We start from the raw sequence: 57,671 nt of genomic DNA, 5'->3' as shown, positions 1-57,671 counted from the left end.
CCTCCCCCTGGTCTCCCTGTTCATGGTGCTCGCCCCGCTGCTCGCGCCGCTGATCGACGTCTTCCTGCTGTACGGGCTGGTCTTCGGCCCCACACAGAAGACCATCGCCGCCTGGCTCGGCGTACTCGCGATACAGGCGGTCTGCGCCGCCTACGCCTTCCGGCTCGACAAGGAACGCATGGTCCACCTCGTCTCCCTGCCGCTGCAGCAGATCCTCTACCGCCAGCTGATGTACGTGGTCCTTCTCCAGTCCTGGATCACCGCGCTCACCGGCGGCCGGCTGCGCTGGCAGAAACTGCGGCGCACCGGGGCCGTCGAGGCCCCCGGAGTCGTCCAGCAGCGCGCCGGGGAGCGGAGGCCCGTCGCATGACCCCGTACACCGCACCGCAGACGGCGGCGCCCCAGTCGGGGGGCACCTCCCCGGTGCCCTCGGTCGGCCGGGACCGCTACTTCGACCTGCTCCGGGCGCTCGCCCTGTTCCGGGTCGTGCTCTACCACCTGCTGGGCTGGGCCTGGCTGCCGCTCGTCTTCCCGTCCATGGGCGTGATGTTCGCTCTCGCCGGGTCGCTGATGGCACGCTCCCTCGCCCGGCCGGCGTTCCAGGTGATCCGCAGCCGGGTACGGCGGCTGCTGCCGCCGCTGTGGGTGCTGGGAGCCGCGGCGGTCACCGCGATGATCGTCGAGGGATGGCGCCCCGGACCCTCCGCGGTCTTCTGGATCCTGCCCTTGAGCGACCCGCCGTTCCTCGCCGCCGGGTGGGCCGGCGACCTGGCCGAGCCGATCTGGTACCTGCGCGCCTATCTGTGGTTCGTGCTCCTGTCGCCGCTGCTGCTGCGCTGCCTGCACAAGCTGCCGTGGGTCACCCTCGCCGCGCCGCTCGCCCTGTCCTTCGGGCTGGCCGCCGGGTACCTGTCCATGCCGGAACGCATCGACTCGGCGCTCACCGACTTCAGCACCTTCGGCGCCTGCTGGATCCTCGGCATGGCCCGACAGGAGGGCGTCCTGGCCCGCCTGCCGCGCTACGTCGTGCCCTCCGTCGCGCCGTTCGTCATGCTGGCCGGTATCTGGTGGGCCCGCCGCAACGGCTTCGGCTCGGGCGTCGAGCTCGACGGCATCCCGCCGGCCGCCGCCCTCTGGTCGCTCGGCGCGGTGATGCTGCTGCTGCACTTCAGTCCGTCGTGGGAGTCGTGGCCGCCGAAGCTGCGGCAATGGGACAGCGTGATCACCCTCCTCAACGCGCGGGCGGTGACGGTCTACCTCTGGCACAACGGGTGCATCCTCGGCGCGGCAGCGCTGTGGGACGCCCTGTGGGACGTCGACCTCCTCGCGGAGCAGGCCCCGTGGCTGCTCGAGAGCTGGGTGCCGGTGCTGCTGCTCGTGTGGACGCTGATCGCCGGGTGCGTTCTGGTCTTCGGCTGGGCCGAGGACCTCGCCGCCAAGCGCCGCCCGCGGCTGTGGCCCAACGGAGAGCCACGGCGGCGCCGCTCACACACGGCCTGACCGACGGGTGAGAGCAAGGTTTCGCGCCGGTCACCTCCCGGCACCGGCCTGAAACCCGCCGTCCATAACGTCGCTTCCACGATCGGAAACAGGTGGAGGCGCGTGATGGCAGGCCGATGGATCGAAGAGTGGGACCCCGAGGACGAGACCTTCTGGCGGACCAAGGGGGAGCGGGTCGCACGGCGCAACCTCGCCTTCTCCGTGCTCAGTGAGCACATCGGGTTCTCCATCTGGAGCCTGTGGTCCGTGATGGTCCTCTTCATGGGGCCCGAGTACGGGGTCGACCCCGCCGGTAAGTTCTTCCTCATCGCCACGGCGACACTCGTCGGCGCGGTGATCCGGGTGCCGTACACGTTCGCCGTCGCCAAATTCGGCGGCCGGAACTGGACGATCTTCAGCGCCCTGTTGCTCCTCCTCCCCACCGCCGCGGCGTACCTGGTGATGGAGCCGGGCACCTCGTACACGACGTTCCTCGCCGTCGCCGCCCTTACGGGTGTCGGCGGGGGCAACTTCGCCTCCTCGATGACGAACATCAACGCCTTCTTCCCGTTGCGCAAGAAGGGCTGGGCGCTCGGCCTCAACGCGGGCGGCGGCAACATCGGCGTTCCGGTCATCCAGCTGGTCGCGCTGCTGATCATCGGGACGGCCGGCGCGGCCCACCCGCGGCTGGTGCTCGGCATCTACCTGCCGCTGATCGTCGTCGCCGCGCTGTGCGCCGCGCTGTGGATGGACAACCTGGCCCCGGTGAAGAACGACACCGGCGCGGCGATCGACGCGGCCAAGGACGGCCACACCTGGATCATGGCCTTCCTCTACGTCGGCACCTTCGGCTCGTTCATCGGCTACAGCTTCGCCTTCGGCCTCGTGCTGCAGACCCAGTTCGGCCGCACTCCGCTCCAGGCGGCCTCCCTCACCTTCATCGGCCCGCTGCTCGGCTCCCTGATCCGGCCGCTGGGTGGTGCGCTCGCCGACCGCTTCGGCGGGGCCCGCATCACGCTGTGGAACTTCGTGGGCATGGCCGGCGCGACCGCCGTGGTCATCGCCGCCTCGGTGCAGGAGTCCCTCGCCGTCTTCCTCGTCGGATTCATCTCCCTGTTCGTGCTCAGCGGCCTCGGCAACGGCTCGACGTACAAGATGATTCCCGGCATCTTCCAGAACAAGGCGCTCGCCAAGGGCATGACCGGGGAGACCGCGGCCGCCTACGGGCGCCGGCTCTCCGGAGCCTCGATGGGACTCATCGGCGCGGTCGGCGCCGTCGGCGGGCTGGCCATCAACCTCGCCTTCCGGCAGTCGTTCCAGACCGCGGGCACCGGAACCGCCGCCTTCGTCTCCTTCCTCGCCTTCTACGCGGTCTGCTCGATCGTCACCTGGGCGGTATACCTTCGCCGGCCCGTGGTGGTGCCGGTCCGCGAGGGGCAGACGGGGACGGAGGCCGAAGCGGGCGCCGAACCGGACTACGCCCGGGTCTGAGCGAGCGGAGTACGTAACGACGGTGAAATATGAGCGAACCGGGCCTGTCACGCACCTTTGACAGGCTCGGTCGCCCATTCACCGTTCAATGGCACCGGCCATCAGGGCACTCCAGTGGGGACGACCGAGATGCACGACCAAGGCCAACCGCACGGCCCCCTCGCGGGCTTCACCGTCGGCGTGACCGCCGCCAGGCGGGCCGACGAGCTCGGCGCGCTGCTCCAGCGGCGGGGCGCCGCCGTCCTGCACGCCCCCGCGCTGCGCATCGTTCCGCTCGCCGACGACACGGAGCTCCTCGCCGCCACCAAGGAACTGATCGACCACACGCCCGACGTGGTCGTCGCCACCACCGCCATCGGCTTCCGCGGCTGGGTGGAGGCGGCCGACGGATGGGGGCTGGGGGAGCAGCTGCTGGGCCGGCTGCGCGGCGCCGAGCTGCTGGCCCGCGGCCCCAAGGTCAAGGGCGCCATACGCGCGGCGGGTCTCACCGAGGAGTGGTCGCCGGCCTCCGAGTCCATGGCGGAGGTACTGGACAGGCTGCTCGGCGAGGGAGTGGCGGGCCGCCGGGTCGCGCTCCAGCTGCACGGTGAGCCGCTGCCCGGCTTCGTCGAATCGCTGCGCGCTGCCGGCGCGGACGTCGTCCTCGTACCCGTCTACCGCTGGATGCCGCCGGAGGACCTCGCCCCGCTCGACCGGCTGCTGGACGCTGCCGTCTCCCGCGGCCTGGACGCCGTCTCCTTCACCAGCGCCCCGGCCGCAGCGTCGCTCCTGAACCGTGCGGAGTCCCGCGGTCTGCTGACCGACCTCCTGGCCGCCCTGGACCACGACGTCCTCGCGGCCTGCGTCGGGCCGGTCACGGCAGTGCCGCTGCAGGCGGCCGGCGTCCCGACGGTGCAGCCGGAGCGGTTCCGACTCGGCCCGCTGGTGCAGCTGCTCGGTGTCGAGCTGCCCGCCCGCGCCCGTACGTTCCCGGTCGCGGGCCGCCGTCTCGAGATCCGTGGCCACGCCGTCCTCGTCGACGACGAACTGCGCCCGGTGCCGCCCGCCGGTATGGCCCTGCTGAGGGCCCTGTCGGAACGGCCGGGCTGGGTCGTCGCCCGCTCCGACCTGCTGCGCGCCCTGCCGGGCGCCGGCCGGGACGAGCATGCGGTGGAGACGGCCATGGCCCGGCTGCGCACGGCACTGGGCACCCCCAAGATCATTCAGACCGTCGTCAAACGCGGCTACCGGCTGGCCCTGGACCCGGCGTCCGACGCCAAGTACGCCGACGCCTGACCCGCCTGGTCCGGGCGTGCCGTGCCCGGCAGCGACGTGGCACGCCACAGGCACAGCAGGGCCGCCGTGGTGAGCACGGTGCGCACCGTGTTCCAGAGCACCCACGGGTCCTCGAAGTCCTCCCGTACGGCGGCGGGGTCGGCGATGGCGTCCGGGGCGCCCGCGGCGGCGAGTTCGTTGTTGAGCGGCACGTTCGCCGCGGATGTCACCACGAACACCAGGACGTAGAGGACAAGCGCGGCGGTCACCCAACGGCCCCTGGGCGTACGGCGTTGCTGCCACGCCGAGACGGCCGAGAGGACGAGCGCGCCGAAGAGCGCGGCGAAGAAGGCCGGATTCTCGATCACCTCGTTGATGTTCTGCATGACCTCGACGTAGGTCCGGTCGTCGCTGCGGCCGAGCGCCGGCATCACCGAGACCGTGAACGCGAACCAGACGCCCGCGATGAGCCCGGTCGTCACGGTGGCCGCCGCGAGGACCGCTCCTGCACCCTTGTTCTGTGTCATGGGACCAGTCAACCGGCCTGTCCTCGTACGGGACATGGGTGAGCGTCGCATTCCCATGTCCATGCGTCCACGTCTCGATGAGGGCTTCCGGGCACACCTTCGGGCAGGCACTCTGGTGGGGACACCCGACGGTGATCCCGAGGCGGTGACAGGCGCATGACAGCGGTGGGCGCGGGTCCGTACCCGTCCCAATGGCGATTCGACTCCGGGCGCGTCTGCCTGGACCTGGTGGCGACGGCGCAGGATCCGGACCGCCGGGCCGGCGGCGCCGAACCGCTCGCGGACACCGGGAGACTGGCGCGCTGGCTCGTCGGCGCCGGCCTTGTCCCCGCCGGGACGCCGCTGCCCGGGGTCGACGGCACCTGGGTGGCACGTTTCGTCGAACTGCGTGACTGCATAGACCGGTTGGTGCGCACCGGTCCGGATGAAGGCAGCGCGGACGACGCCCTTCAGCTCCTCAACGCCTGTGCACGGAACGCGCCTCCGGGCGTCAGGGCCGTCAAGGACGGCAAAGGCACGCTGGTACGGGCGCTGTGCGCCGCCCCGGAGTGCGCGGCCCTGCTCGCTCTCGTCGCCCGCGACGCGGTGGAGCTCCTCACCGATCCCGTCGCCCGCTCGCGGCTGCGGCAGTGCGAGGGCGACAACTGCCGCCGCGTCTATCTGGACACCTCACGGGGCAGGCGGCGCCGCTGGTGCTCGAGCGAAGTGTGCGGAAACCGCGAGCGGGTGGCGAGACACCGCAGGAAGGCCTCCGTCAAAGAATCTTGAAATTTCTTCGGCCGGCGTTGAGTGAACCTCCGGCTGTCCCCGTAGTGAAGAGGGACAAGCAGCCAGCCGTGAAAAACAGGGTCTCGACCGGGAGGTTCAGGTGCGCAAGGATGCCGCCGTGGCCGATGACCGTCCGCAACGGGCCCGCCATCGCAGTGAGAAGCCACGTATCGACACCTCTGTGCCCGACGAGGAGTTGATGCGTGCCCTCTACCGCGAACACGCAGGACCGTTGCTCGCCTATGTACTGCGCCTCGTCGCCGGCGACCGCCAGCGCGCCGAGGACGTCGTACAGGAGACGCTCATCCGTGCCTGGAAGAACGCCGGCCAGCTCAACCGGGCGACCGGCTCTGTCCGACCCTGGCTGGTGACGGTCGCCCGGCGCATCGTCATCGACGGTCACCGAAGCCGGCAGGCCCGGCCGCAGGAGGTCGACCCGTCGCCGCTGGAGGTCATGCCCGCGGAGGACGAGATCGACAAGGCGTTGTGGCTGATGACGCTCTCGGATGCACTCGATGATTTGACGCCCGCCCACAGGGAAGTTCTTGTCGAGACGTATTTCAAGGGGCGTACGGTCAATGAAGCGGCCGAAACGCTCGGCATACCCAGCGGGACCGTGCGGTCCCGTGTGTTCTACGCGCTCCGTTCCATGAAGCTCGCTCTTGAGGAGAGGGGGGTCTCGGCATGACCATGTACGAGCAGGAGTCCGTACACGACGCGGTGGGCGCATATGTGCTCGGCGTGCTCGACGAAGCGGACGCCTCCGCCTTCGAGGCGCATCTGGCGGGATGCGACATCTGTGCCGCCCACCTCGAGGAGTTCTCGGGGATGGAGCCGATGCTCGCGATGCTGGCGGAGGCGCCCGCCCCCGCACCGCCGCAGAGCAACGTCTACAGCCTGCCCGGGATGCCGGGCATGTCCGACTTCCCGCCACCCCGTGCCGTCCCCGTGGTGCCCACCTCCCCGAGCCCCAAGGTCCTCGACGGGCTGCTCAACGAGGTCGCCGTCAAGCGCGCCCACAAGCGCCGGCGCGGCATGTACCTGCTCGCGGCGGCCGCGGCGCTGATCATCGGCGGCCCCGCAGTCGCCGTGGTCGTCACCGCCGACGACACCGGCAGCACCGTGGCGGGCGCCGACCCGCACCCCACCAGCCCGGCCGAGGACGCCTTCTTCAACCACATGGAGGAGAAGGTCCGGGCCACCGACGCGACGACCAAGGTCAGCGCCGTCGTCGGCATGGAGAAGAAGGGCTGGGGCACCCACGCCGTCCTGGAGCTGAAGAACGTCAAGGGTCCCCTGAAGTGCAACCTCATCGCCGTCTCCAAGACGGGTGAGGAGGAGGTCGTCACCTCCTGGGCCGTGCCGAAGTGGGGCTACGGAATCCCCGACAGCCCTCACAAGGACGCCAAGAACCCTCTGTACGTCCACGGCGGCTCCGCGATGGACCCGGGCGAAATCGACCACTTCGAGGTCCGCACGTTCGACGGGCAACGGCTGGTCGAGGTCGACGCCTAGCCGGCGGCCGTCCCACCGTCGGCCGGGGAGCTGTGCGGCCCCGGCCGTATCCGCATGTCCACGTCCCCCGGGCACCCCAGCGGCCTTCCGCGTCGCTTCGGCGTTTCCCGCCTTCCACGGGCCGCCGCCTCTCGTGAGCCTTCGCGCCCGCCCCCCACGGCCGGGGCAGGTGCAATAACCTGCCCACTTGCCGTACGGTTGACGGCTGCCCAGTGCACGTCAGAAGGGGGCCTCGGTGGCCGCGCAGGATGCCGCTGTCGAATCCGTGGTCGGCTCCGCCGCCGACACGGTGAGAGACCGTGAGATCGGTGTCGAACAGGAACATCTCGACCAGGTGTACCGGCGACTCGAGGAGAAGATCCACGAGGCCGAGTTCCTGATGAACGACGCTGCCAAGCGAGGACAGGTCGGCACCCCCGGCGCCCTCGCCGAGCGGGACGCCCAGGTCTTCCGGGCCGGCGTCCACCTCAACCGCCTCAACAACGAATTCGAGGACTTCCTCTTCGGCCGGATCGACCTGCTCCACGGCAAGGACGGCCAGAGGGGCCCCGACGGCGCCTTCACCTCCGTCGAACCGGCGGACGACGCCGTACGCCCCGACAACACGGCCGAGATCGGCGAGACCCTGCACATCGGCCGGATCGGCGTGCTCGACTCCGACTACGCCCCGCTCGTGATCGACTGGCGCGCCCCGGCCGCGGCACCCTTCTACCGCTCCACCCCGGTCGATCCCGGCCGCGTCGTGCGCCGCCGGGTCATCCGCTCCAAGGGCCGCAAGGTCCTCGGCGTCGAGGACGACCTGATGCGCCCGGAACTGACCGCCACGCTGAACGGCCAGGCACTGCCCGTCGTCGGCGACGGCGCCCTGATGGCGGCGCTCGGCCAGGCCCGCAGCCACACCATGCGGGACATCGTCGCCTCCATCCAGGCCGAGCAGGACCTGGTCATCCGCGCCCCCGCCGCGTCCGTGACATACGTGGAGGGCGGCCCCGGCACCGGCAAGACGGCGGTGGCGCTCCACCGGGCCGCGTACCTGCTCTACCAGGACCGTCGCCGCTACGCCGGCGGCATCCTCATCGTCTCCCCGACGCCGCTGCTCGTCTCCTACACCGAGGGCGTGCTGCCGTCCCTGGGCGAGGAGGGCCAGGTCGCGATCCGCGCCGTCGGCTCCCTGGTCGACGGCGCTGAGGCGACGGTGTACGACGAACCGGCCGTCGCCCGCATCAAGGGCTCCTCCCGGATGCTGAAGGTGCTGCGCAACGCCGCGCGAGGGGCGCTCGAGACGCCGGACGCCGCACCGCGCAACGGACAGTTCGCCCTGGGCGAGGAGCCGGCCGCCGCGCCGGGCACTCCCTCGCGGCTGCGCGTCGTGGCCTTCGGTCGGCGGCTCGAGCTGGAGGCCGACGAGCTCCGCCGCATTCGCCACAACGTGCTCGGCGGAAGTGCTCCCGTCAACCTGCTGCGCCCGCGGGCCAGACGGCTGCTCCTCGACGCGCTGTACGCCAGGTCGGGCGCCGCAGGCCGCCACCCGGGCGACCCGGAGCTGGCCGCCGAGCTGCGGTCCTCCTTCGACGAGGACGTGACCGGCGAGGACAGCTTCATCGCGTTCCTGGACGCCTGGTGGCCCGAACTGACCCCACGCGCGGTGCTCGCCGCGATGGGCGACGAGCGCCGCCTCGGCCGCTGGGCACGCCGGGTGCTCAACCCCGGCGAGGTGCGCAAGCTGGCCCGCTCCCTGCGCCGCGATGCCCTGTCCGTGCACGACGTGGCACTTCTCGACGAGCTGAGCACCCTGCTCGGCACGCCCGCCCGTCCCCGTAAGCGGCGCGAGCTCGACCCTCTGGACCAGCTCACCGGGCTGGAGGAGCTGATGCCGCAGCGCGAGGAGACGCAGCGCGAGCGGGCCGAGCGGCTGGCGGCCGAGCGCACCGAGTACGCGCATGTCATCGTCGACGAGGCGCAGGACCTCACGCCCATGCAGTGGCGGATGGTCGGCCGCCGCGGCCGGCACGCCACCTGGACGGTCGTCGGCGACCCGGCCCAGTCGTCCTGGTCATCGCCGGAAGAGGCGGCAGAGGCACGTGACGAGGCGCTGGGCAGCCGCCCGCGCCGCCGCTTCGAGCTGACCGTGAACTACCGCAACCCGGCCGAGATCGCCGAGCTGGCCGCCACGGTGCTCCGCCTGGCGATGCCGGGTATGCGCTCGCCCTCCGCCGTCCGCTCCACAGGAGTGCGGCCGCGCTTCGCGGTCGTACCGGACGGCGGCGAGCTCGCCATGTCCGTACGGGCGGAGGCGGAGCGGTTGCTGGAGCAGGTGGAGGGCACCGTCGGCGTCGTCGTCGCCATGAACCGCCGGGAGCAGGCCGCCCGCTGGCTGGCCGGCCTGGGGGAGCGGGTCGTGGCCCTCGGCTCCTTGGAGGCGAAGGGTCTGGAGTACGACGCGACGGTCGTGGTCTCCCCGGCGGAGATCGCCGACGAGAGCCCGGCCGGTCTGCGGGTGCTGTACGTGGCGCTCACCCGGGCCACGCAGCAGCTCACGGTTATCTCCGGCCGCCGTGACCGGCCGGACGCGCAGGGCGTGCCGGAGCTGCTGCGGGACTGAGCGGGCGTCCCGCCGGCCGCGGGCTCGCGCGGCACATGGCGCGGGAGCCTCCGGCGGACCGGGCCGGGCCCCGTCCGGGTGCTCCGGGCGGGTGCCGGCGGGCTCTTTCACGGTGCTCCCGCGGGTGCCGCCCGGCGCTGTCCCGGCCGTTGCCGAAGTCGGTCCGCGATGCGGGAATCACTTCCCGGGGCGGTGCGTTAGCCTGGTTACGGCACCGGCTCGATCCAAGCCCCCGGGCCCAACCTTCGTCCCTTAGAGGGACCACTTGCCGCGAGGCGAGCATGGCGGGTCGGTGCCACCTGATTGCGCGGAGAAGGCCCGCGTCACCTCGACTGGTGACGCGGGCCTCTTCAGTTTCCGGACGCTTTCTCGTATGGTGGAAAACAATTTCCGAAAACAATATGACCGCATTACCCGCTACCGGCGGGTAGGTGTCACCATCTTCACAGCGCTGCCGGGCCTCAGGTGCGGTACCGCACAGCAATGAAGCTAGGGAAAGCAGAGGAACCCGGTCATGGCAACGGCGCCCAGCGTCTCGTACTCGATGACGGTCCGACTGGAGGTGCCCGCGAGCGGAACCGCGGTCTCCCAGCTCACCACGGCCGTGGAGTCCTCCGGTGGTTCCGTAACCGGCCTCGACGTGACCGCGTCCGGCCACGAGAAGCTGCGGATCGACGTCACGATCGCCGCCAGCTCCACCGCGCACGCCGACGAGATCGTCGAGGGCCTGCGCGGCATCGAGGGCGTCGTCCTCGGCAAGGTCTCCGACCGTACGTTCCTGATGCACCTCGGCGGCAAGATCGAGATGGCGTCCAAGCACCCCATCCGCAACCGTGACGACCTGTCGATGATCTACACCCCGGGTGTGGCGCGGGTCTGCATGGCGATCGCCGAGAACCCCGACGACGCCCGCCGCCTGACCATCAAGCGCAACTCCGTTGCAGTGGTGACCGACGGCTCCGCCGTGCTGGGCCTCGGCAACATCGGCCCCAAGGCCGCGCTGCCGGTCATGGAGGGCAAGGCGGCCCTCTTCAAGCGCTTCGCCGGCATCGACGCCTGGCCGCTGTGCCTGGACACCCAGGACACCGACGCCATCGTCGAGATCGTCAAGGCGATCGCCCCCGGCTTCGCGGGCATCAACCTCGAGGACATCTCCGCGCCGCGCTGCTTCGAGATCGAGGCACGGCTGCGCGAGGCCCTCGACATCCCCGTCTTCCACGACGACCAGCACGGCACGGCGATCGTCGTCCTCGCCTCCCTGACCAACGCGCTGCGCGTGGTGGGCAAGGGGATCGGCGATGTGCGTGTGGTCATGTCCGGCGCCGGTGCGGCCGGTACCGCCATCCTCAAACTCCTCATCGCGGCCGGCGTCAAGCACGCCGTCGTCGCCGACATCCACGGTGTCGTGCACGCGGGCCGCGCCGACCTGGTGGACGCCACCCCCGACTCGCCGCTGCGGTGGATCGCCGACAACACCAACCCCGAGGGTGTCACCGGCACCCTCAAGGAGTCGGTCGTCGGAGCCGACGTCTTCATCGGCGTCTCCGCGCCCAACGTGCTGGGCGCGGACGACGTCGCGGCCATGGCCGATGACGCGATCGTGTTCGCGCTCGCGAACCCCGACCCCGAGGTCGACCCCGCAATCGCCCGGCAGACGGCGGCAGTTGTTGCCACCGGCCGCTCGGACTTCCCCAACCAGATCAACAACGTGCTGGTCTTCCCCGGCGTGTTCCGCGGCCTGCTGGACGCCCAGTCCCGCACCGTCAACACCGAGATGATGCTCGCGGCCGCGGCCGCCCTCGCGGACGTCGTCACGGAGGACGAACTCAACCCGAACTACATCATCCCCTCGGTCTTCAACGACAAGGTCGCCGGAGCCGTCGCGGGCGCCGTCCGGGACGCCGCGAAGGCCGCAGGCCCGACTGTGACAGGCCCCACGTCCCACTGACATACGGCGCGTCGCGGGTCGCGGGGTTGCAAACCCCCCTTTAGGGTGGCGGATCAGGGAGCACGCGGCCCCGGCACGCCCGCTCCGACGAGTCTCCAGGGAGTCGACGGAACGTCACCACGATGAGGCAGTGGTGGCCTTCGTGTGACTCCGGAGGGTGCCGGATTGGCTTTCCCGCCGCTGGTGGGGGCAGGATGCTTCCCCGAGGACCTGCGTCCTGGGGGAAGTCCCGCGGGCGCGGAGGGGTCTGACAGCAGACCCGGGTCCGGGGACTGTCCGAGGGCCCTGGCAGCATCGGCTTCGATCCACGCCTCACAGGCAAGAAGAACACGGGAGTAACAAAATGAACCGCAGTGAGCTGGTGGCCGCGCTGGCCGACCGCGCCGAGGTGACCCGCAAGGACGCCGACGCCGTTCTGGCCGCTCTCGCCGAGACCGTCGGCGAGGTCGTCGCCAAGGGCGACGAGAAGGTCACCATCCCCGGCTTCCTGACCTTCGAGCGCACCCACCGTGCCGCTCGCACCGCCCGGAACCCGCAGACCGGCGACCCGATCCAGATCCCGGCCGGCTACAGCGTGAAGGTCTCCGCGGGCTCGAAGCTCAAGGAAGCCGCCAAGGGCAAGTAAGGCCTTCGGCAGCAGAAGGGCGGCCACCCCGTGCGGGGTGGCCGCCCTTCTGTGTGTGCGGAGCGCGTGGGCGCCCGCGGCGGGCGGTGTTCCCCACCCCACCCCGCCCCTTCCCGAACCGGGCTCGGCCCGGACCCGGTACCGCGCTTCGCGCGGTGCCCTGAAACCGGGCTTTCGCTTCGCGAAATCAGCCTCACTGGGGGCGCCTCCCACGGTCACCGGGCCGGGGGGAGTTCGAGGCGCGGGGTCCAGGGGCGGCGCCCCGGGTTCCGGGAAGGGGCCGGGGGGAAACGGCCCCGCACGTGGCACAGGCGGCCGCAGACGGCGACGGCCCCCGCGGATGCGCTCCGTGGGGGCCGTCGGCGTCGTAGGGGCCGTCAGACGATCGGGCCCCCGGGCAGCTCCACCTTCGCGCCGAGCTTTTCCAGCTTCTCCATGAAGTTCTCGTAGCCGCGGTTGATCAGGTCGATCCCGTGCACGCGGCTCGTGCCCTGCGCGGCCAGTGCCGCGATCAGGTACGAGAAGCCGCCGCGCAGGTCGGGGATGACCAGGTCCGCGCCCTGGAGCTTGGTCGGGCCGGAGACGACCGCGGAGTGCAGGAAGTTGCGCTGGCCGAAGCGGCAGTGCGAGCCGCCGAGGCACTCGCGGTACAGCTGGATGTGCGCGCCCATCTGGTTCAGCGCGGACGTGAAGCCGAGCCGGGACTCGTACACCGTCTCGTGGACGATGGAGAGCCCGGTCGCCTGCGTGAGGGCGACGACCAGCGGCTGCTGCCAGTCGGTCTGGAAGCCGGGGTGGACGTCCGTCTCGAGCGCGATGGACTTGAGCCGGCCGCCGGGGTGCCAGAAGCGGATGCCCTCGTCGTCGATCTCGAAGGCGCCACCGACCTTCCGGTAGGTGTTGAGGAACGTCATCATCGAGCGCTGCTGCGCGCCGCGTACGTAGATGTCGCCCTCGGTGGCCAGTGCCGCCGACGCCCAGGACGCCGCCTCGAGGCGGTCCGGGAGGGCACGGTGGGTGTAGCCGCCGAGCTTGTCGACACCGGTGATACGGATCGTCCGGTCGGTGTCCATGGAGATGATCGCGCCCATCTTCTGCAGTACGCAGATGAGGTCCTCGATCTCCGGTTCCACCGCGGCGTTGGTCAGTTCGGTGACGCCCTCGGCGAGCACGGCCGTGAGCAGCACCTGCTCGGTCGAGCCGACCGACGGGTACGGCAGACGGATCTTCGTGCCGCGCAGCCGCTGCGGAGCCTCGAGGTACTGCCCGTCCGCGCGCTTCTCGATCGTCGCGCCGAACTGGCGCAGCACGTCGAAGTGGAAGTCGATGGGCCGGCCGCCGATGTCGCAGCCGCCGAGGCCGGGGATGAAGGCGTGGCCGAGGCGGTGCAGCAGAGGTCCGCAGAAGAGGATCGGAATGCGCGACGAGCCGGCGTGGGCATCGATGTCGGCGACGTTCGCGCTCTCGACGTACGTCGGGTCGAGGACGAGCTCGCCCGGCTCCTCACCGGGGCGGACCGTCACCCCGTGCAGCTGCAGCAGCCCGCGTACGACTCTGACGTCACGGATGTCCGGCACGTTGCGCAGCCGGCTCGGTTCGCTGCCGAGCAGGGCCGCGACCATCGCCTTGGGCACGAGGTTCTTCGCGCCGCGGACGCGGATCTCGCCCTCGAGCGGGGTTCCGCCGTGGACAAGCAGTACATCGTCAGTGCCGGTCATGAATCTCGCGTTCCGGAAGTGGTCCCCCAGGCGGAGCCAGGAGGAGGATCGGACGGGGGGCCAGAGGAAAGGGTAAGGGGGGAGAGCCCCTTAGTTGTAAGCCCTCGGACCGTTCTCGGCCGTAATGAATCGGGCACAACACGCTCTGTCCGCCGGGCCTCGCGCACGGTCACCTTCCCACCCTCCGGACGACTGTCGGGGGCTCCGCCGTCTGAGCTGCGCCCATCGCCCGGGCGGCGGCGAGTGAGCCGCTCGGGCTCCGCGAAGGGGAAAGATGCGGGATCATGTCTGGCATGACCGAGGTGTCCTCGCTCACAGGACGGCTGCTCGTCGCCGCGCCCGCCCTGGCGGACCCCAACTTCGACCGGGCGGTGGTCCTGCTGCTCGATCATGACGACGAGGGTTCCCTCGGCGTGATTCTCAACAGACCCACCCCGGTGGTCGTGGAGGACATCCTGGAGTCGTGGGCGGCGCTGGCGGGTGAACCGGGAGTCGTCTTCCAGGGCGGCCCCGTCGCCCTGGACTCGGCCCTCGGCGTCGCCGTGATCCCCGGCGACGAAGGCCCCCTCGGATGGCGTCGGGTGTACGGCGCGATCGGCCTCGTCGACCTGGAGGCTCCCCCCGAACTGCTCGGTGGCGCCCTCGGCTCCCTGCGGATCTTCGCCGGATACGCGGGATGGGGTCCGGGCCAGCTGGAGGACGAGTTGCAGGACGGCGCCTGGTACGTCGTCGAGTCCGAGCCGGGGGACGTGTCCTCGCCCCGGCCGGAGAGCCTGTGGCGCTCGGTGCTGCGGCGCCAGCGCAACGAGCTGGCCATGTTCGCCACGTATCCGGACGACCCGAGCATGAACTGACCCGGCCGGGGCAAGGGGCGGGGCCTTGCTCCCGTAGAGGGCGCGCGATGAGTACCCTTGGAGCCCATGAGCACTCTTGAGCCCGAGCGCGGGACAGGCGCGGGGACCCTCGTAGAGCCGACACCCCAGGTGTCGCACGGCGACGGCGACCACGAGCGCTTCGCCCATTACGTCCAGAAGGACAAGATCATGGCGAGCGCCCTCGACGGCACTCCCGTGGTGGCACTGTGCGGGAAGGTCTGGGTGCCGGGGCGTGACCCCAAGAAGTACCCGGTCTGCCCCATGTGCAAGGAGATCTACGAGTCCATGGGCGCCGGTGGCGACAAGGACAAGAGCGGCAGCGGCAAGGACAAGAAGTAGGTCCTCCGCCCCAGCCTGCACAACGGCCCCCGGGACGCGCTTCGGCGCGTCCCGGGGGCCGTTTGCGTGCGGTGCGCCGTTGCACAGGGTGCTTTTGCCGGTCACAGAGTGGTTGAGACCTCTTGCGCCCCTCTTGTAGGGCCGTTCAAGCGGGCCTAGCCTCCTGCGTGTTGTGCAGGACGAAATATGCGTTGCGTATGCTGCAACGCCCGCTTCGTAGGGATCACGCATGAAGCTCGTCTCCAGAGTCGCCGCCACCGCCGCGGCACTCGCACTGGCCGGCGTCACCGCCACCGCCTGTGCCCCGCAGACCTCCGGCAACAGCGCCCAGCAGGACGACAAGAGCGGCACGCTGCGGGTCTGGCTGTTCCAGGAGGTCAACAACAAGCCCAAGGAGCAGGTCGTCGACGCCGCGGTCACCGCGTTCGAGAAGGCGCACAAGGACGCCGAGGTCGAGGTCGAGTACATACCGGTCGAGACCCGCGCCCAGAGGATCAAGGCGGCGTTCAACGACCCGAAGAGCGCGCCCGATCTGATCGAGTACGGCAACACCGACACCGCCGGCTACGTCAAGGACGGCGGACTCGCCGACATCACCGCCGAGTTCGGCGCCTGGGACGAGGCCAAGGACACCGACCCCACGGCCAGGCAGTCCGTCACGGTCGACGGCAAGGTCTACGGAGCGCCTCTCTTCGTCGGCGTCCGCGCGCTCTACTACCGCACCGACGTCTTCGAGGACCTCGGCATCGCGGTGCCCAGGACCCAGGACGAGCTCATCGCCACCGCGAAGAAGATCCACAAGGAGAAGCCGGACCTCTACGGCCTCGCCGTGGGCGGCGCCTACACCTACGGCGCGATGCCGTTCATCTGGGCCCACGGCGGCGAACTGGCACAGGAGAACGGCGGCTCCTACGAGTCCGCCATCGACAGCCCGGCCGCACAGAAGGGCATCAAGGCGTACACGTCCCTCTTCGGCGACGACAACTGCCCGGCCGCCAAGTGCGCCGCCATGGGCGGCAACGCCGTCGTCACCGCTTTCGCCGCCGGCAACGCGGCCATGGCGATCGGTGGCGACTTCAGCCACCAGGCCGTCGAGGCCGGCGCGGTCAAGGGCAAGTACGCGGTCGTACCGCTGCCGGGGCTGAAGGCCGGTGAGATCGCCCCGGCGTTCGCGGGCGGCAACAACATCGGCGTCCTCAAGAGCAGTTCGCACCGCACCCTGGCGGTGGACCTGATGAAGCGGCTCGCGGGCAAGGAGTCCCAGGGCAAGCTCTTCGACGCGATGGGTTTCCTGCCCACGTACACCGACGTGCGCGCCGAGGCGGCGAAGAAGCAGCCGTTCGTCGAGCCCTTCATCCGGACGCTCGGCGCCGGCGCCAAGTTCGTCCCCGCCTCGCCCGCCTGGGGCCGGATCGACGCCTCGCTCGTCCTGCCGACCATGTTCCAGGAGATCGTCAGCCACAAGAAGGACGTGGCAGAGGCCTCGAGCGACGCCGCGGAGAAGATGGACGCCGCGTTCACCGACGCGGGCTGAGGCCCGTGGCCTACAAGACCGCGGCGGAGCCGGCCGTGGTCCCCGCGGGGACCACGGCCCGCCCGCCGGACACGACCGCGCCCCCGGCCCGGCCCGTACGGCGCAGCGGGGCCTGGACGCCCTGGCTCTATCTCGCACCCGCCCTCGTGGTGCTCGCCGGACTGCTCGTCTACCCGCTCTACCAGCTCGGCCTGATCTCCTTCCTGGAATACACACAGGCGCAGGTCAGCGGCGGTGAACCGACCACCTTCCAGGGCCTCGGCAACTACCGGACGCTCTTCGCCGACAGCCAGTTCTGGCAGGTGCTCCTCGCGACGGTGCTCTTCGCGGCCGCGTGCGTGGTCTCCACACTCGCCGTCGGCTGCGCCCTGGCCGTCCTGCTGACCCGCGTACGCGCCCTGCCGCGGCTCGCCCTGATGCTGGCGGCTCTCGGCGCCTGGGCCACCCCGGCCATCACCGGTTCCACCGTGTGGGTCTTCCTCTTCGATCCCGACTACGGCCCGGTCAACCGGATGCTGGGACTGGGCGACTTCTCCTGGACGTACGGGCGGGTCAGCGCCTTCGCCCTCGTCATGTTCGAAGTCGTGTGGTGCTCCTTCCCGTTCGTGATGGTCACCGTGTACGCCGGCATCAAGGCCATTCCCGGAGAGGTGCTCGAGGCGGCCTCGCTGGACGGTGCCTCGCAATGGCGCATCTGGCGGTCCGTCATGGCACCGATGCTCCGCCCGATTCTCGTGGTCGTCACCATCCAGTCGGTCATCTGGGACTTCAAGGTCTTCACCCAGATCTATGTGATGACGAACGGCGGAGGCATCGCCGGACAGAATCTCGTGCTCAATGTGTACGCCTATCAGAAGGCCTTCGCGTCCTCCCAGTACAGCCTCGGCTCCGCGATCGGCGTCGTCATGCTGCTGATCCTGCTGGCCGTCACCCTCGTCCATCTGCGTCTCGTGCGACGGCAGGGAGAAGAGATATGAGCCTTGTGCGCACACGGATACGGGTGCGGCGCCCGGGACGGCTGATGGCCGAGGCGGCGGCGCTGGTCATCGCCGTCGTCGTCGCCTTCCCGCTTTACTGGATGGTGCTCTCCGCATTCAAACCGGCGGGGGAGATCCAGTCCAAGGAGGCGAGGCCGTGGACGCTTTCCCCGTCGCTGGACTCGTTCCGGCGGGTCTTCCAGCAGGAGGAATTCGGCGGCTATTTCGTCAACAGCCTGATCGTCGCCTGCACGGTCGTCGTCGCCTCCGCGCTCATCGCCTTCCTCGCCGCCACCGCGGTGACCCGCTTCCGCTTCAAGTTCCGCACCACGCTGCTCATCATGTTCTTGGTGGCACAGATGGTGCCGATCGAGGCGCTGACCATTCCGCTGTTCTTCCTGATGCGGGACTTCGGGCAGCTGAACACCCTCGGCTCGCTGATCCTGCCGCACATCGCCTTCTCCCTGCCGTTCGCGATCTGGATGCTGCGCGGCTTCGTCAAGGCGGTCCCCGAGGCGCTGGAGGAAGCGGCCTGCATCGACGGCGCCGGCCGTGCCCGGTTCCTGTGGCAGATCCTGTTCCCGCTGGTCCTCCCGGGGCTGGTGGCGACGAGCGTGTTCTCGTTCATCTCGACCTGGAACGACTTCCTCTTCGCCAAGTCGTTCATCATCAGCGACACTTCGCAGTCGACGCTGCCGATGGCGCTGCTCGTCTTCTTCAAACCCGACGAGAACGACTGGGGCGGAATCATGGCGGGATCGACGGTGATGACCGTGCCGGTCCTGGTCTTCTTCGTACTCGTACAGCGACGTCTGGTCTCCGGGCTGGGCGGCGCGGTGAAGGACTGACCGTGAGGGCGCCCCGCGCCCGCGAACCCCGGGCCGCCGGGCCCCGGACAGGCAGGCGCGATGTCGTGCCCGCCGTGGTCGACCGACTCGAAAGGCGGACCTGATGGATGTCCTCCCCCTGCCGCGCGGCGGCAAGACGCACAACGGCGCATTCGTGCTCGACGGGTCCACTGTCATCGACGCGGGCCCCGGCACCGAAGGCGCCGAGCGCCGGCTGCGCGCCGATCTGGGCGCGGCGACGGGCCTGCCGCTGGCGCCGGGCGTCGGTGACGGTGGCGGGGTGATCCGGCTGCGCGTCGACACCGCGGACGCCGGGCCCCTCGGACCCGAGGGCTACAAGCTGTACGTCGACGGCGACGGCATCACCATCCGCGGCGGCGGAGCCGCAGGCGTGTTCTGGGGCGTGCAGACGCTCCGTCAGCTCCTGGGGCCCGAGGCGTACCGCAAGGCGCCCGTGGCGGCGGGCAGGCGCTGGGAGGTGCCGTACACCGTCGTGGAGGACGCACCCCGGTTCTCCTGGCGCGGCCTCATGCTCGACGTGTCACGGCACTTCATGCCCAAGGAAGGTGTGCTGCGCTACCTCGACCTGCTCGCCGCGCACAAGCTCAACGTCTTCCACTTCCACCTCACCGACGACCAGGGCTGGCGCATCGAGATCAAGCGCCACCCGAGGCTGACCGACGTGGGCGCCTGGCGGTCGCGGACCAAATACGGGCACCGGGCCTCACCGCTCTGGGACGAGGCCCCCCACGGCGGTCACTACACCCAGGACGACATCCGGGAGATCGTCGCCTACGCCGCCGAACGGCACATCACCGTCGTCCCCGAGATCGACATCCCCGGGCACTCGCAGGCCGCCATCGCCGCGTACCCGGAACTGGGCAACACCGACGTCATCGACACGGCCTCCCTGACCGTCTGGGACAACTGGGGCATCAGCCCCAACGTACTCGCCCCCACCGACACCACCCTCCGCTTCTACGAGGGCGTGCTCGAGGAGGTCCTCGGCCTCTTCCCGTCCGTCTTCGTGCACATCGGCGGCGACGAATGCCGCAAGGACCAGTGGAAGGCGTCGGCCGCTGCCCAGGCACGCATCAAGGAACTCGGCCTGGCCGACGAGGACGAGCTCCAGTCGTGGTTCGTCCGGCACTTCGACCGCTGGCTCACGGCCCGCGGCCGCCGCCTCATCGGCTGGGACGAGATCCTCGAGGGAGGTCTGGCGCCCGGCGCGGCCGTCTCCTCCTGGCGCGGATACCGGGGCGGCATCGCCGCCGCGGAGGCCGGCCACGACGTCGTCATGTGCCCGGAGCAGCAGGTGTACCTGGACCACCGGCAGGCCGCCGGCGACGACGAACCCATGCCCATCGGCTACGTACGCACCCTCGAGGACGTCTACCGCTTCGAGCCCGTACCGCCGGCGCTCGCCCCGGAGGCCGCCCGGCACGTACTGGGCACCCAGGCGAACGTCTGGACCGAGGTGATGCAGGACAGCGCCCGCGTCGACTACCAGGTCTTCCCGCGGCTCGCCGCGTTCGCCGAGGTCGCCTGGTCCACGCTGCCCCCCTCCGAGCAGCGCGACTTCGCGGACTTCGAACGCCGAATGACCGCCCACTACGCACGCCTTGACGCGCTCGGGGTCCACTACCGGCCCCCCGGCGGCCCGTTGCCGTGGCAGCGGCGCCCCGGCGTCGCCGGACGTCCGATCGACGGTGTGCCCCCGAACGTGTGAGCCCGGCCGGAGGCCGCCTCCCGGCGGCCCCGGCCCTGAGACGGTAGGAGAGTGGCACGGCAAGGAGAAAGGCGTACAAGCGCCGCTGAAGAGCGGCAATCCGCTCGTGGCGGTACGGGAGCACGAAACCGGACGATTGTCGCGGGCCGGTACGTGTGGGGCGGATGTGCCCTTCGCGGACCCTCACGACGGTCCGCCCGGAAGATGTGCCAGAGTTGCCACGTCCGGCCTGTGAGCACGTACGGTACGGCAACACAGGCGGGACAGCCGGGACACCGGGAAGGGGCAGCTTGGTGACCACGCACGCACCGCGAACGGCACAGTCGGTGACGCTGCCGGCCTCGCTCGACGAGGCCGTGGCGGCGCTCAGTGCCATGCCCGCCGCCGTCCCCGTCGCCGGCGGCACCGACCTCATGGCCGCGGTCAACAAGGGCCAGCTCCGCCCCGCGGGCCTCGTCGGCCTCGGCCGCATCAGCGAGATCCGCGGCTGGCGCTACCAGGACGGGCACGCCCTGCTCGGCGCCGGCCTCACCCACGCCCGGATGGGCCGGCCCGACTTCGCCGCCCTCATCCCCGCCCTTGCCGCGTCCGCGCGTGCGGCCGGGCCGCCCCAGATCCGCAACGCGGGCACCCTCGGCGGCAACATCGCCAGCTCCGCGCCCACCGGAGACAGCCTGCCGGTGCTGGCCGCCCTCGAGGCGGACCTGGTGATCGCCGGCCCGGGCGGCGCCCGCCGCGAGATCCCCGTGTCGCACCTGCTGGCCGGCCGGGAGATGCTCGGCCCCGCCGAACTGATCGGCTTCGTACGCGTCCCCCTCCTGCACGCCCCGCAGGTCTTCCTGAAGGCGACCGGCCGCACCGGCCCGGGCCGCGCCACGGCCTCCGTGGCCCTCGTCCTGGACCCGGCCCGGCGCGGTGTGCGCTGCGCGGTGGGCGCCATCGCGCCCATGCCGCTGCGGCCGCTCGAGGCCGAGCGGTGGATCGGCTCGCTCATCGACTGGGACGGCGAGCGGGGCCTCGAGGGCGAGGCGCTGACGGCGTTCGGCGAGTACGTCGCCACGGCGTGCATCCCCGACCCGGCTCCGGCGCCCGAGGGCGAGGAGCAACCGGTGCTGTCGCCGGCCGTACTGCATCTGCGGCGCACCGTCGCCGCGCTGGCCCGACGGGCACTGGGGAGGGCGCTGTCGTGAGCAACGAGAACAACCCGCACGGCCTTCCGCCGGAGTTCCAGGAGCTCCCGGAGGGCTTCGAGCCCGATCGCGGCGGCGACCGGTACGACGATCAGGACCAGCGGGATCCCTACGGCCGGCCGCACGGCCAGGGGGGACCGTACGGGCAGGACGGTCACGGCGAGTCGTACGGGCAGCGCGGTGACGGGGAGTCGTACGGGCAGCACGAACAGGGCGAGTCGTACGGGCAGTACGAGCAGGGCCAGCCTTATGGGCAGCCCGAGCACGGGGAGGCGTACGGCCGGCACGAGCCGCCGCAAGGTTCCTACGGTGATTCGTACGGCTCCTACGGGGACCAGGGCGGAGGCTGGCAGCCCACCCCGCAGGGCGGCGAGTACGACGGCGAGGCCACGGCCTTCTTCCAGTTGCCCCAGGAGTTCACCACCTCCGACTCCGCCCCGCTCGAGGCGCCGGGGCACGGCTACGTACCGCCGATGATCAGGCCGCTGACGCCTGCCGCGGGGACGGACCCGGCCGCGGCCGGGGGCTGGGCGACGCCGTGGCCGGAGCCTGCAGGGCAGGGGGCGGACGGCGCGTCCGACGCGAACACGAACGTGAATGTGAACGAGACGGGGCAGTGGGCCTTCCACGAGTCCCAGGACGTCCACGAGACGCACGACGCCCATGGCGCCCAGGGCTTTCAGGATGCGCGCGATGCGCAGGATGTCCCCGGTGCGCATGGTGCGCACGAGGCCTATGAGGTCCACGAGTCAGGGCAGTCCCGGGAGTCCCATGCGTTTCAGGGTGCTCCGGATGCCCAGGGGCCTCAGGCGACCTCGCACTTCCCTCAGTTCCCACAACTCTCGGAGTTCGAGGAGGCGCAGGAGGCGGAGCCCGCTGCGGCGTCCGATTCCGACTCCGGCGAGTTCCCGCTGCCGCCCGGCGCCGACGCGCCCTGGGCCGGTGCGACCCCGTCCGCGACGCTCCCCGGAGGCGCGCCGGCGCCCTGGGCGACGCTGCCGGGCGGCGCCTCCGCACCCTGGGCGGCGGACGAGTCGCAGCGGGCGGAGGAGCCGGCCGGGTCCGGGCCGGAGTCCGTGGCCGCCGAGCCGGCCGCTGAGGAAAACGCCGCGGAGGACGTGGCGGTGACCGGACCGGTCCAGCCAGCGGAGCCCGCCGCAACGGTGCGGGAGCCGGGCGAGACGTCCGCCGAGGCCGAGGCCGAGGGCGAGCACCCGTCTCGGCCCGAGGCCGGATCCCGATCGGAACCGGGATGCGAGCCCGAGCCGGCGGCAGGAGCCCAGGCCGAGGCCGAGGCCGAGGCCGGAGCCGGCACCGAAGCCGCAGCCGACGGCGAACCCGTGCCGGACGGCCCCGCCCCGGCCGCTGAGCCCGCGGTGCCCACCGGGACCGAGGAGCACCCGCCCACCTCGTACGTCCTGCGTGTCAACGGCACGGACCGCCCGGTCAGCGACGCCTGGATAGGCGAGTCCCTGCTTTACGTCCTGCGCGAGCGTCTCGGCCTCGCGGGTGCCAAGGACGGCTGCTCCCAGGGCGAATGCGGCGCCTGCAACGTGCAGGTCGACGGCCGGCTCGTCGCCTCCTGCCTGGTTCCCGCGGCGACCACCGCCGGCTCCGAGGTGCGCACGGTCGAAGGCCTCGCAACCGACGGCGAACCCTCCGACGTTCAGCGGGCGCTGGCGGCGTGCGGCGCCGTCCAGTGCGGCTTCTGCATCCCCGGTATGGCGATGACCGTCCACGACCTCCTCGAGGGCAATCACGCCCCCACGGAACTGGAGACCCGCCAGGCCCTGTGCGGCAACCTCTGCCGCTGCTCCGGCTACCGCGGCGTCCTCGACGCCGTGCGCGAGGTGGTCGCCGAACGCGCGGCGAGCGCCACCGCCGCCGACGAGGCGGAGGCCGGTGACGAAGCCCGCATCCCGCACCAGGCGGCACCCGGCGCAGGTAGTGTGCAGATTCACCCGCACGACGGAGGCATGGCGTGAGCAACGACGCGGCCACCACTGCGATGCCGCAGCCGGTCGACAGCCCCCGGCCGGAGGCTCCTGCCCACGGCCTCGGCGCGTCGCTCCCCGCCGCCGACACCCGCGCCAAGAGCGAGGGCACGTTCCCCTACGCCTCCGACCTGTGGGCGGAGGGCCTGCTGTGGGCGGCGCTGCTGCGCTCACCGCACCCGCACGCCCGCATCGTGTCCGTGGACACGTCCGCCGCCGTCGAGATGCCGGGCGTACACGCGGTGATCACCCACCAGGACATCCCCGGGGACGGTGCGTACGGCAGGCGCATCGCCGATCGGCCCGTCTTCGCGTCCGAGATCGTCCGCCACCACGGTGAGGCGATCGCCGCGGTCGCCGCAGACCACCCCGACACGGCCCGTCTCGCGGCGGCGGCCATCGCGGTGGAGTACGAGGTCCTCGAGCCGGTCACCGACCCCGAGAAGGCCTTCGCCGCCGAACCTCTGCACCCCGACGGCAACCTCATCCGCCACATCCCGCTCCGCTACGGCGACCCGGACGCGACGGGTGACGTGATCGTCGAGGGCCTGTACCGCATCGGCCGCCAGGACCCGGCACCCATCGGCGCCGAGGCCGGCCTCGCCGTGCCCCGCCCCGACGGCGGCGTCGAGCTCTACGTGGCGTCCACCGACCCGCACACGGACCGCGACCTCGCCGCCGCCTGCTTCGGCCTCGAACCGGAACGCGTCAAGGTCGTCGTCACCGGCGTACCGGGTGCGACGGGCGACCGCGAGGACCCGGGCTTCCAACTGCCCCTCGGACTGCTCGCCCTGCGTACCGGCTGCCCGGTCAAACTCGCCGCCACCCGCGAGGAGTCCTTCCTCGGCCACGCCCACCGCCACCCGACGCTGCTGCGCTACCGGCACCACGCGGACGCGGAGGGCCACCTCGTCAAGGTCGAGGCGCAGCTGCTGCTCGACGCGGGCGCGTACGCCGACGCCTCCTCCGAGTCGCTGGCCGCCGCCGTAGCGTTCGCCTGCGGGCCGTACGTCGTCCCTCACGCCCACATCGAGGGCTGGGCGGTACGCACGAACAACCCGCCCTCCGGCCATGTACGGGGCGAGGGAGCCATGCAGGTCTGCGCCGCGTACGAGGCGCAGATGGACAAGCTCGCCGCGAAACTCGGCCTGGACCAGACCGAGATCCGCCTGCGCAACGTCCTCGCCACCGGCGACATCCTGCCCACCGGTCAGACCGTCACCTGCCCGGCGCCCGTCGCCGAACTGCTCCAAGCCGTAAGGGACTTCCCGCTGCCGCCCCTCCCCAAGGACTCCCCGGAGGACGACTGGCTCCTCCCGGGCGGTCCCGAAGGAGCCGGCGAACCGGGCGCGGTACGCCGTGGCGTCGGCTACGCCCTCGGCATGGTCCACATGCTCGGCGCTGAAGGCACCGACGAGGTCTCCACGGCCACGGTCAAGGTCCACGACGGAGTCGCCACGGTCATCTGCGCGGCCGTCGAGACGGGCTCCGGATTCACGACGCTCGCTCGGCAGATCGTCCAGGAGACCCTGGGCATCGACGACGTCCGCGTCGCCTCCGTCGACACCGACCAGCCACCGGCCGGCCCCGCCGCCCACGGCCGCCACACCTGGGTGTCGGGCGGAGCGGTCGAACGCGCCGCGAAGATGGTCCGCACACAGCTTCTCCAGCCGCTGGCCCACAAGTTCGGCATGTCCACCGAACTGCTCCAGATCACCGACGGCAAGATCACTTCGTACGACGGTGTCCTGTCGACGACGGTCACGGAGGCGATGGACGGCAAGGAACTCTGGGCCACCGCCCAGTGCCGCCCCCACCCCACAGAGCCGCTCGACGAGTCGGGCCAGGGCGACGCCTTCGTGGGCCTGGCATTCTGCGCCATCCGCGCGGTGGTGGACGTCGACATCGAACTGGGCTCGGTCCGCGTGGTCGAGATGGCGGTGGCGCAGGACGTCGGCCGCGTCCTCAACCCCGCGCAGCTGGCCACCCGCATAGAGGCCGGCGTCACCCAGGGCGTCGGCGCGGCCCTCATGGAGAACCTCCGCACGGCCCGCGGCGTGATCCGCCACCCCGACCTCACCGGCTATACCCTCCCGACAGCCTTGGACGCGCCGGACATTCGCATCGTGAAACTCGTCGAGGAACGCGACGTGGTGGCCCCCTTCGGCGCCAAGCCGGCGAGCGCCGCGCCGGTGGTCACGTCCCCGGCCGCGGTCGCTTCCGCCGTCCGCGCGGCCACGGGCCGCCCGATCAACCGTCTCCCGATCCGGCCGCAGGCGGCGGTGGCTGTTCCAAACTCGTGACGTAGTCGGCGAGTTGCTAGTGCAATCCAGGGGTGCGCTGTGTCATGCCCACTCGGTAGAGTGATCCCTGCAGACGTGTGTAAACGGGGAGGCATTCGTGGCGGAGGACGACGGGACGGGGCGGCCGGTGTACGGCCCGCCGGTACCGAGGCCAAGTGCGCCGAGCGGGGGTAGCAGCGGCAAGGACCTTGATGTCGATGCCGGGGAACTGGCGGCGTTCAAGGGGCGGGTGGACAAGCTCCTTCTGCGGCTCGAGGGGTCACCTGCGGCACCGGGGAAGCTCGCTGACGGAGAGATTCCCGAAGGAGACATGGGCACGGGCTTCAGCGAGGCCAAGGCGCTTTTCGGTATCTATCAGCGGGTGCACGCAGAGCTCAAGAACCTGTCCAAGGGGCTCGCGGGTCAGATCGAAGGCCTGGGCATCGCGGTGGACGGGTCGGCCAAGGGCTATCAGAACATCGACGACGACATCAAAGAGCGTATGCGGCGCATCAGTGCCGACGCTCAAGCAGCCGTCGATCGGCGCGAGCAGGAACGACGCGAGGCTGAGAGGCCCAAGGACGAAAAGCCGAAGGACGAGGCCGGCCAGGGCGACACCTCGGGCGGCGCGGGCTTCTGATGTCGGCAGACATGAAGGCACGGGGAAGGGTGGGGAAGAACAATGGCTGAACCGAGCGAGGGCGGCGGAGTGGTCATGCCTCCGCTGGGAATCCTGGGTCTCTTTTTCGGAACCACCGACTTCGAGTCCAAGACGCATGAAGAGATGCTCGCCATGGTCAAGGCGGCGAATCCGGAGACGCTCAAGACTCTGTCCGACCAGCTGACCGACGCCGGGAAGACGATCACGGAGATCGGCGAAGACCTCAGGGCGTACATCAAGGGCGTTCGTTGGGAGGGTGAAGCCGGCAAGGCCATGGAGCTCTGGGGCGACCAGGCATGGAAGGCGACGCTCCAGCTCGGTACGTACAGCTCTGTCGGCGGCACGTGGATCGGCAACGCTGCTCAGACACTCCGCGAGGTGAAGACCAACCTTCCGGAGAAGGACGCGACTGCCCAGGCCAACTACGACGCCGCCGTCAAGTACCGCAACGACCCTGACTCCGAGGACATCAGACGCGAAGCGTGGTCCAAGATGACCGAGGACCACGCCCAGGCTGTGCAGCAGATGAACAAGCTGGCCCAGTCCTACTCGTTCTCCACGTTCGTGATCAGCGCGGCTGAGCCGCCGACGTTCCCGCCGCCGCCGGGGCAGTTCGTGCCTAGGGCAGATGAGCAGCGAAGTGAGTACATCGGCACTGGAACCGGCCGGACCTCTGGGGTCGAGCGGGGCACCGGCGAGCCGTACCTTCCTGCCTCGCACAAAGAGGTGAGCGAAGTACGTCCGGACCCTCCTTCCACGGTTCGGGCTGAGACAGCCGTTCCCCGGCAGGACCGCCCCGTGGACATGGGAATCGACAGCGTGGATACGCTGCCTCCGCAGACACAGATTCCGCAGACGCCCGTGGGACCGCCTCCTACCGGTCGACCTGAAACCAATGTGCTTCCGCCCGTCGTAGGTATCCCCCCGATGCAGGTGGGCAAGACGACTGGGCCCGCCTCCGTGCCCCCAGGCGGTTCCAAGGGTTTCCCGAACGCGAGAAACGTGGTGTCGCCGAGCGGTGGGGGCATCAATTCGAGAATGCCTCGAGACAGCGGTATCACGGGCGGTCGCCCCGTTCCGCCCTCCAGCGGTCGGCCGACAGGCGGGATTCCGCGTAGCAACGTCATTGGTGGCGATTCCACCGCTCGAGGGCTCACCGGACGTGGCATGCCGCATATGCCCGGGATGTCCGGCGGTCCCATGCCAGGGCAAGGAGGTGGTTTCGGCGGCCGACGTCTGGCTTCGGAGGGCGGCGGCATGGTCGGTGGTCGCCCGTCCCAGTCGGGTCAGGCAGCAGCTCGCCCGTTCACAGCGGGCGGGTCCGGACTGGTTCGTGGAACGCCCGCCGGTGGCGCTGGTGCCGGCCAGGTGGGACGTACGGGTCCGGCGGGTGCGGGAGCCAACGGCAGTCGTAGGCGTCGGGACGACGAGCAGGGAGAGCGCCCCGACTACCTGTCAGAGGATGAAGAGACCTGGCAGCAGGGTAGTCGGCGGATTGTTCCTCCCGTCATCGACTGAAGCAGATATCGCGAAGGATGAGGATGCACACCAGTAGCCGTCACAAGGCCCGGCTCGGCCGCGTGATTTCAGCCACCTTGGGACTGCTGCTGGTGGGCGTCGCAGCAACGCCCTCGCATGCGGAGTCGATTCGCTCGATGCAATGGCACTTGGACGCCATGCAGGCCGAGGAGATGTGGAAGTCGAGTACCGGCAAGGGCGTCACCGTGGCAGTGATCGACACCGGTGTTGATCCCACGGTTCCAGACCTACGTGGCCAGGTCCTCGACGGGCGTGACTTCTCGCCCGAAGCCGGTACATCGGCCGACGACGTCGATGGGCATGGGACCGGTATCGCCGCCCTGATTGCCGGCACAGGCAAGGGGAAGGGGGCATACGGCCTGGCCCCGGATGCCAAAATCCTTCCTGTTCGCCTCTGGAAGGTGAGTGGCGAACAGATGGGCATGGAGGAGGAAAAGTCTCTGGCCGCGGCTATCCGTTACGCTGCCGATTCCTCCGCCAAAGTGATCAACATGTCCATCGGTGGGCCGATGCACTCGGAGACCGTCACCGAAGCGGTCCGATACGCCCTCACCAAGGACAAGCTTCTCTTTGCTTCTGTGGGTAATTACGGAAGCGCCGTCGGGTACCCGGCAGCGACGCCTGGAGTAGTGGGCGTAGGTGCTGTGGACAAGGAAATCAATAAGACCGATGAATCGTCTGTCGGGCCGAAGGTCGACCTTGTTGCTCCTGGTATCGACATGGTGGGCGCCTGCACGGGGGGTACCGGCGTCTGCAAATCCCACGGAACGAGTGGGGCCACCGCTCTCGCCTCCGCCTCCGCCGCCCTGATCTGGTCCCAGCACCCTGAGTGGACGAACAACCAGGTCCTGCGCGTCATGCTCAACACCGCAGGCGGTCCTCGGAGCGGCAACAAGCGCAACGACTCGATCGGTTATGGCGTCGTCCGCCCCCGTATCGCGCTCAAGTCGCCCGGAGACCCTGGCCCTGCCAACGAGTACCCGCTGCCCGACCTGGCGGAGGCTGCCTCCCCCTCCTCGGCGCCGTCGCCCGATGCTTCGGAGGCCGCTGCCGGAAGCAAGGACAGCAAGGAGCAACCGGCCGTGGCCGCTCCTGCGTCCGAGGATGAGAGTAATTCGGGTCTGTGGATCGGGCTGGGGGTGGCCGCGGCGCTGCTCATCGGAGCAGCGGTCGGCATTCCGGTGGTCCGGGCACGTCGAGGCTGAAGCGAGGACGCGCCCTACAGGACAGGCACAGCGGTCACGTTTCCGTCGCTCACGAGGAACACCCGACGGCCGGCTCCCGCCATCACCGTCGGCCCCCCTGTGTCGGACTTGTAGACCCAGGCGCGCCTGGAGGGAGGGTCGTGGAAGACGGACACCCCCTCAGCTCCGTCGACAAGGAGGCTTCTGCCCTCGGCCACGGGTGGAAGGCTGCTCAGCAGGTCCGCTTCCATCGAGTCGTTCCCCATCAGGTCCGTGTCTCCATTGGACATGCGCACCGATTGGGGCCTGCCGCCGACGATGGCACAGACATTCAGCTCCTTGACCCACGGTGCGCCCCATCCGTCCGCGGCGGAGGAGGTGTAGCCGGAGACGGTCCACCGCTCCGTGCCGTCCGCCACCATCAGGGCGGCGAGTTCCCTGCCTCCGAGATACACACTGGTCCGGTCGATGGCCGGCATCGCCGGCCCGAACCCTTGGCTGCGCCGCCAGACTTCACGGCCGGTGTCCGTGCTCAGCGCGATCACGACTCCGTTCGAACCCGAGACGACAAGGCGCTCGGCACCGACCGCGGCGAGCGGCCGGTCGGCAGACTGCATGCCCTCCGGCGCGGTCACCGTCCACAACGGCTTGCGCCCGGAGATCTCCACGGCACGGATCTCCTCGGCCCGTGTGAGTACATAGACGCATGTTTCGTCCAGAGCGAGCAGTTGGACCGCCTCCGCGGACACTGCCCATCGCTGTTCTCCTGTGGAGGCGTCCAGGCAAGCCACCTCGCCGCCGTCCGTCACTGCGATGAAGTGCGTCTCTGATAGTTGGAGCATGCCCGCTGTGCCGGACGCTTCAGAAAGACTCCACACCTCCTCGCCGTCCATGGCCTTGTGCGCAGCCAGGCCACCGTCACGAGCGCTGAAGATCACTACCCCATGCATGGCGATCGGCGGCGGGACCGTGCCTTCTGCCGCCACATTCAGTGGCCCCCACAGCGGCCGGGGGGTCCTTCCGTCGGCGTACTCCTCGTATGCCACAGGCTCCGCGTCCGGTGGGATCGCAACCGGCCCGCCCGCAATGTGGTTCAGCCACCAGGCCGTGGTCCCGCCGGCTGCGGCCAGCACCGCGCCTCCGGCCGACAGCGACGCGACGAGGAACCTGCGGCGCGACGGCTGTTGTCCCGCTCGCGGTCCGACGGCTGTCACGAAGCGCTCTACTTCCGTCTCGCGCTCCTTGATGTCGGATGCGAGGGCACCGGTGCGCCAGCTCTTTTCGTCTCCGCGCCGAGTGGCGAACGCCTGTGCAATGTGCTCAGGCCGAGGGCGATTTCCAGGGCCTTTCGACAGACAGGACTCGATGAGACTGCGGAACTGCCAAGGCACGGCGTCGAGTCGCGGCTGCCCGTGGACGACCTCGTACTGCACAGCCGCGACGTGCGCGCCGTCGAATACGCGGCGGCCGCCGGCCGCGTAGGCGAGAACGGCACCCAGCGAGAACACGTCGGCCGACGGATCCACCCGCTGCCCGAGCACCTGTTCCGGCGCACCGTACCCGGGTGTTGCGGGTGCCTGCCCGGTGGTCGTGAGCGTGAGACCGTGCTCGGGCCGAGCGATTCCGAAGTCGATGATGCGTGGACCGGTCCTGGTGAGGATGATGTTGGACGGCTTGATGTCCCGGTGGATCAGCCCGGCGCGGTGGATGTCGCCGAGGGTGCGGGCCAGGGAATGGGCCAGGTGGCGCAGAGCGGGCTCGCCGAAGGGGCCGTGGCGTTCCACGGCACTGTCGAGCGTCGGTCCGGCCAGGAATTCGGTGGAGATCCACAGCCTCCCGGCCTCCGTTTGAGCGGCGAGCAACCGGGCCACGCCGGGGCTCGTCACCGCTTGTGCGGCCTCCGCCTCACGCACGAACCTCTGGGTGAGATTCCCGTCGTTCGTCAGGCCGGGGTGCAGCACCTTCACTGCGGCGGTCCGACCCGAACCGTCCTGACCGAGGTACACCCTTCCCATACCCCCGGCTCCCAGGACTCCCAGGATCCGATAGGGGCCGAGTCGAATCGGATCGCCGGGGCCGAGGGGCTGCATCGAAACTCTTTCCGTGTGGTGGAGGGGGGAACGAGGAGGTACGTCACTCCACGGAGTAGCCGGCAATCACGTCTGTCTGTACAGCGACGAACATGCCGTTGTCCCCCCGGACGTAGCGGGCGTCATGCGGCATCGTCACGGTGTTGCGCGTGCGGCGCGTACGAATGTCGATCACCTCGAGCCCGGACTTACCGATGATGTAGAGGTCCTCTTCGCCGACGAAGGCGACGCCGTAGCGGTCCGGTACGGGTGACGACTCCCAGACGAGGCTTCCCTTGGCGGCGTCGACCGCTGTGACGATCCCGCCGAAGCGCATGGTGTACAGCACGTCCCCGCCGAGGACCGGATGCGGAAGGTCCTGGGGGACGTCCTCGCCGTACTCCCACACCGTTCTTCCGTCTGTCAGACGCACGGCGATGACCTGATGGCGTTCGGTGTTGAGACCGAAGCTGTTGGCGCCCAGGTACACATGTCTCTCATCCATCACGATGCCGGCGACAAGAGGGGCATCGGGCTTGACCGCCCAGCGGAAAGCGCCGGTCGAGGCGTCGTAGCATTCGAGGCGCGCCTCGCTCTCGGAGTCGCCGACCGTCATGAGGAAGCTCCCCGCGAGGGCGCGTGCGTCGTAGAAGGACTTCAGTACCGGGTTTTCCACAGGGCCGAGCTCGCTGCGCCAGAGCTCCTTGCCGGAGGAGACGTCGGCGGCGACCAGATACCAGGTGGCGCGGGCATCTGTTTCCCCTTGGCCGGCGACGAGGAAGGCTGTGCCGTCCGAGACGCAAAGCAGCTTCCCGTTTCTCAGGGCGCTGTTGAAGTCGTCCAGTACCAGTACGAGTTCGAGAGAGCCGTCCGCCAGGTCCACCGTACAAAGCGTCAGTTCACTCGGGTCCGGAGTGACTGCGTAGATGCGTCGGCCATCGGTTGTCACCGCACTGGCCGACACCATTTCCTTGCGGAGCCACCTGTCCTCTCCCGTCGCTACATCGACACCGATCAGCCCTTCGACTGTCGTGATCGCCAGGCAGTCACCCGCCAGCAGCGGAGCAGTATCGACTTCCTGCGAGTTCCTCGAGATGCCTCTGGTCCAGACAGAGCCCGGCAGTTTGGGAACCTCAGAAGCAGGGGACGGCGCGGCCGTGTCCTCGGTGAAGCTCGTACCGCGGCTGTCGAGCCACGTCCAGATGCCGGCCCCGAGCGCGATTGCGCCTGCGGCGGTTCCTCCACCGCGTCTGAGAAGCGTGCGACGGGAAACCGCGGCGCGTCCAGCGGCTGCTTCCGTGATCGGCGAGGTATACGCCGGCTCTGGAAGCCGATGCGGGTGGTGGGCCCACACGTCCGTGGCGCGCCGCGCGATGTCGGTGAGGAGGGCATGGGGCAGATGGTCGGCGAACTGGCCCTGCCCGTCATGAAGTTGGGCGGCCAGCTCTCCGGTGCTGGGGCGCTCGGCGGGGTCCTTGCCGAGGCAGCGGCCGAGGACGGGCGCGAGGGCCGGGGGGAGCCCTGTGAGGTCGGGTTCGGTGTAGCGGATGCGGTAGAGAAGGTCGGCTGCCTGTCCCGTGCCGAAGGGTGGTCGGCCGGTGGCGGCGTACACCAGGACGCCGGCGAGGGCGAAGGTGTCGCCGGCGGGTGTGTGCTCCTGCCCGGTGGCCTGCTCGGGGGACATGTAGGCGGGAGTGCCCGCCGCGGCGCCGGTGCGGGTGAGGCGGTCGTCTCCTGCGGCACGGGCGATGCCGAAGTCGATGATCTTGGGCCCGTAGGCGGTGATCATGACGTTCGAGGGCTTGAGGTCGCGGTGGACGACGTCCGAGGTGTGGAGCTGGGTCAGCGCTCCGGCGAGGGCGGCGCCGATGGCGCGGACGGAGGTTTCGGGGAGGGGCCCGCAGAGGTCGACGGCGTCGTCGAGGGGTGGGCCCAGAACGTATTCGGTGGCGAGCCAGGGCGTTTCGGCGGTCGGGTCGGCGTCGACGACGGTGGCACCGTGGTGGCCCCCGATGATGCGGGCGGCGTCGGTCTCGAGGTGGAAACGGGTGCGGGCGGCAGGGTCCGTGGCGATGTCGGCGTGCATGGTCTTCAGCGCCAGGACGCGTCCGCCGGAGGTACGGGCGAGATAGACGGTGCCCATGCCGCCGTGACCCAGCCGGGCGAGCAGGCGGTGGCCGGCGATCTCGACCGGATCGTCGTGCGTCAAAGGGGAAAGCATCGCCGTCAGACCCCGGACATCCGACGGGCGGCACCTTGCGAAGTCCGGCCGATATGGGCCGGCGCGCGGTTCAGCCGGCGCATTGGCGCACGTTCCATCTGTGAATCCCCCCGAGGCATGGCTACGCAAGTGGAGCCTACCGGCGCGCGCCGCAGCATGCTCCAGGGCATGTGCCTATCCGACACATGCCAAGCGGCACTTGGATGTAGAGATGCTGAGCGGGGCATTTGGTCTGTCCGGATTCCGTCGTAGGGTGGTTCGGTCCGACTGCCCATTGGTGCGCCACCTATCGTTTGCACAGGTTCCGGGGGATTCATGTCGTTCGACACCGAGTGGTCTTCGGTCCGTTCCGAGTCGACTGCGAATGTCAGCATGCGTTTGAACCAACTGCCTGCAGAGGAGGGTGGCGGCAGCAGCAGCGCCGACCTTCAGGCCAATCAGGACAAGCTGGGTGCTATTGGAAACGCCGCATTCCTCCTGCACGGCCGATTGAACACGGTCGGGAAGAAAGCGAATGCGAGCACGTCGGAAGCGGCGACGATGATGACCGTCAACGGTTTCCGGACCGGTGCCGCGATGGCGACGGTGCACGAGACTTGGGGCTCTCAACTGCAGACGCTGCTCGATGCGTGCGCGAACATCTCGAACCATCTCGATCACAGCGCCGCGTCGCACGCGCAGGACGAGAAGGACATCGCGGCGTCCCTGAGCGTGTCGAAGATCAACGAGTACCTGAAGTAGACGGGGGAGCCATGCTGACGTTCGACAACGTGTACCACGCTCCACTCGACAAGCTGAAGGCGTCGGTGGACGACTGGTCGAAGATGACGACGGACCTCGAGACGCTCGCCACCGACGCCGGTTCCACGATGGCGGCCAAGGCGAAGGACGACTACTGGCGCGGGGTGAACGCCGAAGTCACCAAGCCGTTCGTCGACAGGACGGCCAAGGAGTTCGACGACGCGGCGAAGGCGGCCAAGGGGATCAAGCAGATCCTCTCGGACGGGTACGAGGCGTTCAAGAAAGCCAAGGACGACCTCAAGAAGCTCGTGGACACCGAGGCGCCGGCCCAGCATCTCGTCATCACCTCCCACGGCAAGGTCGAGGCGTCGTATCCGCTGGAGAAGGACCAGGGAGCGCGGCACGATCCGGACTATCCGGAGGCGTTGCGGGCTCAGCGGGCGAAGATCGAGGCCATGCAGAAGCGTGTCGACGCGATCATCGAGGCGTGCGACGACGCGGACATCGCCGTGTCCAACGCCCTCAAGGCGAACATCACCGGCGACAAGCACAACTTCAGCGCCCCGAAGTACAGCAGCATCGACGCGGAAGAGGCCCAGCGGGCGGTCGATCTCGCGAAGAAGGGCCGCGACCTCTCGCACAAGGAGCTCGAGCAGCTCAACGAGCTTCTCAAGGACAACCACGACTCGAAGGTGTTCTCGCGGACCTTCTACGACGGCCTCGGGCCGAAGGGCTCCCTGGAGTTCTTCGGGCAGCTCTCCACGGACACGTACGACTACTCGAAGCAGGACAAGGAACGCCTGAAGGACGTCCAGGAGCTCCAGAAGAACCTGGGCCTCAACCTCGCCACGGCGACGGACCCCACCGGCAAGGACGACAAGTGGTCCCAGCGGTGGGGTGACGAGATGCGCAAGCTCGGCACCGAGCGCATACCCCTGGCCAAGCACGACTACAACGGCCCGTACGGGTACCAGCTGCTCGGCGGAATCATGCGGTACGGGAACTACGACCCGAAGTTCCTCAACCCGATCGCCGAACACGTGGTCCAGTTGCATGCCAAGGACCCGTACATGTTCGCCGACACGAAAAGCACGCTCGGCTACGACAAGCACCCCTTCAACCCGTCAGGGAAGAACGGGGCCGGTTACGACCCGGTCGTCAGCATGCTCGAGGCACTCGGGCACAGCCCGGAGGCGTCGAAGGAATTCTTCTCGTCGGACCCGAAGGCGTACAACGAGGACGGCACGTACAAGGGTGGCGTTCCGAAGGACGAGGACGGCAAGGAGATAACCAGCTACCTGGACTACTTCACCAACAAGGACTACAAGTCGTTCCCCGACATCGTCGGGCACGCTCCGGACGACGCCAAGCAGTCCATGGACTACATGCCCGACGCTTTCGGGCACGCCCTCGAGTCGGCGACGCTCGGTCACGCCTACGACGATCCGAACCCCGAACTGGTCCGGGACGAGGCCTCCGCCGGCATCATGGAGAAGGTCGTCGACAAGTACGGAGGCGACCCGGAGTTCCTCAAGAAGAACCATTCGGCGTTGGCCGACAGCCTGGGCAACATGGGTGCCGGATACATCGACGACATCAACTGGGCGATCGACAAGAACGATCCGGACAGCATCTACGCCCCGGACAAGAATCCCGAGGCCCACGCCAACTTCGGGCGCTCGGGCGCTCGCGAGTTCCTCAGCGTGCTGGGCCAGCACCCGGACGCCTACGCCTCCATCAGCACCGCCGAGCGCATCTACACCACCAGTGTTCTCGAGTCCCAGGTGGGCCCCGACGGCAAGATCGACGAGGGCGGCGCGCGCCACGCCGTGAACACCGGCGGCCAGATCCAGGGAATTCTCGACCAGTCCCGAGGTGACCAGGTCGAGGCCGAGGGCCTGAAGAAGCACGAAGAGTACGAAAAGGCCCACGAGAAGCGTTCCGCCTGGATCGAGTTCGGTGTGACAGCAGGCATCGCGGCCGGCGTGGCCTTCCTCCCGGCGACGGCAGCCGCTGCCGGCGCAGCGGCCATCCTGGTCCCGCTCGCGGTGGACACAGGAAGCGGCGCGCTGGAGCAGATGGCCGGCCAAGTCATCGGCGACTGGTCGGACAAGAACGTGGAGGACCACAAGAAGGTGACGGAGGGCGACATCCGGGAGCAGAAGTCCGAGGTCTTCCGCGCCGGTGAAGTGAGCTCCGAGGCTCCGATGGAGCGGTTCATCGACCAGTACGGCGACAGGATGAGCAGTGAGTTCGAGCAGGATCTGCGTGAATCCGCGCAGGGCGGCTACAACACCGGCAACCTGAGGGAAGACCAGCAGGGGCAGGACCCGGAAACCGGCTGACGAGGAATGGGCGCGAGATCGTGATGCGACGACGGGATGTGGTACTGGCCGCGACGGTGAGTATCGCTCTGTGCTTCGGTGCGACTGCGTGTGGCGGCAATGACGAGCCCGAGGCGAAGCGCACCGCCGCCAAGGATCAGTGCGGCGGTGTCCTGTCGCCTGCTGCGGTGACGGCCATGGAGCAGGTGATGGGGAAGCATTTCTCCGAGGCTGCGGACGCGACGGTGGACGAGGCGGTCCAACAGCTGCGCAGCGACTACGGCGAACGTCTCAACTGGAGCCGGGGCAAGCAGTTCTGTGAGATCTCCAAGACGGAGGGCGGCGTGAACTCCATGACCGTCAGCTTCTCGCTGTACGCCCCGGACGACCTGTCCGGAAGCAATCACGCCGCGGACCTCCACGCGTACCCCATGGGGAAGGAAGCCCTGGCCGGGGCGGAGGACGCGTACCTCTATTTCGAGTGCGTCAGCCCCGAGCTGGAGGGCTCGAAGTCCCGCCCTGCGCGGGTTGCGGGCCACCTCTCACAGTCGGAGCCACCGTCGGACACGGCGCAGGTGCACAAGGCGAACATGGCGGTGCTTCACTCGGCCGCGGTGGCTGTAGCCGGGGAATTGAAGTGCGAGGGGAAGGCGGGGCTTCCTGCGGAACCGAAGCTGACGCCGACGGACTGAGCATGGTTCGCAGGTCACTCACACTTCAGCTCGCGCTTCGTGAATGCTGCGAATTCCTTCAGCAGCGCAGGTAGGGCCTTTCGTTCGCTCAGGCTGCCCGATCCTCCGAACGAGTAGATGTGCAGATCGATGTACTTTCCGGGGGCTGAAGCGGTCTTGGAAGGGGAGCAGGCGATATAGGCGGCGGCACCGTCGTCCCAGACGATTCCCTTCTGCCCCACGTCGATTGGTTCAGGATCTGCTGCATCGAAACTGGACCAATCAATTTCCTCCTCAGAGTCCTGGTAGCGCGCAAAGGCCTGGAACTGTGTATTGCCGTCAATGTAGAGCGAGCAGATCGGCTCGTCCGGTGATTCGTTGAGGACGAACGGGTCGACATCGATGGTGACTTCCTCGCCAGAAGGGAGAAGGGGAGCCACGTCTTCGCTGGAGAAGACGTTCCAACAGATCCGTTTGGGTAGTACCGGGGCGGTTCTTTCCTCACTCTTCGAGCAACCGGTGAGGAAGCCGACCAGTGTCACAGGAACCAACGCAGTTGTGAGGATTTTCGCGATTGCGCGCATACTCAACTTCCATTAGGGCTTGAACTGTCTACCAGGCCCCGCCCGACGGAGTGAGCCGTTCCCATCTGGGTGGAGGCCGACCCCTTGTACTCACTGATTTGCTCATCGGTGAGGGCCGCCCCGCGGGCCCCCGCCTCGACAGCAGATACAGCAGCGGCCTTGGCCGCATCCTCCGACCTTGAATAACCGTGTGCCGAATCGCGGCGAGCCTCCTCCGCAGTGTCCTTCTCCGCGCTCTTCACCGCCGACTCCGTCACGTCCTCCTTGATCCACATGATCACGTCACCACCCACCGGGATCATCTCGACATACTTGCCGCCCACCGCATCGATCACGCGGTTGGTCCACTTGGCGTTGTCCGCGACGCCCTGGTTGTACTCCGCCGCCTCGTGAGTCTTCGCGTCATGGACCGCCTGCGCCCGCGCCTCCGTCATCATGCCCGCGATCTCGCCGCCCGGGTGGACGGCGTTCCGCACCGCCTCGCCCGTGTCACCGTGGCGCTCCGGGTTGTGGAACACGTCGGACACGAGCGTCGTCGTGTAGGCCTGCTGGGCGTTGGTGATCGCGCCGTAGGCCTGTGGGTCCTGGCCCACCGCGCCGAGGAACGCGGCCATCTCGTCCTTGCGGAACTCGGCCGGTTCTCCCAGGTACTTGACCTGGTCCGCCCCGTTCTCCGCCGTGGCCTGGAGGTCCGGCATGTACTCGGCGGCCATGTTGCCGAACTGCGGCGCGAGAGCGCTCAGCGGCCCAGGCGGGTCGCCGGGCTTCGCCGCCACCAGGGACGGGTCCGCGCCGATCTTCGCCACCACCTGCTCCATCACGCTGCTCATGGCCTTGGTGTGGGACACGGGAGCTGCGTCCTCGTCGCCCGGTACGCGGCCGGTGACCGCTGCCTCCAGCGCGTTGCCCAGCGCCGTCTGGCCGGGGTGGTGCTCGCCGCCTGCGGTCGTGTCGTACCAGTCCGCGACCGGCTTCTTGTCCAGCATGTAGTCGACGACGCCCTGGGCGTCCTTGCCCTGGATCGCCCCGTCCGACAGCGTGACGATGCCGTCCTTGTTGGTGTCCTCGCGGACCGGTTCGTTGAAGAAAGCCGTTGAGGCCTCGGGGTTCTTGCTCATCGCCTCCATGAGACCGGTGAGCGGATTGAAACCCTTGCCGCCCTCCCCGTCCAGGTTGATGGAGACGGGGGTGTGGCTCAGCGGCATGTTCTCGTGCCAGATGTCCGGGTTCTGTTTGTCCATCGCCACCATGTCGCGGCCAACGGCGGTGAGGAAGTCCTTGTCGTACGTGCCCTCCCGCAGGAGCGCCCCCAGGGCTTGGTAGCCGTACACCTTGGTTCCGGGAGCGGTGGAGCCAGACACGTCGATCTCTTTGCGCCCTGCCTTGAGAAGCTGTGTCGTCCAGGTCGAGTCGAGGTGGTTCGGCGTCGACGTCTGCGTGGCGAGCCCGAGCATCGCGCCCATGTCGTTCTGGATGTTGCGCACCATGCCCACCCGGTCCTGGCCGGCAGGGCCGAGCGATGTCGCATCCAGTGACATCTTGGTGTACGCCTCGAGCGTGCCCTCCGCGCCCAGCTTCCGGTAGAAGGCGGCGGAGAAGTCAGGGTCGGTGCGGTTGTCGTCGAGGAGTTCTTCGAGCTCCTTCAGCGCCGCCACGTTGCGTGCCGTGCCGCCCTCTCCTGTCACTGTCTTCATGAGCGCCGCTGCCCGGTCGGCCTGTTCGGCGTCGAGGCTCTTGTACTTCGGGGCGGCGAAGTCGTGGCCGTCCGTCACGTTCCGCGCAAGGGCTCGTTTCAGCGATTCGTCCGCGTCGGAGCAGTCCTCGACGATGCGGTCGATCTTCTTCTGCCAGGCATGGACGGCTTCCTCCTGCTTGCGCAGGGTCGCCTCGTACACGGCCCGGTCGGGCTCGTGACGTGCTGCCGCGTCGTCCTGGACCGGGTGGCGTGATGTCACCTTGCCGCCCGCGTCCACGTGGATTCCGGCGGCAGGCCCTTCCTCGTCCCTGATCCTGACCAGCGCGTCCTTGGCGGTCCTGAACGAGGTGTGCGCGTCCCGGAGCAGCAGTTCGATGCCCTTGGCCTGGGCCGCCGCGTCGTGGAACTCCTTGGTGCTCTTTGTGATGAACGGCCTGGTGATGCTCGCGTTGACGCCTTCCCAGTCGGCCTTGTCCGACTTGGCCTTCATGCCCCGCCGCGCGTCGTCCGCCAGTTTGTCCAGCCTGGTCACCATCTCGGCCCAGTGGTCGGCGGCTTCCTTCAGCTTGCCCACAGGGGCGTTCACGACGTCATCGAATTGCAGCACTGCGCGTCCCCCGACGGGCTACTTGAAGTATTTGTCGAGCGTGGCGACCGCGGTCAACTTGCCGGCGATGTCGGCATCGTTGTCTGCGTGGTCCGCCCGTGTGTGGTCCAGGTGGTTGGAGATCTGGCCGCATGCGTCCAGCAGAGCCCGCAGCTGCGTGTTCCACCGGTCGTGGGCCTTCAGCAGTTCTGATCCGCTGACGAAATTGCCGTTCGTCAGCGCGTTCGCGGCCTCGAACGTCGACGGCCTGGCGTGGTCACCGTCCCGTGACAGCCTGCCGTGGAGGAGGTAGGCGTCATGGCCGACCGCTCCGAGGTCGTCCTGGTTGACGGCCAGGTCCACGGCGCCCCCGGGATTTCCGCCACCGCCGTCGGAATGGTCGAGCCGCATCCCGACCGTCCGTGATGCGCCGGCCCGGGCGGCGGCCCACTCCTCGTCGAACGTCATGGATCCTCCGAGCCTGTTGGCCATCCGTTCCCCGATCTGCCTGATCAGGACATGTGGCGCAGCAGGACCTTAGCGGAGATCTTTACGCACCCCTGCGCAAATGCGACGACGTTGACGTCTCTGGCGGACGTTGGGCCGACGTAGGCCGAATACCGTTGATCCGGTGGCTCTGGTGGCTCCCGTCCTCAGACCCGCAGGCGCACAGCCCCGGCGCAACGAGGACGTGCGCGCTTGGCGACGCCGTGATGCGGGAGGTGCTTCTCCGTCAGACCGCGAACGTCCGGGGCGTACGGACCTCGGCGGCCAGGACCTCCGACGACTGCCGGGCGATGGCGGCCACCACCCGCCCGGGGAGCCAGCCGGGGCCCAGGAGAGAGCCTGCCGAGTCCAGGACCGTCGATGTGGGAGCGGTTGTCGACGGGGGCAGGGCCTGCAGGAGCTCGGCGGCCGTCGGACGGGCCGCCGCGTCGCGGGACAGGCAGCGGGAGATCAAGGGGCGTAGAGAATCCGGCAGTTCGGCGCTGTCCGGGACCGTGTGGCCGGTGGCCGCGTATGCCATGACCGCACCCAGGCCGAAGATGTCGCCCGGCGGACGAGGACGTCCGCCCGCGGCCGCCTCGGGGGCGAGGCTGCCCGGCTCCAGTCCCGCGATGCCCGTGCGGGACTCCCCGTCCGGGGCCGCCGCCCGGGCCGCGCCGAAGCAGGTCAGGCGTGGCCCGTTCCAGGCCAGCAGCACCGCGGAGGGGGAGAGGCCGGCATGCGTGATGCCGACGGCGTGGGCACCCGCCAGAGTTTCGGCCAGGGCGGTGCCGAGGGCTCGTACGGTGTGCTCGGGCAACGGGCCGCCGTGCACGGCCAGCGCCACGGGCAGCGGGAGCACCGGGAGATAGGGCGTGGCGTACCACGCCATCTCCGGCGTGGGCGAGAGCTCGGCGACCGGCAGCGCCCAAGGGCCGACCAGCCGGCGGGCCGCCTCCGCCTCGACGAGGAAACGCGCGGGGTCGGCGGCCTCGAGAGGAGCGCAGATCAGGACGGTGCGCTCGCCGTCGGCGCTGCGTGCCACGAACCGGTGCTCGGGAACCGGGGGGAAGCCGGGGCCGGTCGGGTCGAGGCGGGTGACGAGGTGGTACGGGCCGATGCTGCGCGGCCCGCCCTGTCGTGACTGCTGCGTCCGCGCTCGTTCCATCTGCGAATCCCCCTAGGCATGACGACGCCACAGGAGCCTACCGGCCCACCGTTCCCCGCGGCGCGGACGGCCCGGGGCGCTTCCCGGGGAGCGCCTCTGACCAGGTTCTGGCCGGGGGCTCAGGGACCTGTTTCAGAAAACCGGCAGCGCGACGAGTGACCCGCTGTTCAGGAGGAACACCCGATTGCCTGCGGCGGCCACGTACCAAGACCCTTCCGAACCGGAATCGTCCGACTCGTACGTCCAGACGAGCATGTCCCGATGCTCCGAGGAAGGCTTCCCGAAAGCGGAGACCCCCGAGGAAGTGCCGCCCTCGACGACCCAGTACGTGTTGCCCTGCACCACCGCTGGTGTGCGAGGAGGTTCCGTTCCGTCCAGCCAGAACCTGGAGATCACCTCGCCGCCCACCTTGTCCACGACTCTGCCGCCTCCGTCGTCCACAACTATGAGACGGCTGCCGTCGATCGTCGGTGGGCCCCAGTTGTCCGCCTGGGACGAGAGCGACTCCGACGCCAGGCTCCAGATCTCGTCGCCCGACGCGAGGTCGACCGCGGTGAGCGCCTTGCCGCCCATGTACACGACGCCGTCCTCGACGGCGGGTGCCGTGCCACTCGACGCGTTGCGTTCGACGGTCCAGGCTTCCTCGCCCGTCGCTGACCCGACCGCGAAGTACGTTCCGTCTCCGGTGCAGACGACGAGGTGGTCGGCCCCGGCCGCGCCCAGCGCCGCCGAGTCCAACCGCGCACCCGCGGGTGCGGGCCGTGTCCAGCGGACCTCACGCCTCGTGACGTCCACCGCGGACAGCTGATCGTCCCTCGTCCGCAAGTACACGGTCCCGCCGCCCGGCGCGGTGCACAGCAGCTTCTGCGCATCCGCGGGAACGCTCCAGCGCCGCTCGCTGGTTGACGCGTCGAACGCCAGGACATTGCCGCTGTCGTCCCCGGCCACGAACAGCTTCTCGGTCAGCGGCAGGAAGCCGACGGACGGCGACACCTCGGACAGCGTCCACTTGTGCTTCCCGTCGGTCACCTTGTAGGCCGCGAGCCCGCCCGACGGGTGAGCGACCATCACGACGTCTCTGAGCGGGAGCATCCCCGCCGCCTGGGGAGCGGCCACCTTCAGGGGACCCCACAAGGGCCGTGGACTCTCGTGCAGAGTGACGGCGGTCAGCAGGTCGGCGGGCGGAGCGTCGGCGGCCTCCGGCAGTTCGGATTCCTCCGCGGCCCACCACCAGGCCGCTCCTGCGCCGCCGAGTGCCAGCACCGTGCCGCCGGCGGCAAGGGACGCCAGGAAGCGCCGCCGCGACGGCCGCGCGTCGCCCACGGCGGTGCCGGGCAGTGTGGCGAACCGTTCCGTCAGGGCCTCGTGCTCCTTGATCCGGTCGGCGAGGGGGCCCCGCTTCCACACACGGTGGGCGTCGCGCGGTGGCGCGAACGCCGCGGCGACCGACGCCGGCTGCGGACGCTGCGCCGGGTCCCTCGCCAGGCAGGGTTCGATGAGTGGCCGCACTTCCGGAGGCACGGCCCCGAGGTCCGGCGAGCCGTGCACCACCGCGAACTGGACCGCGGCTACGTGTTCGCCGGAGTAAGCCGGCCTGGCGCTCGCCGCATGGGCGAGGACGGCCCCCAGAGAGAACACGTCGGCGGCCGGACCGACACGCTGCCCGAGGACCTGTTCCGGTGCTCCGTATCCGGGGGTGACCGGGATCTGACCGGTCATGGTGAGGGTCAGACCGTGCTCGGGGCGGGCGATACCGAAGTCGATGACGCGCGGGCCGCCCGACGTCAGCACGACGTTGGACGGCTTGAGGTCGCGGTGGATCAGGCCGGCCCGGTGAATGTCCTGGAGTGTGGACGCCAGGGCGGAGCCCAGGGCGCGCAGGGCGGGCCCGTCCAGCGGGCCGTGCGCCGCGATCGCCTGGTCGAGCGTCGGCCCGGCGAGATACTCGGTGGCGATCCACGGTCGCCCGCCCTCCGTCCGCGCGTCCAGCACCTGTGCGACGCCGCGGCTGGTCACCGCCCGTGCTGTCTCGGCCTCGCGCACGAACCGCTGGGCCAGGTGCCGGTCATGGGCGAGTTCCGGGCGCAGCACCTTGACGGCCGCCGACCGGCCGGCGTTGTCACGTCCGAGGTAGACCTTTCCCATGCCGCCCTCCCCGAGGACGCCCACGAGGCGGTACGGCCCCAGTCGGATCGGGTCGCCGTGACTGAGAGGGCGCATGGGGGAGTCGGCCTTTCCGGGCAGTGGAGGGTGGTTCGGGGCCAGGGTCGCGGAGGAGCGGGGGCGGACTAGGAGGCGGGGGAGGATTCCTCGGTCGACGTCAAGGGCAGGGCGGCCAAGCTGTCCTCGCCGCAACCGATGAGCCGGTCCCTGGACATCAACGCGCTGAACTTGTCCAGGCTCTCCCCGTGGAGCCATGCGGACCGGTGCGTACCGAGATCGATCGCCCGTAGCCCGTCCGCGCTGTGCTTGAAGACGTACCGATTCCCCACGGTGGGCGCCACCTTGAGTTCATGACCGGACCGGACGGCGTCCTTCTCCCGCCACATGAGACCGCCGGTCTTCGCACGGACGGCCAGCAGCGCGCGTTCCTTTACGCCTTCGACGACGTAGATCACCCCGTCCTTCAGCGCCGGCGACCCGTACGAGGTGACGTTCGCGGCGCCGTACCGCCACGCTTCCCCGCCGTCGGCCAGGCGCCTTGCGTACACGGCGTCGGACGCCACGTAGAGGTTCTCCTGGTCCACGGCGATCGGGTTGCGGGCGGCGTCGTCGGCTTCGACCGGGAGGGCGTCGCGCCACACGATGCTGCCGCTGCTCGTGTCGCACACCATCGCTTCGACGCCGCCGGTCCCGGTGCGGAAGAAGAGGACCAGTCGCGAGCCGACGGCGCGTGCGCCCGTCACCCACGGGAAATCCTCCGGAGGGCTCTGCTCCAGTACCTGTTCCGTGCGCATCCCACCGTCGGAGAGAGAGAACGAGACGACGCGCCAGCCCCGTGCCACGTCGGTGTCGGCCGAAGGGTCGGCGCCTTTCTCGGGAACCGGTGCGGTGAGCAGCCAGGCGACGCCGTCGTTCACGCAGAGAAGCTGGTTGCGGGTCAGTTTCCCGTTGAAGGCCTTCGTGTCGACGAGCGGGTCCAGCAGTTCGCCGTCCTCGAGGCCGATCTCGACGATGCGCAGTCCCTCGTCGGGGGACAGCGAGTAGTCGACCGCGTAGAGCTTCTCGCCGTCGGTTGCCACGTCCCACGGCCTGAGGACGGGTTTCGTGGACCACAGTGTTCGCCCGGTGGAGGCCTCCACCGCTGTCACTCCTGCTTCGTTGACGATGACGACTCTGCCCGCGACCAGCATCGGACGGCCCATGTCCTGCGGGGGCGCCGTCTCGATGCTTCTCCGCCAGAGGGCGGACGGCGCCTGGTTCGTGGCCGGTTCGGAAGGGTCCGGACTCCGTCCGTTCAGCCATGCCCACGCTCCAACTCCTCCGCCGGCCAGGCTCAACGCGGCGCCGCCTCCGACGGCGAAGAGCCCGCGGCGGCTCAGCCGGGGGCTTCTGCCGGCGGGAACGGTCTCGGATGTGGCGTGGCCCGCAGGTACGGGCATCCGGTAGGGCTGGTACTGCCACACCTCCGTGGCACGACGGCCGATGTCCGCGAGCAGCGGGCCGGGAAGGTGGTCAGCGAACTCGCCGTCACCGGAGTGGAGTTGCCCGGCGAGCTCCGTCGTGCTGGGCCGTTCCGCGGGGTCCTTGGACAGGCAGAGTTCCAGCACCGGGAGCAACGCGACCGGCACCCTGGACAGGTCGGGGTCGGCGTAGCGGACCCGGTAGAGGAGGTCCGCGGCTTGCCCGGTGCCGAAGGGGCCGTGACCCGTTGCCGCGTAGGTGAGGACGCCGGCCAGGGCGAACACATCACCGGCGGGGCTGTGTTCTTGGCCGGAGGCCTGCTCCGGGGACATGTAGGCGGGCGTTCCCGCGGCTGTACCCGTACGGGTGAGCCGGTCGTCCCCGGCCGCGCGGGCGATGCCGAAGTCGATGACCTTCGGACCGTAGGCGGTGATCATCACGTTGGACGGTTTGAGGTCGCGGTGGACGATGCCGGAGGCGTGGAGCTGGGCGAAGGCGCCCGCGAGTGCGGCACCGAGGGCACGGACCGATGCCTCCGGGAGAGGCCCGCACAGGCCGACGGCGTCGTCGAGGGGTGGGCCGAGGACGTACTCGGTGGCCAGCCAGGGCGTTTCCGCGAGCGGGTCCGCGGCCACCACGACCGCGCCGTGCCGACCGCCGATGACGCGGGCGGCGTCCGTCTCGAGATGGAAGCGGACGCGTGAGGCGGGGTCGGCGGCGATGCCCGCGTGCATGGTCTTCAGCGCGACGGTGCGGCCGCCCGTCGTGCGGGCGAGATAGACGGTGCCCATGCCGCCGTGACCGAGCCGGGCCATCAGGCGGAAGTCGGCGATGTCGGCGGGGTCGTCGTGGGTGAGGGGCGAAAGCATCGGCGTCAGGCTCCGGACGGCTGGGAGGCGAGGACCCCGTCGTGCTGCCGGGTGAAGGCCACCACCTCACAGCGCCGGCGTGCGGGAAGGCCCGCTGCGAAGGGGCGTGGAGTGGCCGTGCGCGTGCGTTCCATCTACGGCTCCCCCGACCCTGGCAACAGGCCCCCGAGCCTACCGGCGTGGTCACGGCGGCCTTCCGGAAGGTGTGTCCGCCGCGGTGGGACCGCCGCGAGCCGTCCTCGCGGCGGTGCGACGAAGGCCGTCCCCGACAAGAGGGGCGGCCTTCGTCGCACCGTGGATCAGTGGAGGCCGTGACCGGATTCGAACCGGTGTAACTCGAGTTGCAGTCGAGCCCCTGAGCCTCTCGGGCACACGGCCGTGTCTTCCAACTCCTCGACCGTACGGGGCCGTGCGGCGGGCCTCAACGATCCGGTGCGTGCCGCAACGCGACTGCCATACGCCGTTCACGGTCGTACGACGAAGGGACCGGTCCGGCCCCGCCGAACGACAGGGCCCAATGGCGCTCTTGACCCTTACTCTTGAGCCCATGACCGTCCCCCTCGAGCCGAGTGACGCCGATGTCGCTCCCCGCCCCGCATCAGCAGCCGGAGCCTTTGCCGACGACAAGCGTGACGACGAACTCGGTGGCCGGCACGACGACCCGCAGGCCGCCGGGCAGGGCGCCGGGTACGACGGCCGGCCGGACGCCGCGCCGGACGTCCGGGCGGACGGCGGCCACCTGGACGCGCACCACGGCAAGCCGCACGGCAGGCAGAGCGGTGTTCTCGGTCGTGAGCACCGGGCGCTCAGCATCGGGATCGTGGCCGTCGTCTTCCTGATCGCCTTCGAGGCCACCGCCGTCGGTACCGCCATGCCCGTGGCCGCCCGCGAGCTGCACGGCATCCCGTTGTACGCCTTCGCCTTCTCCGCGTACTTCACCACCAGCCTCTTCGGCATGGTCGTCAGCGGACAGTGGGCCGACCGCAGGGGTCCGCTCGGCGCGCTGGCGGGCGGGATGAGCGCCTTCGCCGCGGGGCTGATGCTGTCGGGCACCGCGGGCGTCATGTGGGTGTTCGTGCTCGGACGCGCCGTGCAGGGCCTGGGTGGCGGACTGGTCATCGTCGCGCTGTACGTGGTGGTGAGCCGCGCCTATCCACGGCGGCTCCAGCCCGCGATCATGGCGGCGTTCGCGGCGAGCTGGGTGATCCCGTCGGTCGTCGGGCCGCTCGCCGCCGGCACGGTCACCGAGCATCTCGGCTGGCGCTGGGTGTTCATCGGAATCCCCGCCCTGGTCCTCCTGCCGCTGACGCTCGCGCTGCCCGCGATCCGGCGCACCGCCGCCGGACCCGCGGACGCCTTTGCGCCCGTGCCGCCCTTCGATCGGCGGCGGATCCGGCTGGCCCTCGGCATCTCGATCGGCGCCGGCTTCCTCCAGTACGCCGGCCAGGACCTGCGCTGGCTGTCCTTGCTGCCCGCGGCCCTCGGCGCCGCGCTGCTCGTACCGTCCGCGCTCGGCCTGCTGCCCGCCGGGACGTACCGGGCGGCGCGCGGCCTGCCGTCCGTGGTCCTGCTGCGGGGCGTGGCGGCCGGGTCGTTCATCGCGGCCGAGTCCTTCGTCCCGCTGATGCTGGTCACACAGCGTGGGCTGTCCCCGACGATGGCGGGCCTCTCGCTGGCGGTCGGCGGCGCGACATGGGCGCTGGGCTCGTACGTACAGTCACGGCCGCGGACCGAGCCGTACCGGGAACGTCTGGTGGTGCTCGGCATGCTGCTCGTCGCGGCGGCCATCGCGGCCGCGCCGAGCGTGCTGATCGAAGCGGTCCCGGTGTGGACCGTCGGGGTCGCCTGGGGCTTCGGGTGCTTCGGCATGGGACTGGTGATCGGCTCGACCAGTGTGCTGCTGCTGAAGCTGTCCGCTCCCGAGGAGGCCGGTGCCAACTCGGCCGCGCTCCAGATCTCCGACGCCTTGTCGAACGTGCTGCTCCTCGCGGCGGGCGGTGCTGCCTTCGCCGCCCTCGGCGGCGGCGCCGTGGGCGCGGCCCACGCCGTGTCCGACGGCGTCTCCGGCGCCCACCCGGCGGCCTTCGCGGCAGTGTTCCTGCCGATGGCGGGAGTGGCGCTGGCGGGGGCGTGGGTGGCGACCCGGCTGCGGGTGCCGACCACGTAGTACCACTTGGTACCAGGCGGTACCATCGAATCATGGCTGGTCTGAATCTGAGGTTCACCGACGAAGAGCTGAACGCCCTGCGCGAGCGCGCCGAGGCGGAAGGCCGAAGCATGCAGTCCTTCGCCCACGACGCCGTGATCACCGCCATAAACGAGCACTCGCGTCTTTTCAACGAAGCGGCGGACCACGTTCTGAAGGCGAGTGAGGAGCTCAACCGGAGGCTCGCCTGATGAACTACCTCACCCTTCCCGAGCTGCTCAAGCTTGCTGAGCGCCTCGGGGTTGACGAGGTGCGCGACTACGGGCTGCTGGCCTCGGCCATTGCCCGGCCCCAGTCGAGCGTATTCGGCCAGGATGCCTACCCGGACATCTGGCAGAAGGCTGCCGCGCTCATGGAGTCGCTGGCCCGTAACCACGCGTTGGTCGACGGCAACAAGCGCATCGCCTGGTATGCGACATGGGTCTTCCTCCATGTCAACGGGCATCGGCTGAGCCCGGTCTTCGACGTGGACGAGGCCGAGCCGTTCGTACTGAACGTGTGCCAAGGACTGCTCGACGTGCCCAAGATCGCGGAGCAGTTGCCGCGGTTCACGCAGTGACCCGGATGTGAGGCACCTCCCAGTCTCCGCGACGGGCCCCGTCCGTCCCGGACGGCGACCGGGCCACCGGTAGGGTGGCCCGGTTGTCGTACGTAACGACGCCGATGCCGACGCCCGCGCCCCGCACCGAGAGCCCGAACCGGAGACCGTGACTACTACCGCCTCCCACCACCTCTCACCCGCCTTCCCAGGCCGTGCCCCCTGGGGCACGGCGAACAAGCTGCGTGCCTGGCAGCAGGGCGCCATGGAGAAGTACCTCCAGGAGCAGCCGCGAGACTTCCTCGCCGTCGCCACGCCCGGCGCGGGCAAGACGACCTTCGCGCTCACCCTCGCGTCCTGGCTGCTGCACCACCACGTCGTGCAGCAGGTGACCGTCGTCGCACCGACCGAGCACCTGAAGAAGCAGTGGGCGGCCGCGGCGGCGCGGATAGGGATCAAGCTGGATCCGGAGTACAGCGCGGGACCGCTGAGCAAGGAGTACCACGGGGTCGCCGTCACCTACGCCGGTGTCGGGGTGCGCCCCATGCTGCACCGCAACCGCTGCGAGCAGCGCAAGACGCTCGTCATCCTCGACGAGATCCACCACGCGGGTGACTCCAAGTCGTGGGGCGAGGCGTGTCTCGAGGCGTTCGAGCCGGCGACCCGCCGCCTCGCCCTCACCGGCACGCCCTTCCGCTCGGACACCAATCCGATCCCGTTCGTCACGTACGAGGAGGGCAACGACGGCATCCGCCGTTCCGCCGCCGACTACACCTACGGCTACGGCAACGCCCTCGGTGACGGCGTCGTCCGGCCCGTCATCTTCCTCTCCTACAGCGGCAACATGCGCTGGCGCACCAAGGCCGGTGACGAGGTCGCCGCGCGGCTCGGCGAGCCGATGACGAAGGACGCGATCTCGCAGGCCTGGCGCACCGCGCTCGACCCGCGCGGTGACTGGATGCCGAACGTCCTGCGCGCCGCCGACAAGCGGCTGACCGAGGTCAGGAAGGGCATCCCCGACGCGGGCGGCCTCGTCATCGCCTCCGACCAGGACTCGGCCCGCTCGTACGCCAAACTGATCCGCGAGATCACGGGGACCAAGGCCACCGTCGTGCTCTCCGACGAGGCGGCGGCGTCCAAGCGCATCGAGGAGTTCAGCGAGGACGGATCGCGCTGGATGGTCGCAGTCCGCATGGTGTCGGAAGGCGTCGACGTACCGCGCCTCGCGGTCGGTGTGTACGCGACGACGATCTCGACGCCGCTGTTCTTCGCGCAGGCCGTGGGCCGGTTCGTACGGTCCCGCCGGCGCGGCGAGACGGCCTCCGTCTTCCTCCCCACGATCCCGAACCTGCTCGGCTTCGCCTCCGAGATGGAGGTCGAGCGCGACCACGCCCTCGACAAGCCGAAGAAGGACGGCGACGAGGACCCGTACGCCGAGTCCGAGAAGGAGATGGCGGAGGCCGAGAAGCAGCAGGACGAGGACACCGGCGAGCAGGACATGCTGCCCTTCGAGGCGCTGGAGTCCGACGCCGTCTTCGACCGTGTGCTGTACGACGGGGCCGAGTTCGGCATGCAGGCGCACCCGGGCAGCGAGGAGGAGCAGGACTACCTGGGCATCCCCGGGCTCCTCGAACCGGACCAGGTGCAGCTGCTGCTCCAGAAGCGGCAGGCACGGCAGATCGCGCACAGCCGCAAGAAGCCCGACGAGGAGGCCGACCTCCTCGAGCTGCCGGCAGAGCGCCGCCCGGTCGTCTCCCACAAGGAACTGCTGGAACTGCGCAAGCAGTTGAACACGATGGTCGGCGCGTACGTACACCAGAGCGGCAAGCCGCACGGGGTGATCCACACCGAGCTGCGCAGGGTGTGCGGCGGTCCGCCGAGCGCGGAGGCGACGGCCGGTCAGATCCGGGAGCGGATCAAGAAGGTCCAGGAGTGGGCCACGCGGATGCGCTGACCCGCCGCCCGCGCCAATGCCACGGCCACGACCGTCGTCCGGCGCCGCCGCCCGCACCGCGGCGGACGACGGGCGGACCACACCTCACCGCGGCCGACGACGGTCGTACCGGCGCCCGCCCGCATGGCCCGTACCGGGATCAATAACCCGTCGTCGAAGGAAGATCGCCCGGATTCTGGACGAGGGCTTCCGCTGAGCGGTGCCGGTCGCTACTGTCCCCGCAATGCAAACGCCCCGTGGCAGCGCCGCCGCGGAGCGCAGTCGGTGTGCCATGGCCTGCCGGCGGCCTCTGGGTGCGTCGCCGATGGGACCGGTGCCGCGACATCCCTTGTGAGGATCGCCGTCACTCACTCCGAAGGAGAGGGCGTCGTGACCGCGGAGACCTCCCAGACGCTCGACAGGGGACTACGTGTCCTCAAGCTGCTCGCCGATACCGACCACGGGCTGACCGTCACCGAGTTGTCCACCAAACTCGGCGTCAACCGCACCGTCGTCTACCGGCTGCTCGCCACCCTCGAGCAGCACGCCCTCGTCCGACGCGACCTCGGCGGCCGCGCCAGGGTCGGCCTCGGCGTGCTGCGCCTCGGCCGCCAGGTCCACCCGCTGGTGCGGGAGGCCGCGATGCCGGCCCTGCGCTCGCTCGCGGAGGACATAGGGGCGACGGCCCACCTGACCCTCGTCGACGGGGCGGAGGCCCTCGCGGTCGCCGTCGTCGAACCGACGTGGACGGACTACCACGTGGCCTACCGGGCCGGCTTCCGCCACCCGTTGGACCGGGGCGCGGCCGGCAAGGCGATCCTCGCCGCCCGCCAGACCAAGAGCACCGAGCCCGGATACACGCTCACCCACGGGGAACTGGAGGCCGGCGCGAGCGGCGCCGCTGCGGCCCTGGTGGGGGTGACGGGCATAGAGGGCAGCGTCGGTGTGGTGATGCTGGCCGACGCCGTACCGGAGAGGGTGGGGCCCCGCGTCGTGGACGCGGCGCGCGAGGTCGCGGACGCGCTCCGGTAGCGATCGCGGCCCGCGGACGCGGGCCGCGGCACCGGACCCGCCGCCCGCCGACCGCGACGGGTCCGCGCCGGATAGATTGACGCCGTGCTCTCCAGTCTCACGCGCCCCCGCGCCCTCGCTCTTTGTGCCCTGCCCGTCGTGGCGCTGTTCGCCGTCGCCGGGCTGGCGCCCCTGCCGTTCGTCGTCGCCCAGCCGGGCATGACCGCGGACGTGCTCGGCGAGGACCAGGGGACGCCGGTGATCACGATCTCCGGTGCGCCGACCCGCAAGACGGAGGGGGCGCTGCGGATGACGACGATCGTCGCGACGGGACCGGCCACCGACGTCGACCTCGGTGACGTGGCCGACGGCTGGTTCCGCACCGACCGTGCCGTGCTGCCGCGCGACGCCGTCTACCCGGCGGGCAAGTCGGACAAGGAGATCGAGCGGCGCAACGTCGCGGACATGGAGAGGTCGCAGGACGTCGCCGCCCGTGCGGCCCTCTCCTACCTCGGTGAGGACCCCGCCAAGGTCAAGGTGTCGCTGCACCTCGCCGACGTGGGCGGGCCCAGCGCCGGACTGCTGTTCTCGCTCGGCATCATCGACAAGCTCGAGGGCGACGGCGCGGGCGGCGACCTCACCGGTGGCCGCAACATCGCGGGTACGGGGACGATCAGCGCCGACGGCAAGGTCGGCGCGGTCGGCGGGGTGTCGCTGAAGACCCAGGCGGCGCGGCGTGACGGGGCGACCGTCTTCCTGGTGCCCAAGGACGAGTGCTCCGACGCGCAGGCCGAACTGCCCGAGGGAATCCGCCTGATCCCCGTCACGACGCTCAAGGGGGCGGTGGAGTCGCTGCGTTCGCTGGAGAAGGGCGGGAAGGTCCCGAGCTGCTGAGGTCCCGACCGTCCGCCTCGGCCCCCGGGCTCCCGTCGGTGATGCCGTGGGTCTTCGGACCGGGGCTCCCGTCGACGACGCCGCCGTCCGCGGGCGCCGCGTCCATCTCGCGCCAGCGCGGGAACACCGCAGGGGCAAGGGTCGTCAGGAAGTACAGCCCGCCCAAGGTCAGCAGCGCCGTCGCCAGGCCCGCCTGTTCGATGAGGTAGCCGGCCGCCAGGCCGCCGAGCGGCGTGGTCATCAGCACCCCGGCGGTGGTGGCGCTCGCGACCCGGCTGCGCAACCGCTCGGGCACACGCTCGTACATCACGGTGGTCAGGATCGGGTTGAGCATCCCGGCCGCCAGCCCGCCCGCGGCCATGGTCACGGCGAGCGGCACCGTGCCGTCCACCAGCGCCGCCACGACGAACCGTGGCAGCCCGCAGATCAGGAACGCACAGGTGAAGAGCGTCCGCCGGCGGAAGCGGTGCCCGACCGCCGCGTACAGCAGCGCTCCGAGAAGTGCGCAGCCGCCGAAGACGGCGACCAGCAGGCCCAGGTCACGGGCGCCGTCCAGGTTCTCCTTGGCGTGCACGGGCAGCAGGACCGAACTCCAGCCCTGGTCAAGGCCGTTGGTGACCATCACCATCAGTACGACGCCCAGCAGCAGCCGGGAGCGCAGCAGGAACGCGTAGCCCTCGCGCAGTTCGGCCCGGTACGCAGTGAAGGAAACCCGGGGCGCGTCGCGCCGTGGCTCGGCGGCGGCGACCCCCCGCAGCCCCAGGCGGATCAGCAGCGCGGAGCCGCAGAAGGTGGCCGCGTCGACCAGCAGGACGGCCTCCGCGCCGATCAGGGCGATGAGTACGCCGGCGAGCGCCGCGCCGGACATCCGCGCGCCGCGCGAGACGGCGTCGAAGAGGCTCGCGGCCCGCGACAGGCTGGTTCCCGCGATCCGGGCCAGGTCGGGCACGAGCACGTAGCGGGCGGTCTCGCCGGGGGCGTGGAAAAGGCCCGTGACGGCCATCAGCGCGCACAGCATCCAGAACCGGAGCGCTCCCGCGTGGTGCAGCAGGGGGATCGCGGCGAGGGTGAGGGCGCAGACGAGGTCGGTGACGATGCTGACGCGGCGCCGGCCGACGCGGTCGATGACCGGGCCGCCGGCGATCGCGGAGACGACGACCGGCAGGGTCGCGCAGAAGGCGACCAGGCCGGCCTTGGCGGGGCTGCCCGTGGTCTGGAGGGCGAACCACGGTACGCCGATGAGGGTGAGCGAATTGCCGGTGATGGAGACGGCGTTGGCGGCGAGCACGGCGGCCAGCGGTCCGCGCCGCCCCCGCGCCGCCACGGCCGCGGCGGTTCCCCCCTGCCCGCTCATGCGAGACGGGTCGTGCACCGGGCCTGTGCGGGCGGCTGCCGCAGCAGCCGCATCCCCCACTCGACGAGGGCGAGGCCCAGTCGGGTGCGCAGCCGTTCGCGTGGCACGTGGCCGGCGGCCGCCGCGCGCAGTTCCCCGGCGCGCAGCTCGTGCAGTGCCAGATGTATGTCGGTGTGCATGACCCTGTGTCCCCTCAGCCGATGGAGCGTGGGAATGCGTGCGTATGCAGGCGGACCTGTGCGGCGCCTTCGGTGCCGGGCGCGGGCTCGAGGTCGCGGTAGCTCTCGATGAGCTCGTGGATCTTCTGGTTCAGTTCGTACGTCTGCGCCGCGGTCAGGCGCAGTGTGAAGTCACTGAGGTCGGAGCTGCGCCGCCACTCCTCGGGCCAGTCCCGCTGGTTGCCGAGCCAGGTGGCGACCTCCTGGGTGTGCATGGTCGCGTGCTCGTGGAGGTACAGGTCAGCCGCTCCGCGTACCGCCGGGTCGGGGTCGCTGTACAGCGACTCGTCGAAGAGCATGCCGTCCATGGACGCCTTCCACCACCGCTCCCGGCCCTTGCCGCGCTCCGGGTCGTCCTCGACGAAGCCGTGCGCCGCGAGCTGGCGCAGGTGGTAGCTGGTGGCGCCGCTGGATTCGCCGAGCTTCTCCGCGAGCCGGGAGGCGGTCGCGGGGCCGTCCTGCCGCAGCACCGTCAGCAGGCGCATCCGCAGCGGGTGGGCGATGCCGCGCAGGGAGCGTGGGTCAAGTCTGTGGAGCTTGCGTGCGCCGGGTCCCGCCTCGGCCGCACGTTCTTCCTCGTGCTCGCTCATGCATGCAAAGCTAGCGTTGCAAAGAAACCCTTGCAACGCTTTTTATGCAACCAGTTCTTCGGAAGTGCCTCAGGAACCCCGGGAGTCCTCCGCCGCCTGCTCCACGAGCGGGATGATCCGCAGCGGCACGGGGTTTTCCATCACGATCGCCGTCGACGCGCGCACGATCCCCTCGAAGCCGACGACCCGGTCGATCACACGCTGGAGATCCGCGTTGGAGCGGGCGACCAGCCGGCAGAGCATGTCCCCGTGACCGGTGGTGGTGTGCAGCTCGAGCACCTCCGGGACGGTCGTGAGGTGCGCCCGCACGTCCGCGCCCTGGCCCTGCTTGATCTCGAGCGTCGCGAACGCCGTCACCGGATAGCCGAGCGCCGCCGGATCGACGTCCGGCCCGAATCCCCGGACCACCCCCTGCGACTGGAGCCGGTCCATCCGCGCCTGCACCGTCCCGCGCGCCACCCCCAGCCGCCGCGACGCCTCCAGTACGCCGATCCTCGGTTCCCGCGCCAGCAGCACGATGAGCCGCCCGTCCAGATGATCGATCGCCATGGCGCCCTCCCGATGGTCATCCTGTACACAACGTCCGCCGATTCCGGCCATCGGCTGGGCAGATTGCCCAGCTGACATACAAACTATTGCGCACCTTGTGGATCGGCGGGAGCCTTCTTCCATGACTGAGACCATCGATCACACCCCCGACACCGCGCGGCAGGCCGACCCCTTCCCGGTGAAGGGAATGGACGCGGTCGTCTTCGCCGTCGGCAACGCCAAGCAGGCCGCGCACTACTACTCCACGGCCTTCGGCATGAAGCTCGTCGCCTACTCCGGACCGGAGAACGGCAGCCGCGAGACCGCGAGTTACGTCCTCACCAACGGCGCCGCCCGCTTCGTCTTCACCTCCGTGATCAAGGCGTCCACCGACTGGGGCCGCTTCCTCGCCGAGCACGTCGCCGCCCACGGCGACGGCGTCGTCGACCTGGCCATCGAGGTGCCGGACGCCCGCAAGGCGTACGCGTACGCCGTCGAGCACGGCGCCACCGGCATCACCGAGCCGTACGAGGTCAAGGACGAGCACGGCACCGTCGTGATGGCCGCGATCGCCACCTACGGCAAGACCCGCCACACCCTCGTCGAGCGCGGCGGCTACGACGGCCCGTACCTGCCCGGCTTCGTCGCCGCCGACCCGATCGTCGAGCCGCCGGCCAAGCGCACCTTCCAGGCCATCGACCATTGCGTGGGCAACGTCGAGCTCGGCCGGATGAACGAGTGGGTCGGCTTCTACAACAAGGTCATGGGCTTCACCAACATGAAGGAGTTCGTGGGCGACGACATCGCCACCGAGTACTCCGCGCTCATGTCGAAGGTCGTCGCGGACGGCACCCTCAAGGTGAAGTTCCCGATCAACGAGCCGGCGATCGCGAAGAAGAAGTCGCAGATCGACGAGTACCTCGAGTTCTACGGCGGCGCCGGCGTCCAGCACATCGCGCTCGCCACGAACGACATCGTCGCCACCGTCCGCTCGATGCGTGCCGCGGGCGTCCAGTTCCTCGACACCCCCGACTCGTACTACGACACCCTCGGCGAGTGGGCCGGCGAGACGCGGGTGCCCGTGGAGACGCTGCGGGAGCTGAAGATCCTCGTCGACCGCGACGAGGACGGCTACCTGCTGCAGATCTTCACCAAGCCGGTCCAGGACCGCCCCACCGTCTTCTTCGAGATGATCGAGCGGCACGGTTCGATGGGCTTCGGCAAGGGCAACTTCAAGGCGCTCTTCGAGGCGATCGAGCGCGAGCAGGAGAAGCGCGGCAACCTGTAAGGGCTGCCCCTGTCCACGACTGCGGCCCCACGGTCCTGACCCGTGGGGCCGCATCGTCGTTCTGCGCCGGCCGTTCCGGCGGACAGGCCGGTCAGCCGTTCCCGGGCGCCACCGTCGCCGGTGCCGGGTTCGTGGAGCGCTGCACCGGCCGCAGTTGCGAAGCGGGCCGGGCGGCGGGCGGCGCCGGTGGGACGACCGTACGCCCGGAGGCCTCGGGAGCCGAAGCGTCCGAAGAGTCCCAGGCGTCCGAGGGGGACGCGGGGGCGGCGGGGAGCAGAGCGGCCGCAGAGGCCGCCGGCGCGGGAGAGGCCTCGGCGGACGGCGAAGGCGAGGCCGCACCGGACGGCGCGTCGGCCGGCGGATCCAGCAGCCAGTACCCGTCACCCTCCACGTCCGCGGGCCCGCCCGGCTCGGGCTCGCCGAGCGCGTCCCGCGCCTCACGCGCCTTCTGCGCGAGGAGCGGCGAGAAGTGCGGGTTCGTCCGCAGCGCCTCGTCGATGTGACGCCGTGCGGGGCCGAAGTCGCCGAGAGCGCGCTCGATCTCGCCGAGATGGTAGGAGAACAGCGCACTGCGCAGCCCCTGGCCGGTGGCCAGCTTCGCGAACGGGAGCGCGTCCTTCGGCCGGCCCGCCCGGTACAGCGCCCACCCCATCGTGTCGGCCACGTGCACATTGCGGTGGCCGCGCCGCCACTCGCCCTGGAGCCGGCGCACCGCGTCGGCCGGGTTCCCGTGGTCGGCCTCGTAACGCGCCAGCACCAGGTCCCCGTCGACGCCGTGCTCGCCGGCACGGGTGACCTGCTCCCGCAGGAGCTCGTAGAGGGTCGCGGCGTCCCCGTTCAGCCCCAGCGACTCGTACAACTCAGCGGCCTCCAGGGCGTACTCGGGCAGCGGCAGCTTCGCCAGCGCCGACCGGTAGTCGTCCACCGCCTCGTCCGTACGGCCCAGCGCCGCCAGGGCGCGCGCACGGCCCGCCAGCGAACGGTGGCTCTCGG

General features: G+C 70.0%; 48 protein-coding genes and 1 tRNA gene (2 of these 49 running past the window's edge). 32 read left to right on the top strand and 17 right to left on the bottom strand.

What is annotated here, in order from left to right; translation table 11 throughout:
* From MDN94_RS03630 to MDN94_RS03615, 4 genes are all read left to right on the top strand, one after another.
* Positions 1-370: the 3' end of a bifunctional polysaccharide deacetylase/glycosyltransferase family 2 protein gene (locus MDN94_RS03630; RefSeq protein WP_482726991.1), read on the top strand. 1,745 nt of this gene lie to the left of the window's left edge; 370 of the gene's 2,115 nt are visible here — the last part of the coding sequence; the start codon falls outside the window, past its left edge; it ends in the stop codon at positions 368-370.
* Positions 367-1,500 (top strand): acyltransferase family protein, encoded by a 1,134-nt coding sequence (locus MDN94_RS03625; protein WP_482724533.1) that lies wholly within the window; start codon positions 367-369, stop codon positions 1,498-1,500. The genes MDN94_RS03630 and MDN94_RS03625 overlap by 4 nt, the downstream gene beginning before the upstream one ends.
* 105 nt (positions 1,501-1,605) lie before the next feature.
* Positions 1,606-2,970 carry a nitrate/nitrite transporter gene (locus MDN94_RS03620; RefSeq protein WP_482724532.1) on the top strand — a complete coding sequence of 455 codons (1,365 nt, stop codon included), beginning with the start codon at positions 1,606-1,608 and terminating at the stop codon, positions 2,968-2,970.
* Between the two features lie 129 nt (positions 2,971-3,099).
* A complete protein-coding gene (locus tag MDN94_RS03615) occupies positions 3,100-4,245 on the top strand; it encodes a uroporphyrinogen-III synthase (protein WP_482724531.1) in 1,146 nt (381 codons plus the stop codon).
* On the opposite strand, the gene MDN94_RS03610 is transcribed toward MDN94_RS03615, so the two are convergent.
* On the bottom strand, positions 4,194-4,751 hold the full coding sequence (locus tag MDN94_RS03610) for an anthrone oxygenase family protein (protein WP_482724530.1): 558 nt from the start codon (positions 4,749-4,751) through the stop codon (positions 4,194-4,196). The genes MDN94_RS03615 and MDN94_RS03610 overlap by 52 nt on opposite strands.
* A gap of 156 nt (positions 4,752-4,907) precedes the next feature.
* Between MDN94_RS03610 and MDN94_RS03605 the strand changes: the two genes are divergently transcribed.
* The 6 genes from MDN94_RS03605 (at position 4,908) to MDN94_RS03580 (ending at position 12,209) form a co-directional block, all read left to right on the top strand.
* Positions 4,908-5,519, top strand: a complete 612-nt coding sequence (locus MDN94_RS03605) for a CGNR zinc finger domain-containing protein (RefSeq protein WP_482724529.1) — start codon at positions 4,908-4,910, stop codon at positions 5,517-5,519.
* 100 nt (positions 5,520-5,619) lie between these two features.
* Complete coding sequence (locus MDN94_RS03600) at positions 5,620-6,207, top strand: sigma-70 family RNA polymerase sigma factor (RefSeq protein WP_005316925.1); 588 nt, start codon at positions 5,620-5,622, stop codon at positions 6,205-6,207.
* Positions 6,204-7,034, top strand: a complete 831-nt coding sequence (locus MDN94_RS03595; RefSeq protein ID WP_482724528.1) for an anti-sigma factor family protein — start codon at positions 6,204-6,206, stop codon at positions 7,032-7,034. The genes MDN94_RS03600 and MDN94_RS03595 overlap by 4 nt, the downstream gene beginning before the upstream one ends.
* Before the next feature lie 235 nt (positions 7,035-7,269).
* Entirely contained in the window at positions 7,270-9,636 is a 2,367-nt protein-coding gene (locus tag MDN94_RS03590) for a HelD family protein (RefSeq protein ID WP_482724527.1), read from the top strand.
* 514 nt (positions 9,637-10,150) lie between these two features.
* Entirely contained in the window at positions 10,151-11,584 is a 1,434-nt protein-coding gene (locus MDN94_RS03585; RefSeq protein ID WP_482724526.1) for an NAD-dependent malic enzyme, read from the top strand.
* A gap of 343 nt (positions 11,585-11,927) precedes the next feature.
* Positions 11,928-12,209, top strand: a complete 282-nt coding sequence (locus tag MDN94_RS03580) for an HU family DNA-binding protein (RefSeq protein ID WP_004571953.1) — start codon at positions 11,928-11,930, stop codon at positions 12,207-12,209.
* 377 nt (positions 12,210-12,586) lie between these two features.
* Here MDN94_RS03580 and murA read toward each other — a convergent pair whose 3' ends face one another.
* Positions 12,587-13,927, bottom strand: coding sequence for a UDP-N-acetylglucosamine 1-carboxyvinyltransferase (gene murA / locus MDN94_RS03575; RefSeq protein WP_053557247.1), 1,341 nt, complete (start codon positions 13,925-13,927; stop codon positions 12,587-12,589).
* Between the two features lie 293 nt (positions 13,928-14,220).
* Between murA and MDN94_RS03570 the strand changes: the two genes are divergently transcribed.
* From MDN94_RS03570 to mycP, 12 genes are all read left to right on the top strand, one after another.
* A complete protein-coding gene (locus MDN94_RS03570; RefSeq protein ID WP_037774528.1) occupies positions 14,221-14,781 on the top strand; it encodes a YqgE/AlgH family protein in 561 nt (186 codons plus the stop codon).
* Between the two features lie 66 nt (positions 14,782-14,847).
* The gene (locus MDN94_RS03565) at positions 14,848-15,141 is read left to right on the top strand and encodes a DUF3039 domain-containing protein (RefSeq protein ID WP_482724525.1); all 294 of its coding nucleotides are present in this window, start codon (positions 14,848-14,850) and stop codon (positions 15,139-15,141) included.
* 229 nt (positions 15,142-15,370) lie between these two features.
* Positions 15,371-16,675 (top strand): extracellular solute-binding protein, encoded by a 1,305-nt coding sequence (locus MDN94_RS03560; RefSeq protein ID WP_482724524.1) that lies wholly within the window; start codon positions 15,371-15,373, stop codon positions 16,673-16,675.
* A gap of 5 nt (positions 16,676-16,680) precedes the next feature.
* Positions 16,681-17,652 carry a carbohydrate ABC transporter permease gene (locus MDN94_RS03555; RefSeq protein ID WP_482724523.1) on the top strand — a complete coding sequence of 324 codons (972 nt, stop codon included), beginning with the start codon at positions 16,681-16,683 and terminating at the stop codon, positions 17,650-17,652.
* Complete coding sequence (locus tag MDN94_RS03550) at positions 17,649-18,500, top strand: carbohydrate ABC transporter permease (RefSeq protein WP_482724522.1); 852 nt, start codon at positions 17,649-17,651, stop codon at positions 18,498-18,500. The genes MDN94_RS03555 and MDN94_RS03550 overlap by 4 nt, the downstream gene beginning before the upstream one ends.
* Before the next feature lie 103 nt (positions 18,501-18,603).
* Positions 18,604-20,229, top strand: coding sequence for a beta-N-acetylhexosaminidase (locus MDN94_RS03545; protein WP_482724521.1), 1,626 nt, complete (start codon positions 18,604-18,606; stop codon positions 20,227-20,229).
* A gap of 293 nt (positions 20,230-20,522) precedes the next feature.
* Complete coding sequence (locus MDN94_RS03540; RefSeq protein WP_482724520.1) at positions 20,523-21,419, top strand: FAD binding domain-containing protein; 897 nt, start codon at positions 20,523-20,525, stop codon at positions 21,417-21,419.
* A gap of 473 nt (positions 21,420-21,892) precedes the next feature.
* Positions 21,893-23,404, top strand: a complete 1,512-nt coding sequence (locus MDN94_RS03535; protein ID WP_482726990.1) for a (2Fe-2S)-binding protein — start codon at positions 21,893-21,895, stop codon at positions 23,402-23,404.
* Positions 23,401-25,716 (top strand): xanthine dehydrogenase family protein molybdopterin-binding subunit, encoded by a 2,316-nt coding sequence (locus tag MDN94_RS03530; protein WP_482724519.1) that lies wholly within the window; start codon positions 23,401-23,403, stop codon positions 25,714-25,716. The genes MDN94_RS03535 and MDN94_RS03530 overlap by 4 nt, the downstream gene beginning before the upstream one ends.
* A 97-nt stretch (positions 25,717-25,813) precedes the next feature.
* Positions 25,814-26,335, top strand: coding sequence for a hypothetical protein (locus MDN94_RS03525; RefSeq protein ID WP_482724518.1), 522 nt, complete (start codon positions 25,814-25,816; stop codon positions 26,333-26,335).
* A 42-nt stretch (positions 26,336-26,377) separates the two neighbouring features.
* Positions 26,378-27,874: a WXG100 family type VII secretion target gene (locus MDN94_RS03520; protein WP_482724517.1), complete on the top strand. Its 1,497-nt coding sequence runs from the start codon at positions 26,378-26,380 to the stop codon at positions 27,872-27,874.
* Positions 27,875-27,897: 23 nt separating this feature from the next.
* Positions 27,898-29,100 carry a type VII secretion-associated serine protease mycosin gene (mycP, locus tag MDN94_RS03515; protein WP_482724516.1) on the top strand — a complete coding sequence of 401 codons (1,203 nt, stop codon included), beginning with the start codon at positions 27,898-27,900 and terminating at the stop codon, positions 29,098-29,100.
* 14 nt (positions 29,101-29,114) lie between these two features.
* On the opposite strand, the gene MDN94_RS03510 is transcribed toward mycP, so the two are convergent.
* Together MDN94_RS03510 and MDN94_RS03505 are read right to left on the bottom strand one after the other, a co-directional pair.
* A complete protein-coding gene (locus MDN94_RS03510; RefSeq protein WP_482724515.1) occupies positions 29,115-31,169 on the bottom strand; it encodes a serine/threonine-protein kinase in 2,055 nt (684 codons plus the stop codon).
* A gap of 43 nt (positions 31,170-31,212) precedes the next feature.
* Positions 31,213-33,357: a protein kinase domain-containing protein gene (locus tag MDN94_RS03505; protein ID WP_482724514.1), complete on the bottom strand. Its 2,145-nt coding sequence runs from the start codon at positions 33,355-33,357 to the stop codon at positions 31,213-31,215.
* A gap of 327 nt (positions 33,358-33,684) precedes the next feature.
* Here MDN94_RS03505 and MDN94_RS03500 point away from each other — a divergent pair, with 327 nt between their 5' ends.
* The 3 genes from MDN94_RS03500 (at position 33,685) to MDN94_RS03490 (ending at position 37,126) form a co-directional block, all read left to right on the top strand.
* Positions 33,685-34,110: a hypothetical protein gene (locus MDN94_RS03500; RefSeq protein WP_482724513.1), complete on the top strand. Its 426-nt coding sequence runs from the start codon at positions 33,685-33,687 to the stop codon at positions 34,108-34,110.
* 11 nt (positions 34,111-34,121) lie between these two features.
* On the top strand, positions 34,122-36,455 hold the full coding sequence (locus MDN94_RS03495) for a hypothetical protein (RefSeq protein WP_482724512.1): 2,334 nt from the start codon (positions 34,122-34,124) through the stop codon (positions 36,453-36,455).
* Between the two features lie 188 nt (positions 36,456-36,643).
* On the top strand, positions 36,644-37,126 hold the full coding sequence (locus tag MDN94_RS03490) for a hypothetical protein (RefSeq protein ID WP_482724511.1): 483 nt from the start codon (positions 36,644-36,646) through the stop codon (positions 37,124-37,126).
* 14 nt (positions 37,127-37,140) lie between these two features.
* Here the strand turns inward: MDN94_RS03490 and MDN94_RS03485 are convergent, their stop codons facing one another.
* The 8 genes from MDN94_RS03485 to MDN94_RS03450 form a co-directional block, all read right to left on the bottom strand.
* The gene (locus tag MDN94_RS03485) at positions 37,141-37,689 is read right to left on the bottom strand and encodes a hypothetical protein (protein ID WP_482724510.1); all 549 of its coding nucleotides are present in this window, start codon (positions 37,687-37,689) and stop codon (positions 37,141-37,143) included.
* Between the two features lie 2 nt (positions 37,690-37,691).
* Positions 37,692-39,971, bottom strand: coding sequence for a hypothetical protein (locus MDN94_RS03480; RefSeq protein ID WP_482724509.1), 2,280 nt, complete (start codon positions 39,969-39,971; stop codon positions 37,692-37,694).
* Between the two features lie 39 nt (positions 39,972-40,010).
* Positions 40,011-40,439: a hypothetical protein gene (locus MDN94_RS03475; RefSeq protein ID WP_482724508.1), complete on the bottom strand. Its 429-nt coding sequence runs from the start codon at positions 40,437-40,439 to the stop codon at positions 40,011-40,013.
* Between the two features lie 265 nt (positions 40,440-40,704).
* Positions 40,705-41,625, bottom strand: coding sequence for a protein kinase family protein (locus MDN94_RS03470; protein ID WP_482724507.1), 921 nt, complete (start codon positions 41,623-41,625; stop codon positions 40,705-40,707).
* Between the two features lie 132 nt (positions 41,626-41,757).
* Positions 41,758-43,845, bottom strand: coding sequence for a protein kinase domain-containing protein (locus MDN94_RS03465; protein ID WP_482724506.1), 2,088 nt, complete (start codon positions 43,843-43,845; stop codon positions 41,758-41,760).
* A 68-nt stretch (positions 43,846-43,913) separates the two neighbouring features.
* Positions 43,914-46,118 carry a protein kinase domain-containing protein gene (locus tag MDN94_RS03460; RefSeq protein ID WP_482724505.1) on the bottom strand — a complete coding sequence of 735 codons (2,205 nt, stop codon included), beginning with the start codon at positions 46,116-46,118 and terminating at the stop codon, positions 43,914-43,916.
* Positions 46,119-46,123: 5 nt separating this feature from the next.
* A complete protein-coding gene (locus tag MDN94_RS03455) occupies positions 46,124-46,252 on the bottom strand; it encodes a hypothetical protein (RefSeq protein ID WP_482724504.1) in 129 nt (42 codons plus the stop codon).
* Between the two features lie 169 nt (positions 46,253-46,421).
* Positions 46,422-46,496: transfer RNA gene (locus tag MDN94_RS03450), tRNA-Cys, on the bottom strand.
* A gap of 169 nt (positions 46,497-46,665) precedes the next feature.
* Here MDN94_RS03450 and MDN94_RS03445 point away from each other — a divergent pair.
* From MDN94_RS03445 to MDN94_RS03420, 6 genes are all read left to right on the top strand, one after another.
* Positions 46,666-48,285: an MFS transporter gene (locus MDN94_RS03445; RefSeq protein ID WP_482724503.1), complete on the top strand. Its 1,620-nt coding sequence runs from the start codon at positions 46,666-46,668 to the stop codon at positions 48,283-48,285.
* Positions 48,286-48,317: 32 nt separating this feature from the next.
* Entirely contained in the window at positions 48,318-48,515 is a 198-nt protein-coding gene (locus MDN94_RS03440; RefSeq protein WP_482724502.1) for an Arc family DNA-binding protein, read from the top strand.
* On the top strand, positions 48,515-48,883 hold the full coding sequence (locus MDN94_RS03435) for a type II toxin-antitoxin system death-on-curing family toxin (protein WP_482724501.1): 369 nt from the start codon (positions 48,515-48,517) through the stop codon (positions 48,881-48,883). Before MDN94_RS03440 ends, MDN94_RS03435 begins: the two co-directional genes overlap by 1 nt.
* 148 nt (positions 48,884-49,031) lie before the next feature.
* Positions 49,032-50,816: a DEAD/DEAH box helicase gene (locus MDN94_RS03430; RefSeq protein ID WP_482724500.1), complete on the top strand. Its 1,785-nt coding sequence runs from the start codon at positions 49,032-49,034 to the stop codon at positions 50,814-50,816.
* A gap of 369 nt (positions 50,817-51,185) precedes the next feature.
* The gene (locus tag MDN94_RS03425) at positions 51,186-51,827 is read left to right on the top strand and encodes an IclR family transcriptional regulator (protein WP_441265488.1); all 642 of its coding nucleotides are present in this window, start codon (positions 51,186-51,188) and stop codon (positions 51,825-51,827) included.
* A gap of 84 nt (positions 51,828-51,911) precedes the next feature.
* Complete coding sequence (locus tag MDN94_RS03420) at positions 51,912-52,700, top strand: YlbL family protein (protein WP_482724499.1); 789 nt, start codon at positions 51,912-51,914, stop codon at positions 52,698-52,700.
* Here the strand turns inward: MDN94_RS03420 and MDN94_RS03415 are convergent.
* From MDN94_RS03415 to MDN94_RS03400, 4 genes are all read right to left on the bottom strand, one after another.
* Complete coding sequence (locus MDN94_RS03415; protein WP_482724498.1) at positions 52,639-54,054, bottom strand: MFS transporter; 1,416 nt, start codon at positions 54,052-54,054, stop codon at positions 52,639-52,641. The genes MDN94_RS03420 and MDN94_RS03415 overlap by 62 nt on opposite strands.
* Entirely contained in the window at positions 54,051-54,233 is a 183-nt protein-coding gene (locus tag MDN94_RS03410) for a hypothetical protein (RefSeq protein WP_482724497.1), read from the bottom strand. The genes MDN94_RS03415 and MDN94_RS03410 overlap by 4 nt, the downstream gene beginning before the upstream one ends.
* A gap of 14 nt (positions 54,234-54,247) precedes the next feature.
* Positions 54,248-54,862 carry an ArsR/SmtB family transcription factor gene (locus MDN94_RS03405; protein ID WP_482724496.1) on the bottom strand — a complete coding sequence of 205 codons (615 nt, stop codon included), beginning with the start codon at positions 54,860-54,862 and terminating at the stop codon, positions 54,248-54,250.
* 69 nt (positions 54,863-54,931) lie between these two features.
* Positions 54,932-55,411, bottom strand: coding sequence for an Lrp/AsnC family transcriptional regulator (locus MDN94_RS03400; RefSeq protein ID WP_307706660.1), 480 nt, complete (start codon positions 55,409-55,411; stop codon positions 54,932-54,934).
* A gap of 121 nt (positions 55,412-55,532) precedes the next feature.
* On the opposite strand from MDN94_RS03400, the gene hppD reads away from it, so the two are divergent.
* On the top strand, positions 55,533-56,678 hold the full coding sequence (gene hppD, locus MDN94_RS03395; RefSeq protein WP_307706659.1) for a 4-hydroxyphenylpyruvate dioxygenase: 1,146 nt from the start codon (positions 55,533-55,535) through the stop codon (positions 56,676-56,678).
* Positions 56,679-56,769: 91 nt separating this feature from the next.
* Here the strand turns inward: hppD and MDN94_RS03390 are convergent, their stop codons facing one another.
* On the bottom strand, positions 56,770-57,671 hold the 3' portion of the coding sequence (locus tag MDN94_RS03390; protein ID WP_482724495.1) for a tetratricopeptide repeat protein. The gene runs 769 nt beyond the window's last position; 902 of the gene's 1,671 nt are visible here — the last part of the coding sequence; its start codon lies off the right edge, out of view; it ends in the stop codon at positions 56,770-56,772.

This window comes from Streptomyces sp. WAC00040 (assembly GCF_056835925.1).
The sequence above is the reverse complement of the archived record's forward strand: the minus strand, read 5'-3'. Positions and strand labels throughout refer to the sequence as shown.

Excerpts from the sequence above, each read along its gene's own strand:
- MDN94_RS03625 (WP_482724533.1), top strand. The coding sequence starts at position 367 with ATGACCCCGTACACCGCACCGCAGACGGCGGCGCCCCAGTCGGGGGGC.
- MDN94_RS03620 (WP_482724532.1), top strand. The coding sequence starts at position 1,606 with ATGGCAGGCCGATGGATCGAAGAGTGGGACCCCGAGGACGAGACCTTC.
- MDN94_RS03615 (WP_482724531.1), top strand. The coding sequence starts at position 3,100 with ATGCACGACCAAGGCCAACCGCACGGCCCCCTCGCGGGCTTCACCGTC.
- MDN94_RS03610 (WP_482724530.1), bottom strand. The coding sequence starts at position 4,751 with ATGACACAGAACAAGGGTGCAGGAGCGGTCCTCGCGGCGGCCACCGTG.
- MDN94_RS03605 (WP_482724529.1), top strand. The coding sequence starts at position 4,908 with ATGACAGCGGTGGGCGCGGGTCCGTACCCGTCCCAATGGCGATTCGAC.
- MDN94_RS03595 (WP_482724528.1), top strand. The coding sequence starts at position 6,204 with ATGACCATGTACGAGCAGGAGTCCGTACACGACGCGGTGGGCGCATAT.
- MDN94_RS03585 (WP_482724526.1), top strand. The coding sequence starts at position 10,151 with ATGGCAACGGCGCCCAGCGTCTCGTACTCGATGACGGTCCGACTGGAG.
- MDN94_RS03580 (WP_004571953.1), top strand. The coding sequence starts at position 11,928 with ATGAACCGCAGTGAGCTGGTGGCCGCGCTGGCCGACCGCGCCGAGGTG.
- murA (WP_053557247.1), bottom strand. The coding sequence starts at position 13,927 with ATGACCGGCACTGACGATGTACTGCTTGTCCACGGCGGAACCCCGCTC.
- MDN94_RS03570 (WP_037774528.1), top strand. The coding sequence starts at position 14,221 with ATGACCGAGGTGTCCTCGCTCACAGGACGGCTGCTCGTCGCCGCGCCC.
- MDN94_RS03565 (WP_482724525.1), top strand. The coding sequence starts at position 14,848 with ATGAGCACTCTTGAGCCCGAGCGCGGGACAGGCGCGGGGACCCTCGTA.
- MDN94_RS03560 (WP_482724524.1), top strand. The coding sequence starts at position 15,371 with ATGAAGCTCGTCTCCAGAGTCGCCGCCACCGCCGCGGCACTCGCACTG.
- MDN94_RS03550 (WP_482724522.1), top strand. The coding sequence starts at position 17,649 with ATGAGCCTTGTGCGCACACGGATACGGGTGCGGCGCCCGGGACGGCTG.
- MDN94_RS03545 (WP_482724521.1), top strand. The coding sequence starts at position 18,604 with ATGGATGTCCTCCCCCTGCCGCGCGGCGGCAAGACGCACAACGGCGCA.
- MDN94_RS03535 (WP_482726990.1), top strand. The coding sequence starts at position 21,893 with ATGATCAGGCCGCTGACGCCTGCCGCGGGGACGGACCCGGCCGCGGCC.
- MDN94_RS03520 (WP_482724517.1), top strand. The coding sequence starts at position 26,378 with ATGGCTGAACCGAGCGAGGGCGGCGGAGTGGTCATGCCTCCGCTGGGA.
- mycP (WP_482724516.1), top strand. The coding sequence starts at position 27,898 with ATGCACACCAGTAGCCGTCACAAGGCCCGGCTCGGCCGCGTGATTTCA.
- MDN94_RS03510 (WP_482724515.1), bottom strand. The coding sequence starts at position 31,169 with ATGCAGCCCCTCGGCCCCGGCGATCCGATTCGACTCGGCCCCTATCGG.
- MDN94_RS03500 (WP_482724513.1), top strand. The coding sequence starts at position 33,685 with ATGTCGTTCGACACCGAGTGGTCTTCGGTCCGTTCCGAGTCGACTGCG.
- MDN94_RS03495 (WP_482724512.1), top strand. The coding sequence starts at position 34,122 with ATGCTGACGTTCGACAACGTGTACCACGCTCCACTCGACAAGCTGAAG.
- MDN94_RS03490 (WP_482724511.1), top strand. The coding sequence starts at position 36,644 with ATGGGGAAGCATTTCTCCGAGGCTGCGGACGCGACGGTGGACGAGGCG.
- MDN94_RS03485 (WP_482724510.1), bottom strand. The coding sequence starts at position 37,689 with ATGCGCGCAATCGCGAAAATCCTCACAACTGCGTTGGTTCCTGTGACA.
- MDN94_RS03475 (WP_482724508.1), bottom strand. The coding sequence starts at position 40,439 with ATGACGTTCGACGAGGAGTGGGCCGCCGCCCGGGCCGGCGCATCACGG.
- MDN94_RS03470 (WP_482724507.1), bottom strand. The coding sequence starts at position 41,625 with ATGGAACGAGCGCGGACGCAGCAGTCACGACAGGGCGGGCCGCGCAGC.
- MDN94_RS03465 (WP_482724506.1), bottom strand. The coding sequence starts at position 43,845 with ATGCGCCCTCTCAGTCACGGCGACCCGATCCGACTGGGGCCGTACCGC.
- MDN94_RS03460 (WP_482724505.1), bottom strand. The coding sequence starts at position 46,118 with ATGCTTTCGCCCCTCACCCACGACGACCCCGCCGACATCGCCGACTTC.
- MDN94_RS03455 (WP_482724504.1), bottom strand. The coding sequence starts at position 46,252 with ATGGAACGCACGCGCACGGCCACTCCACGCCCCTTCGCAGCGGGCCTT.
- MDN94_RS03445 (WP_482724503.1), top strand. The coding sequence starts at position 46,666 with ATGACCGTCCCCCTCGAGCCGAGTGACGCCGATGTCGCTCCCCGCCCC.
- MDN94_RS03440 (WP_482724502.1), top strand. The coding sequence starts at position 48,318 with ATGGCTGGTCTGAATCTGAGGTTCACCGACGAAGAGCTGAACGCCCTG.
- MDN94_RS03435 (WP_482724501.1), top strand. The coding sequence starts at position 48,515 with ATGAACTACCTCACCCTTCCCGAGCTGCTCAAGCTTGCTGAGCGCCTC.
- MDN94_RS03415 (WP_482724498.1), bottom strand. The coding sequence starts at position 54,054 with ATGAGCGGGCAGGGGGGAACCGCCGCGGCCGTGGCGGCGCGGGGGCGG.
- MDN94_RS03410 (WP_482724497.1), bottom strand. The coding sequence starts at position 54,233 with ATGCACACCGACATACATCTGGCACTGCACGAGCTGCGCGCCGGGGAA.
- MDN94_RS03405 (WP_482724496.1), bottom strand. The coding sequence starts at position 54,862 with ATGAGCGAGCACGAGGAAGAACGTGCGGCCGAGGCGGGACCCGGCGCA.
- MDN94_RS03400 (WP_307706660.1), bottom strand. The coding sequence starts at position 55,411 with ATGGCGATCGATCATCTGGACGGGCGGCTCATCGTGCTGCTGGCGCGG.
- hppD (WP_307706659.1), top strand. The coding sequence starts at position 55,533 with ATGACTGAGACCATCGATCACACCCCCGACACCGCGCGGCAGGCCGAC.